The organism is Vibrio rubrogenes, assembly GCF_059641415.1.
Window position 1 is genome coordinate 1 of the sequence record NZ_JCARSY010000027.1, and the last position, 51,056, is coordinate 51,056.

General features: G+C 45.4%; 43 protein-coding genes. 20 read left to right on the forward strand and 23 right to left on the reverse strand.

What is annotated here, in order from left to right; genetic code table 11:
• On the reverse strand, positions 1-906 hold a 906-nt coding region (locus tag AC55NX_RS15845; protein WP_496996605.1), incomplete at its 3' end, for an aldo/keto reductase.
• Between the two features lie 100 nt (positions 907-1,006).
• On the opposite strand from AC55NX_RS15845, the gene AC55NX_RS15850 reads away from it, so the two are divergent.
• Positions 1,007-1,912, forward strand: a complete 906-nt coding sequence (locus AC55NX_RS15850) for a LysR substrate-binding domain-containing protein (protein WP_496996606.1) — start codon at positions 1,007-1,009, stop codon at positions 1,910-1,912.
• Positions 1,913-2,239: 327 nt separating this feature from the next.
• On the opposite strand, the gene AC55NX_RS15855 is transcribed toward AC55NX_RS15850, so the two are convergent.
• Positions 2,240-4,837 carry an ExeM/NucH family extracellular endonuclease gene (locus AC55NX_RS15855; RefSeq protein ID WP_496996607.1) on the reverse strand — a complete coding sequence of 866 codons (2,598 nt, stop codon included), beginning with the start codon at positions 4,835-4,837 and terminating at the stop codon, positions 2,240-2,242.
• Between the two features lie 316 nt (positions 4,838-5,153).
• A complete protein-coding gene (locus AC55NX_RS15860; RefSeq protein WP_496996608.1) occupies positions 5,154-6,605 on the reverse strand; it encodes a RimK family ATP-grasp domain-containing protein in 1,452 nt (483 codons plus the stop codon).
• Positions 6,606-6,718: 113 nt separating this feature from the next.
• On the opposite strand from AC55NX_RS15860, the gene rimI reads away from it, so the two are divergent.
• Positions 6,719-7,831, forward strand: coding sequence for a ribosomal protein S18-alanine N-acetyltransferase (gene rimI, locus AC55NX_RS15865; protein WP_496996609.1), 1,113 nt, complete (start codon positions 6,719-6,721; stop codon positions 7,829-7,831).
• A 103-nt stretch (positions 7,832-7,934) separates the two neighbouring features.
• On the opposite strand, the gene AC55NX_RS15870 is transcribed toward rimI, so the two are convergent.
• From AC55NX_RS15870 to AC55NX_RS15890, 5 genes are all read right to left on the reverse strand, one after another.
• Positions 7,935-8,102, reverse strand: coding sequence for a hypothetical protein (locus AC55NX_RS15870; RefSeq protein ID WP_157371937.1), 168 nt, complete (start codon positions 8,100-8,102; stop codon positions 7,935-7,937).
• Between the two features lie 142 nt (positions 8,103-8,244).
• Positions 8,245-9,693: a decarboxylating NADP(+)-dependent phosphogluconate dehydrogenase gene (gene gnd / locus AC55NX_RS15875; protein WP_496996610.1), complete on the reverse strand. Its 1,449-nt coding sequence runs from the start codon at positions 9,691-9,693 to the stop codon at positions 8,245-8,247.
• 13 nt (positions 9,694-9,706) lie between these two features.
• On the reverse strand, positions 9,707-10,423 hold the full coding sequence (gene pgl, locus AC55NX_RS15880; RefSeq protein ID WP_496996611.1) for a 6-phosphogluconolactonase: 717 nt from the start codon (positions 10,421-10,423) through the stop codon (positions 9,707-9,709).
• Positions 10,420-11,922 (reverse strand): glucose-6-phosphate dehydrogenase, encoded by a 1,503-nt coding sequence (gene zwf / locus AC55NX_RS15885; RefSeq protein WP_496996645.1) that lies wholly within the window; start codon positions 11,920-11,922, stop codon positions 10,420-10,422. The genes pgl and zwf overlap by 4 nt, the downstream gene beginning before the upstream one ends.
• Before the next feature lie 245 nt (positions 11,923-12,167).
• Complete coding sequence (locus AC55NX_RS15890; protein WP_496996612.1) at positions 12,168-15,071, reverse strand: HD domain-containing phosphohydrolase; 2,904 nt, start codon at positions 15,069-15,071, stop codon at positions 12,168-12,170.
• A 139-nt stretch (positions 15,072-15,210) separates the two neighbouring features.
• Between AC55NX_RS15890 and AC55NX_RS15895 the strand changes: the two genes are divergently transcribed.
• Together AC55NX_RS15895 and AC55NX_RS15900 are read left to right on the forward strand one after the other, a co-directional pair.
• Positions 15,211-15,957, forward strand: coding sequence for a phosphatase (locus tag AC55NX_RS15895; protein ID WP_496996613.1), 747 nt, complete (start codon positions 15,211-15,213; stop codon positions 15,955-15,957).
• A gap of 203 nt (positions 15,958-16,160) precedes the next feature.
• Complete coding sequence (locus AC55NX_RS15900) at positions 16,161-16,523, forward strand: cytochrome b562 (protein WP_496996614.1); 363 nt, start codon at positions 16,161-16,163, stop codon at positions 16,521-16,523.
• A gap of 148 nt (positions 16,524-16,671) precedes the next feature.
• Here AC55NX_RS15900 and nqrM read toward each other — a convergent pair whose 3' ends face one another.
• Positions 16,672-16,875 carry a (Na+)-NQR maturation NqrM gene (nqrM, locus tag AC55NX_RS15905; protein ID WP_496996615.1) on the reverse strand — a complete coding sequence of 68 codons (204 nt, stop codon included), beginning with the start codon at positions 16,873-16,875 and terminating at the stop codon, positions 16,672-16,674.
• A gap of 28 nt (positions 16,876-16,903) precedes the next feature.
• Between nqrM and AC55NX_RS15910 the strand changes: the two genes are divergently transcribed.
• Positions 16,904-17,059, forward strand: coding sequence for a hypothetical protein (locus tag AC55NX_RS15910; RefSeq protein ID WP_496996616.1), 156 nt, complete (start codon positions 16,904-16,906; stop codon positions 17,057-17,059).
• Between the two features lie 43 nt (positions 17,060-17,102).
• On the opposite strand, the gene AC55NX_RS15915 is transcribed toward AC55NX_RS15910, so the two are convergent.
• Both AC55NX_RS15915 and AC55NX_RS15920 read right to left on the reverse strand, forming a co-directional pair.
• Positions 17,103-18,146, reverse strand: a complete 1,044-nt coding sequence (locus tag AC55NX_RS15915; RefSeq protein ID WP_496996617.1) for an oxidoreductase — start codon at positions 18,144-18,146, stop codon at positions 17,103-17,105.
• An 88-nt stretch (positions 18,147-18,234) separates the two neighbouring features.
• On the reverse strand, positions 18,235-18,921 hold the full coding sequence (locus AC55NX_RS15920; RefSeq protein ID WP_496996618.1) for a helix-turn-helix domain-containing protein: 687 nt from the start codon (positions 18,919-18,921) through the stop codon (positions 18,235-18,237).
• Positions 18,922-19,691: 770 nt separating this feature from the next.
• Here AC55NX_RS15920 and AC55NX_RS15925 point away from each other — a divergent pair.
• Positions 19,692-20,744: an NAD(P)-dependent alcohol dehydrogenase gene (locus AC55NX_RS15925; protein WP_496996619.1), complete on the forward strand. Its 1,053-nt coding sequence runs from the start codon at positions 19,692-19,694 to the stop codon at positions 20,742-20,744.
• Between the two features lie 116 nt (positions 20,745-20,860).
• Here the strand turns inward: AC55NX_RS15925 and AC55NX_RS15930 are convergent, their stop codons facing one another.
• Positions 20,861-21,562: an expansin EXLX1 family cellulose-binding protein gene (locus AC55NX_RS15930; protein ID WP_496996620.1), complete on the reverse strand. Its 702-nt coding sequence runs from the start codon at positions 21,560-21,562 to the stop codon at positions 20,861-20,863.
• 266 nt (positions 21,563-21,828) lie between these two features.
• Between AC55NX_RS15930 and AC55NX_RS15935 the strand changes: the two genes are divergently transcribed.
• The 5 genes from AC55NX_RS15935 to astE all read left to right on the forward strand — a co-directional run bounded on the left by AC55NX_RS15935 (position 21,829) and on the right by astE (position 27,885).
• Positions 21,829-22,872, forward strand: a complete 1,044-nt coding sequence (locus tag AC55NX_RS15935; protein WP_496996621.1) for an arginine N-succinyltransferase — start codon at positions 21,829-21,831, stop codon at positions 22,870-22,872.
• A gap of 74 nt (positions 22,873-22,946) precedes the next feature.
• Complete coding sequence (gene astA / locus AC55NX_RS15940; protein ID WP_496996622.1) at positions 22,947-23,981, forward strand: arginine N-succinyltransferase; 1,035 nt, start codon at positions 22,947-22,949, stop codon at positions 23,979-23,981.
• On the forward strand, positions 23,978-25,471 hold the full coding sequence (gene astD, locus AC55NX_RS15945; protein ID WP_496996623.1) for a succinylglutamate-semialdehyde dehydrogenase: 1,494 nt from the start codon (positions 23,978-23,980) through the stop codon (positions 25,469-25,471). The genes astA and astD overlap by 4 nt, the downstream gene beginning before the upstream one ends.
• 47 nt (positions 25,472-25,518) lie before the next feature.
• A complete protein-coding gene (gene astB / locus AC55NX_RS15950; RefSeq protein ID WP_496996646.1) occupies positions 25,519-26,859 on the forward strand; it encodes an N-succinylarginine dihydrolase in 1,341 nt (446 codons plus the stop codon).
• A gap of 21 nt (positions 26,860-26,880) precedes the next feature.
• A complete protein-coding gene (gene astE, locus AC55NX_RS15955) occupies positions 26,881-27,885 on the forward strand; it encodes a succinylglutamate desuccinylase (protein WP_496996624.1) in 1,005 nt (334 codons plus the stop codon).
• Between the two features lie 11 nt (positions 27,886-27,896).
• Here the strand turns inward: astE and AC55NX_RS15960 are convergent, their stop codons facing one another.
• From AC55NX_RS15960 to nosP, 3 genes are all read right to left on the reverse strand, one after another.
• Positions 27,897-29,618, reverse strand: coding sequence for a sensor domain-containing diguanylate cyclase (locus AC55NX_RS15960; RefSeq protein WP_496996625.1), 1,722 nt, complete (start codon positions 29,616-29,618; stop codon positions 27,897-27,899).
• A gap of 294 nt (positions 29,619-29,912) precedes the next feature.
• Entirely contained in the window at positions 29,913-30,974 is a 1,062-nt protein-coding gene (locus tag AC55NX_RS15965) for an ATP-binding protein (RefSeq protein ID WP_496996626.1), read from the reverse strand.
• Complete coding sequence (gene nosP, locus AC55NX_RS15970) at positions 30,967-32,139, reverse strand: nitric oxide-sensing protein NosP (protein ID WP_496996627.1); 1,173 nt, start codon at positions 32,137-32,139, stop codon at positions 30,967-30,969. Before nosP ends, AC55NX_RS15965 begins: the two co-directional genes overlap by 8 nt.
• 444 nt (positions 32,140-32,583) lie before the next feature.
• Here nosP and AC55NX_RS15975 point away from each other — a divergent pair, with 444 nt between their 5' ends.
• Both AC55NX_RS15975 and AC55NX_RS15980 read left to right on the forward strand, forming a co-directional pair.
• Positions 32,584-33,531 carry an SPFH domain-containing protein gene (locus tag AC55NX_RS15975; protein ID WP_496996628.1) on the forward strand — a complete coding sequence of 316 codons (948 nt, stop codon included), beginning with the start codon at positions 32,584-32,586 and terminating at the stop codon, positions 33,529-33,531.
• A complete protein-coding gene (locus tag AC55NX_RS15980; protein ID WP_496996629.1) occupies positions 33,531-33,986 on the forward strand; it encodes an NfeD family protein in 456 nt (151 codons plus the stop codon). Before AC55NX_RS15975 ends, AC55NX_RS15980 begins: the two co-directional genes overlap by 1 nt.
• A 13-nt stretch (positions 33,987-33,999) precedes the next feature.
• On the opposite strand, the gene AC55NX_RS15985 is transcribed toward AC55NX_RS15980, so the two are convergent.
• Together AC55NX_RS15985 and AC55NX_RS15990 are read right to left on the reverse strand one after the other, a co-directional pair.
• Entirely contained in the window at positions 34,000-34,722 is a 723-nt protein-coding gene (locus tag AC55NX_RS15985) for an exonuclease domain-containing protein (protein WP_496996630.1), read from the reverse strand.
• Between the two features lie 22 nt (positions 34,723-34,744).
• Positions 34,745-36,628 carry a DUF294 nucleotidyltransferase-like domain-containing protein gene (locus tag AC55NX_RS15990; protein WP_496996631.1) on the reverse strand — a complete coding sequence of 628 codons (1,884 nt, stop codon included), beginning with the start codon at positions 36,626-36,628 and terminating at the stop codon, positions 34,745-34,747.
• Between the two features lie 182 nt (positions 36,629-36,810).
• Between AC55NX_RS15990 and AC55NX_RS15995 the strand changes: the two genes are divergently transcribed.
• The 4 genes from AC55NX_RS15995 (at position 36,811) to cqsA (ending at position 43,354) form a co-directional block, all read left to right on the forward strand.
• A complete protein-coding gene (locus AC55NX_RS15995) occupies positions 36,811-37,341 on the forward strand; it encodes a YgjV family protein (protein ID WP_496996632.1) in 531 nt (176 codons plus the stop codon).
• 189 nt (positions 37,342-37,530) lie between these two features.
• The gene (locus AC55NX_RS16000; RefSeq protein ID WP_496996633.1) at positions 37,531-38,664 is read left to right on the forward strand and encodes an efflux RND transporter periplasmic adaptor subunit; all 1,134 of its coding nucleotides are present in this window, start codon (positions 37,531-37,533) and stop codon (positions 38,662-38,664) included.
• Between the two features lie 2 nt (positions 38,665-38,666).
• Positions 38,667-41,741, forward strand: coding sequence for an efflux RND transporter permease subunit (locus tag AC55NX_RS16005; protein ID WP_496996634.1), 3,075 nt, complete (start codon positions 38,667-38,669; stop codon positions 41,739-41,741).
• Between the two features lie 440 nt (positions 41,742-42,181).
• Positions 42,182-43,354 carry an alpha-hydroxyketone-type quorum-sensing autoinducer synthase gene (gene cqsA, locus AC55NX_RS16010; RefSeq protein ID WP_496996635.1) on the forward strand — a complete coding sequence of 391 codons (1,173 nt, stop codon included), beginning with the start codon at positions 42,182-42,184 and terminating at the stop codon, positions 43,352-43,354.
• Positions 43,355-43,413: 59 nt separating this feature from the next.
• On the opposite strand, the gene AC55NX_RS16015 is transcribed toward cqsA, so the two are convergent.
• Positions 43,414-45,471: a hybrid sensor histidine kinase/response regulator gene (locus tag AC55NX_RS16015; protein WP_496996636.1), complete on the reverse strand. Its 2,058-nt coding sequence runs from the start codon at positions 45,469-45,471 to the stop codon at positions 43,414-43,416.
• 321 nt (positions 45,472-45,792) lie between these two features.
• On the opposite strand from AC55NX_RS16015, the gene AC55NX_RS16020 reads away from it, so the two are divergent.
• A complete protein-coding gene (locus AC55NX_RS16020) occupies positions 45,793-46,026 on the forward strand; it encodes a hypothetical protein (RefSeq protein ID WP_496996637.1) in 234 nt (77 codons plus the stop codon).
• A gap of 94 nt (positions 46,027-46,120) precedes the next feature.
• On the opposite strand, the gene AC55NX_RS16025 is transcribed toward AC55NX_RS16020, so the two are convergent.
• The 5 genes from AC55NX_RS16025 to AC55NX_RS16045 all read right to left on the reverse strand — a co-directional run bounded on the left by AC55NX_RS16025 (position 46,121) and on the right by AC55NX_RS16045 (position 49,999).
• On the reverse strand, positions 46,121-46,861 hold the full coding sequence (locus tag AC55NX_RS16025; RefSeq protein WP_496996638.1) for a sulfite exporter TauE/SafE family protein: 741 nt from the start codon (positions 46,859-46,861) through the stop codon (positions 46,121-46,123).
• A gap of 33 nt (positions 46,862-46,894) precedes the next feature.
• Complete coding sequence (locus AC55NX_RS16030) at positions 46,895-47,365, reverse strand: GNAT family N-acetyltransferase (RefSeq protein WP_496996639.1); 471 nt, start codon at positions 47,363-47,365, stop codon at positions 46,895-46,897.
• A 196-nt stretch (positions 47,366-47,561) separates the two neighbouring features.
• Entirely contained in the window at positions 47,562-47,990 is a 429-nt protein-coding gene (locus AC55NX_RS16035) for a GNAT family N-acetyltransferase (RefSeq protein ID WP_496996640.1), read from the reverse strand.
• 417 nt (positions 47,991-48,407) lie between these two features.
• On the reverse strand, positions 48,408-49,352 hold the full coding sequence (locus AC55NX_RS16040; RefSeq protein WP_496996641.1) for a D-2-hydroxyacid dehydrogenase family protein: 945 nt from the start codon (positions 49,350-49,352) through the stop codon (positions 48,408-48,410).
• A gap of 326 nt (positions 49,353-49,678) precedes the next feature.
• Positions 49,679-49,999, reverse strand: coding sequence for a DUF6694 family lipoprotein (locus tag AC55NX_RS16045; protein ID WP_496996642.1), 321 nt, complete (start codon positions 49,997-49,999; stop codon positions 49,679-49,681).
• 376 nt (positions 50,000-50,375) lie between these two features.
• Between AC55NX_RS16045 and AC55NX_RS16050 the strand changes: the two genes are divergently transcribed.
• Complete coding sequence (locus tag AC55NX_RS16050; RefSeq protein WP_496996643.1) at positions 50,376-50,618, forward strand: hypothetical protein; 243 nt, start codon at positions 50,376-50,378, stop codon at positions 50,616-50,618.
• Positions 50,608-51,027, forward strand: coding sequence for a hypothetical protein (locus AC55NX_RS16055; RefSeq protein ID WP_496996644.1), 420 nt, complete (start codon positions 50,608-50,610; stop codon positions 51,025-51,027). The genes AC55NX_RS16050 and AC55NX_RS16055 overlap by 11 nt, the downstream gene beginning before the upstream one ends.
• Positions 51,028-51,056: the final 29 nt, after the last annotated feature.

The window sequence follows — 51,056 nt, forward strand, 5'->3', positions numbered from 1 at the left end:
GTCGGAAATGTTTAATGCTACAGCACCAGCATTATCCATTAAATGTTCTATTTTCCTCGCGCCAGGAATAGGTACAATATTATTTCCTTTACTTAATACCCAACCAAGTGCTAGTTGAGCGAGTGTACAACTATATTTGGATGCAATATCTTGCAATTGTTCGAGTAGTTTCTGGTTTTTTAACATTGCTTCTTTTTGGAAACGAGGAAGATTTCGACGAAAATCATCATCCGCAAAACCGGATTGATCGGTGATCTTTCCTGTCAAAAATCCACGTCCTAAAGGGCTATATGGAACAAATCCCACTCCTAGTTCACGACAAGCTTTGAGAATTCCTTCTTCCGGTTCACGCGTCCACAGTGAATATTCTGTCTGAACAGCAGTGATAGAATGAACCTTGGATGCTCTACGTAAAGTGTCACCGGATACTTCTGACAAACCAATATGGCGAACTTTTCCTTCCTTGATAAGATCAGCCATCGTACCGACTACATCTTCAATAGGAACATTAGGATCGACGCGATGTTGATAGAGAATATCAATCGTATCGATGTTCAGCCTTTTGAGTGAGCCCTCAACAGCTTCGCGAATGTGTTGTGGCCGGCTATCAACCCCTGCCATTCGTTCGAGCCCCTGACCTGTAGGAAGGATTCGAAAGCCAAATTTAGTTGCAATCTGAACTTTATCTCGAATACCTTTTATGGCTTTTCCAACTAATTCTTCATTCTCAAAAGGGCCGTAAACTTCAGCCGTATCAATAAAGGTAACTCCCATATCAACAGCGGTATGAATTGTATTAATAGCTTGAGATTCTTCTGCACCTCCGTACGCAAAACTCATTCCCATACAACCAAGTCCCAGTGCTGAAACTTCGAATTTTTCTTTTCCGAGAAAACGTGTCTTCACTTATTTATCCTCACCTTCTTAATGTTTTTATAGATATACTTTTATTTTAAACTCAAAACAATTAATATATAGCTAATACACTGTTAGAAAATTATTAATAATGAAAAACATTCCAGATTTACAGCATATAGAAATATTTATTCTTATCGTTAGACACGGAAGTTTTCGTAAGGCCGCAAAAGAGTTGAATCTTTCTCCTCCGTCATTAACTAGCGCCATAAATAATCTTGAAGATAAGTTAGGTGTCAGGCTTTTGAATCGATCAACTAGAAGTCTTTCTCTAACCGAGGTTGGTGAAGAATTTCTAAATAATGTCATACCTATTTTAAATGATTATAGACGTATTATTGATAACCTGAATCATCATAAAAAGAAACCTGAAGGTATTGTAAGAATTAATTTACCAAGAATAGTTCTGGACCTTTTCTTTCAAGAATATTTTTTAAAGTTCAAACATGAGTTTCCCGATATTGTCTTAGAACTGTTTACAACTGACAGAATGATAAATATAATCGACTCTGGATTTGATGCGGGAATACGCTATAGATCAGATGTTCCTAAAGATATGATTGCAATTCCAATAGGCGAAAAACCGGCTTTAATACCTGTAGCAAGTCCGGCGTTTATTGATGAGTTTGGCGTTCCTTCATCACCAATGGATCTGGTTAATTTTAGATGTATTAATCGTTGTTTTCCTAGTGGACAAATATATCGGTGGGAGTTTATTGATTTGCATGGAAAACTAGTTGAAGTATCCGTTGATGGGGATCTGGTACTTGACTCGGATACATCAATGATCCAGGCGGCTGAATCGAGCTTAGGGATTGCTTTTGTTTACGAAAATTTAGTGTTGAATAATATTTCAGAAGGTAGTTTAATCAGATTATTACCTAATTATAAATATCCTGTCGACAATTTTTGTATTTATTATCCGAGCAGAAAATATATTCCTGTACCTTTAAGAACGTTAATTACATGGATCTCCTCTCAAAATAACGTTTCATGATGATATTTAGTGATGATTATTTATGTATACGTTAAATTAGATTTTATTACGCTAAATATAAATATTTAATATACAAATCTATATAATGGCTATGAGTATTAGTGTGGCTAAAAATCATAAATCATCGAAGGAAATAGATAAAATAACGGTATAGATGTTTCAGTATGCCGTTAACCGAACATAAATAGTGTTTTGATGTCGTAATAGAAACGAGATTCAAAGTAAGGGATATTAAACCGAATGATTGTTTGGATCATCATCTCAAGCGAATGCCAGCTTAACTGCAATGACAGGGGACGAGTGTCCCCTGATTGAAGAAGGAGTTGATTAGACGTAACGTCGGATTGCCAGCACCCCGAATAAGGACACCAAAAGTACGCCGCTGACTGAACCGCCCATTTTCAGCTCCAGAATCGCAGGATCATGGTCTGATGCGCGGTATTGGTCGCGGTATTTAGGCAGATCACCCTTATATTTGTTACTGTAGTCAAACAGAGAAGACTCCGCCGCATTGATATGCCAGTCGGTTGCGTCAATGACATGCATTTTCAGACTCGGGCTAATCAGAATATGGTCTAAAGAACCCACTTCATCATTGTATGAGTAACTCCAGTTGTCAGGATGAATCATACTGACCGCACTGATGTAACCATAACCCTGCGTGATGTCAGCACCTTGATCGCCAAACTGCGGTTTGCCGTTGATGAAGGTATTTCTGGCGGCATGAATGGTTTTGCCGTATTTCGCCGGGGTGTAATCGGTCAAAACCAGTAATGGATCTTCCTTACCGTACGCGTTGAGGTCTCCGAGAATGACTTGATGACCGCCAATTTGTTTCAGTGCTTCTCCGAGCGCAACGGCAGCCGCCACGCGGAAGTTCTCACATGAGCCTTGGAAATCCGGGTCTTGCTGGTCTTGTCCGCCATTCTCAACCGCTGCGGCATCTTCCCAACAGGTTGAGCCTTTAGATTTAAAGTGGTTGACGGCAACGGTGAGTTCTTGTGCGACACCTTTGCTACTCTGGATTTTAAACGTCGGGGCGAGAGAATCACGCTGATAGTTCTTACCATCTTCGATCAGATTGCCGTCTTTATCATACACAGCCGGTGCTTGTTGCGAAGGCATGTGGATAATCCGTGGTGTGGTCAGCGAGACACGCTGGTTACGATAGATGAGCCCGGTGGTAATCGCATCGGTACCGATGGAATCCCGTGAATCGATGGTGCCGTCCTGATTGGTATCGATGGCCACATACTGATAGCGGTTTTCCGGTTTGCTGATCTGTTGATTGAGCTGCTCGACTAACTGATGAATCGCGCCACCGTCGCCGAAACCGTTATTTTCAATTTCCATCAGACCGACAATATCCGCATCGAGTTGCAAGATAGCGCGGACGATTTTCTGTTGCTGAATTTCAAATTCCGTGGCAGTTTCTGCCCCACGGTTACTGCCATAAGGGTTGGCATCACCGCCAAAAGGAGAATTGAAGTAATTGAGTACATTGAACGTAGCAATACGCAGATCACCGCCGTCTTTGAGTTGTGGAGAAGAGCCGCGCGGAGAATTGTGAACGAAGTTATCCTGAGTCAGGGTATTGGTCATGATCAGGCGATATTCATCATAACTGTAAGTGATCACACCTTGAGCACCGCTGAGGGTGTCATTGACGCGGATATAGTCTTCGGTAGAGCCGTCTTGATCGATGTCGCTGCGGCCAAACTGAGGGTAGTAAGGAATTTGACCATCATCGGCAACCTGATCTGATTCAACAAACAGACGATGCTGTGCATTCTCTTTGCTTTGCTGTTTGGCTTGCTCGGAACCGGCCGCAAAATTTTGGTTGGGTTGGACATTCAAACGTCCCTGGGCAAGCACCATATTGTTGCGTCTGGCATCATAGTCGTAACTGAATGTGCGGGTAACACGCATGTCGAGTTTGGCTGGGAGATTGACTAACATGCCTTCATAGCGTTCCAGCGTTTGGGCAAAATTGTCATCGCCCTCGGTCAGGACAATATCCGTGGCCTGTGGCGGTTGTTGCTCTCCCTGTTTGACCCATTGATGGTTGTCCGCTGAGAGTTCAGTCAGATCATAATACTCTTTGACTTTCCCTTTGGCGCAGACTACATCGCCGGGTTTGAGATCGGCAGCAGACTGGCCGGTGTAAATAAACAGCCCTTCAGAGGTATTGCTATTGTAGTCATCTTGCAGTGCCTGCAGATAGAACCCTTTGGTGAGCCCAGTGGTCACGGCACTGACGACGCCTTTCACAGTATATTCCTGATCGGTGGTGTTATCTGAGCTACTGAGCAGCGGCGAGCGGCTACCTTCTCCCTGAATCTCTTGAATTGAGATAAAGGATTCCCCCTCACAGGTAAAGGTTGAGCCTGAGCTACCGATGTCGATGGTGCCGAGTCCGTCGATATTGTCGTTTGCGGCAGAAGTCCATTGCGATTCAACATAGGTTGGTGAAGGGGTTAACGCATTGGATTGACGCATCAATGTGACGTCTTTGGCAAAATAGCTGCCACCCATCGTGCCGATCACATCGTGCACTGAACCGTTGCGGAGTAGGGCAATCGGATCATTGCCGTTAAAATTCAGGACCGTTGTATTGGTCTCTTGACTGACCGCCAGAATATCACTGTTGGCCTGACTATTGGCAATGACGAGTACGCCATGGGCTGGAATACTCCGCCCGTCGAGCGGGAGTTTATTGCCCCATTCGCCATTACCGTTGATTGACTTCGCCAACGTATAACCGTCCAGAGAGCTGGATTGATCGCTGGTATTGGCAATTTCGATGGCTTTATTGAATCCCGAGCCTTCCACATATTGTGACAGCAAAATATCGGCATGTGCCGATAACGAGAGGATGCTTCCGATGGCAATCGAAAGACATGATAACGAGCTTTTGACTTTCATTTCTGACCCACTTGACGTTGTTTTTCCATGATTATATGAGATTTAGTTCGTGAATAATCAACTCATCAAAATTGATAACTCACTACTAAAATTACTAACTATTTCACGGTTTAGTTTTACTTTTTAATATGAAACTAAAAATACATTTCAATGAACTTGAGATATGAGTCGCATAAATAGCATCAATAAATCGAGATGAATCACATTTTTATATGCAACAAAGCTTGTGCCATCGGATGGGATCAGCCACCGCAGAGCGCGGTGGCAATTGGTGATGTCAGGCGTGCTAAAAACAACGACATGGAAATAGGGAAGGTCAGAATCCTCGCATCTGAATGCGGCGTAGAAACTCGGTCATAATCCGGTCGTAGAGTAGATCCCCTAAGAATGCATCTTCCACATGATGATCGATACTTGGATTATCGTTGACTTCAATCACATAAACCTGCCCATTGATCTCTTTTAAATCAACGCCGTATAAGCCATTACCAATTAAATTGGCGGCTTTCAGTGCCGTGTCGATAACATTTTTAGGCACTTGCTTGAGATCCAGTGTTTCAAAACTGCCGGAGGTGGTTCTGCCATTGTTATGGTGATGGTAAATCTGCCAGTGACCACGGCTCATCATGTATTTACACGAGAAGATTGCCTGTCGGTTGAGAATGCCGATCCGCCAGTCAAAGTCTGTCGGCATAAATGCCTGAGCCAGAATCAGTGCACTTTTCTCGAATAGCAAAGCTGCTTCTTGATTGAGTGAGTCAATATCAGTCACTTTAATCACCCCGCGTGAGAAGGCACCGTCAGGAATTTTGAGCACCATCGGAAATGACAGCTCAGAGAGCAGCTTTTCTTGCCAGTCCGGGTCAAAACTTTGCACAATCACACTTTTGGGGGCGGGAATGTGATTGCGTTTCAGTAACTCGGTCAGAAAGACTTTATTGGTACATTTCATAATGGATTCAGAATCATCCATTACCACCAGCCCCATTTTCTCGGCCGTTTTCGCAAAACGGTAGGTCTCGTTACTGATATTGGTGGTGGCACGGATAAAGAGTCCGTCAAACTCACCCAAACGAGACAGATGCTCCGCGGTAATCGTTTCGAGATTCATGCCTAAGCGTTGCGCTGCTTTCTGAAAACGTTTCAGAGCTGCTTTATCTGACGGGGGCATTTTTTCATCCGGATCGACCAACATCGCAAGATCATAGCGGGACGCTTTATTCTGCTTCGGATTTTTCCAGACTTTCTGGGAAAACTTTTCCAGCGATTCAATAAAGAAGTCCTGCTCCGGGTCAGTCAGATCCTGAAACGGGAATGGCTGAATCGATTTGATATGCCACTGTTGGTTATGTCTTGACAGTTCAAGATGAATCACCGGAATCATGAATTGTTCGAACAAATGACGTGCCAGCTTTTCCAGCCCTTTTTGCGGGGTGCGGCCAAAGTAAATTTTGCACGCTAGTTCATGCTCTGACGGATAGAGCTTGTTCAGCTTGAGCAGGTTTGAAGAGTGCAGAAACGGCTGATGGATATCATTGATCGCCATGACCCGGGGAATCACCCGGTGTCCTCTTGCTTCTGCCATCAGTGAGCAGTAATAACCACTACTCATATAGTCGTAACTACGGCATAAATTGACGACTTGAATTGATTTATGCGTCGGTTTCCAGTTGGTATTCAGGTAACTTTGAACGCTGATGACCTGATCGGAAGGGAAATATTGGTGCCAGTCATCGGTATGATCGGTCACAATGAAAAGATTTGCCATGTCTTATAATTCCGGTTGCATGATACACAGTCTTTGTGGAGATAAGTCTCTTGTGGAGATTGACGTATCGACATAATATTGCATCGCAATCTTCTAACCTTTTGAGGCATCGTATGGACATTCGTCATGCGAACCACACTGATCTTTCTGCGCTAAATGCACTAGAGCAACAGCTTTTCACCGGAGACAAAATTTCACCACGTCAAATGCGGCGGTTTCTGAAATCGGCGCATGCGGCCATGTTTGTGGCCGAATCCGACACACAATTGGCTGGCTATGCTTTACTTCTGTTTCACCAAGGTACACAGCTATCAAGGTTGTATTCGATTGCCGTAAACCCTGACTTCAGAGGACGAGGCATTGCCCAACAACTGATGGAGCAATGTGAGCGTGCCGCTCTTGATCAAGGTGCTTGTACATTACGGCTAGAAGTCCGGGATGACAATAGGGCAGCGTTAAAATTATATGAAAAATTAGGCTATAAACGGCTTAAAATATTGATGCACTATTACGATGACCAGTGTGACGGGATTCGGATGCAAAAACGGCTTGATCCGCATGAGCCTCGTTTGGAAGTGCCCGTGCCACTTTATGTCCAGACCACTCCATTTACCTGTGGTGCAGCTTGCCTGTTGATGAGTTTTGTACGCTTTGAACCGCAAACAGAGCTGACCCGTACCCATGAGCTGCAACTATGGCGGGAAGCAACCACGATCTACATGACATCCGGACATGGCGGCTGTAGCGGACACGGTCTGGCGCTGGCCGCGGCCCGGCGCGGATTTGATGTTGAGTTGTGGAGCCGTTCTTCAACGGTACCATTTATTGATGGGGTGCGGGATCCGAATAAAAAGTCAGTGATTGAATTAGTCCATCAGGATTTTTGTCAGCAGCTGGCAACGTATGAGAATGTCACGGTGACGGATATGCCGCCCACACAGGCTCAGTTTGAGCACTGGCTGGAACAGGGTGCGAGTGTGTTATTGCTGATCAGCACTTATCGATTTACGGGTAACAAAGAACCGCACTGGATTTTACTCAGTGGCATGAGCGAACACTTCTTCTTTATTCATGACCCACATGTTGACGATCAGTCTGATGTGGTTGCGGCTGCTTATATTCCGGTCGGAAAAGCGGTTCTCACGCAAATCATTGGCTATGGCAAACAGAAGCAGACATCTTGTGTGGTGATACGCAAGGGAAAATCGCTCGAACTCTCGAACTAATTCATTGAATGGATAAACTGAATTGAATAACGCCTAACACGAGCATCCGTAACGTGTTAGGTCAGTGAAAATGTGTCTGATACATATGTGGAAGAATATGTACTCAGGCGCATTTTTTATAGTCAGTCATGGCGGATTCTTGCATACCAAGTTCCTGAGCCTGACGCACCAGTTCTTCTCTCTCTGTTGCTGTGGTTTCTGCTTTTTCTGGTGAGCGAAACGTTTCGATTTCGAGTTCCGCAGGTACAAAGACATAATGTTTGCTAAACATTTTTCCACTCTCTATGGTTATGATCTATGGTTACGATGGGTAAAAAAGATGCTGCTTAATATTAAGCAGCATCGAAAGAAAGGTCAAATTATAATCACAAATCTATTAATAATCGAACGATTTGTTTGTTAATTTGTGAGCCTCAGACATCGTAGGTGGTTGAAGCTGTATCACCGCCTGTACCTGTCCAGTTGGTGTGGAAGAACTCACCACGCGGACGGTCAACCCGCTCATAGGTATGCGCACCAAAGTAGTCGCGCTGAGCCTGAAGCAGGTTTGCAGGGAGACGTGCTGTGGTATAGCCGTCAAGGAATGTCAGAGCCGATGTGGTACAAGGCATTGGGATACCGGCTTCCAGAGATTTGGCAGCAACCTTACGCCATGCCGCAAGACAGTTATCCAGAATGCCTTTAAAGTAAGGGTCTGACCCTAAGAATGCAAGCTCAGGGTTGGCATCATACGCATCGCGGATATTGCCGAGGAAGGCTGAACGAATGATACAGCCACCACGCCACATCAGTGCTACGTTACCGTAGTTCAGTTCCCAGCCATTCTCATCGGATGCTTCACGCATCAGCATAAAGCCTTGTGCGTAAGAGATGATTTTTGAAGCCAGCAGTGCCTGACGCAGCGCATCCAGCCATTCTTGCTTATCACCGCTCACTTTCTCGATAGCCTTGCCAAATTGTGCTTCAGCCGCAACGCGTTGCTCTTTGAGTGCTGACAGGCAACGTGCAAATACAGATTCACTGATCAAAGTCAGTGGGATGCCAAGATCCAAGGCATTGATACCAGTCCATTTACCGGTGCCTTTCTGGCCTGCCGTATCAAGAATCTTCTCAACCAGCGGGCTGCCGTCTTCATCTTTATAACCAAGAATATCAGCGGTGATTTCGATGAGGTAACTGTTCAGCTCGGTTTTATTCCAGTCGCTGAAGGTTTGTTGCATCTCTTCATGGCTCAGGCCAAGGCCATCTTTCATGAATTGATACGCTTCAGTAATCAGCTGCATGTCACCATATTCGATACCGTTGTGTACCATTTTGACGAAATGGCCGGCACCGTCGTTACCGACCCAGTCACAGCAAGGCTCACCGGCATCGGTTTTGGCTGAAATCGCCTGAAAGATGGGTTTGACCGCCGGCCATGCTTGTGGCGAACCACCCGGCATAATCGATGGCCCGAAGCGCGCACCTTCTTCACCACCGGATACTCCGGTACCGATGAAGTGAATGCCTTTTTCTTTCAGAGCAGCAACGCGACGGTTGGTATCCGGATAGTTGGTATTCCCACCATCGATAATAATATCACCCTCGTCGAGTAGCGGAGCCAACTGATCGATAAACGCATCAACGACTGAACCGGCGCGAACCATCAGCATGACTTTGCGTGGTTTCTCTAATTTTTCAACCAATTCTTCCAAAGAATAAGCCCCGATAATATTGGTGTCTTTGGCGGGGCCGGCTAAGAATTCATCAACTTTGGATGTGGTGCGGTTGTGTGCAACGACTGTAAAACCATGGTCGTTCATGTTAAGAATCAGGTTTTGTCCCATCACCGCAAGACCAATAACACCTATATCGCCTTTCATTGAATTTATCTCCTCACGCAATCTTTGCTGCTGCATCTTTATCTAAATACCACTCAGTCTCTCCCTGAGACGACTGAACTTTAGCCGCAGGATAAGGTAATGCATCTGCAGCAGTGGTGTGAATTTCATGGACAATGTCTGCTTTCCCTGCGCCCAGAACCAAGTAACTGATTCGCTTGGCAGCCTGAAGAACTCTGGCACTTTTGGAAACACGTAATTGGCCTGATTCAGGGTGAGACGCAACAATAGCTAATGCCGGTTCTTGATAATTGGTTGCGCCTGGGAACAGTGACGCTGTATGACCGTCGCCACCGACGCCTAACAGAATCCAGTCAAAGACAGGGATGCCGTTTTGAGCCGGGACTTGGTCCAGCATTTCTTGGGCGAAGCGTTCAACTTCTGCTGCCGGGTCTTTCTCGCCTAAAATCCGGTGGATATTCTCTGCCGGGATTTGAATCTGACTAAATAACAGTGCGTTTGCTTCACCGTAGTTGCTTTCTGCATCATCCGGCGCAACACAGCGCTCATCACCCCACCAAAAATGGAGGTTATGCCACTGGATTGATGTCGCATAGGGGGCAGAAGCCAGCAGCTTGAACAACATTTTGGGCGTGCTACCACCGGACAGAGAGATATGAACAGGGCGTCCCTGTTCACTATAAGTTTTTAAGTCGTCGGCAAGTGAATGCACGACATCATTGGCAGTTTGAAAAATTTTATGGTTAATCATAATTCGCAATAATCCGTATTGGTTAAATTTTTACAGGGGAATCGCCACTCTCTGCCATCTCTTTGCAGCAGTTCGTCCGATTCTTTAGGGCCCCATGTCCCACAGGCGTATCCATATAAAGAGGTCGGGTCTTGTTTGTAGTCCAGAATAGGCTGAACAAATTTCCAACAAGCCTCAACCGCATCTGTGCGGGCAAATAGTGTAGCGTCGCCATTTAAGGCATCGAGCAATAACCGCTCGTAGGCCGTGAGCATTTTAGTTTCTTCCAGAGAGGTATAGTGGAAGTCCATCGATGCTTCTTTGGCGCGGAAACCGGCGCCCGGCTCTTTCAGACCGAAGCACATCAAAATACCTTCGTCGGGCTGAATTCTAATCACGAGTTTATTTTCAGGTGCGTTCTGAGCAAATACCGGGTGCGGGGTACGTTTAAAGTGAATCACAACTTCGGTCACGCGGGTCGGTAGTCTTTTACCACTACGGACATAAAAGGGCACGCCATTCCAACGCCAGTTGTTGATAAACATTTTTAGCGCGACATAGGTTTCGGTGCGAGAGTCTTCAGCGACCCCATGCTCATCCCGATAGCCCGGCAAGAATTTACCCCGGACTTCAGACTCTGTGTATTGTCCGAGGACTAAGTTTTGCTGGAGATCTTTATCGCTGAGCGGTTGTAGGCTTTGCAGGGCTTTGTTGACTTCATTGCGGATTGAGTCGGCATTAATCGCGGCCGGTGGCTCCATGGTGACCATTGCCAGCACTTGCAGCAAATGGTTCTGGAACATATCTCGCACTGCTCCGGAGTTGTCGTAGTAGCCACCACGCTCTTCTACACCCAGAAACTCAGCACCGGTGATTTCGACATAGTCGATGAAGTTGCGATTCCAGAGTGGCTCAAACATACCGTTTGCAAAGCGGAAAACCAGTAGGTTTTGCACAGTTTCTTTACCCAAATAATGGTCGATACGGTAAATTTGATGCTCTTTGAAATGGCGGTGGATTTCGATATCCAGTTCTTGTGCTGACTTGAGGTCATAACCAAATGGTTTCTCAATAATCAGACGTTTCCAGCCTTGGTTCTCATCGTTTAACCCATGCGCGGCCAGACAGCCGGGGATCACGCCATACAGGCTAGGTGGTGTCGCCAGATAGAATAAAGTGTTGCGTTGTTCAAAATGATATTGTTCAGCCAACATGTCCAGCCGTTCAGACAACTTCTTGTAGTCTTCGACGTTGGCAGTATCAATCGCTTGGTAGTGAAGGTGCTGAGAAAAATCTTCGAGCGTTTCAGGTTCTGTCTTTTCCAACTCTTGCAGGGTTGTCTTCAATCTTTCCCGGTAGGAATCATCACTATATTCCGTCCGACTTACACCTAAAATTGCAAATGATTTGGGCAGTTGATTGTTTGCATATAGATGATACAAGGCAGGAATAAGTTTGCGGTAAGTGAGATCGCCGGAAGCACCAAAAATCACGATGCTGCTGTTTTCAGGTATTACCATCATCTTTCCCTTAAAAACGAGGTATTTAGCGTGTGCCAACGGTAACAGCACAATACCAAAATAGAAAATTGGCTCTTTCTATAGCTATAATAGGTGTTATCAATATCCATGACACCCATCATAAAAGAGCAAAAAACCGGCCTCTATTCTCTCTGACAATTTGATTTACATCAACTAAAAGTGTCGATTTGATCAACTTATTTGATGTAAGAGTGTCCGGCTGATTTCGCTTTCTGATTTGGTGATCATATCTGATGGGTCATTGTCTTGAGATATTGTTTGACGCGTTTGATGTGGGTAGCCGGGTCAACCTGCGTTATCGGTTTTTCTTCCATAAATGTATCGGCATAACGCTGATACAGTTTATTTTCCAGAAATAGTAAATAGAGACGGGGATCCAGGTGGCCGTTGACGGCCATATCAGTCATCCGTTCAATGACTTCTGGCAGCATATTTACTTTTTGATCCGGTCGCTCCCGGAACGTGAGTGATTCAAAGACGTCAGCCACCGCGATCATTCTGGCTTGAAGCGAGAATTCTTCGCCTTTTAATCCTCTGGGGAATCCATGACCGTCTATACGTTCATGGTGACATGCTGCGATTTTCGGAATATTTTTCAGATGTTCCGGATAGGGCAATCGTTCCAGTAGCATTAAAGTCTGTACGGTGTGTGAATTGAGGATAAATTGTTCTTCTTCAGTTAACGTGCCATGGCGAACGGATAAATTATGGAGTTCTCCCCGATTGTATAGCAGTTCTCCCGGTTTGAGTGAGAAGCGATCCAGCCATGTTTCTTGCGGCGTCTCTTGCGGATAGTTATAGTTGCCGGACTCCCATGTCACATAGTGGCTTGGCTTATCATCGAGTAATTTTTCCATGACCGGCAGAGACCTCGGTTTGCCGGTGCGTTGTTGCTCAATCGAGGAGACGCCTAACTGATCATCCAATGTACGCTTCCAGTTGCGTTGGGCAATTCGATGTAACTTCTCGATTTTTTCATTGGTCATCGGTTCATCGCTGACATTACATTGGGCAACGAAGACAAACTCTTCATCCAGGGTCTGGTGGATCGCTTCAAGCTCGGCCAGCAGGGTTGTCTGATCTTTCCCTTCCGCCAGCCCCTTCCAGTAATCCGCTTCAGCCTGAAGTTTGAGCAGTTCAAAACGCATCCGGACTTCATGAATCCGGTTATAAATAGTTTCCAGCTTGGTGGCTTTATTGAAGATATATTCCGGTGTGGTGATTTTTCCGCAGTCATGCAGCCAAGAGGCAACATTTAACTCTTCCCATTGCGAAGAATCCATTTTGAAATAAGGATAATAATGTGTATCGGTGACGGTTGCTTCCGCCAGCCACTGCACCAATGCCGGAACGCGTTGGGAATGTCCGCGAGTCTGGGGCGACTTGGTATCCACTGCCGAAGCGATAAGCTCGATAAATGCGTAAAATACCTCTTTCTGTTGTTGTAGTGTGTCGATATTATCTTTGGCGATTTGAGCAAAACTCATCAGCTCACGCAGGAAGGCGTGTTTGTCTGATTGTTCCTGAGTCAGCGGGCGTTCATAGCCGAGATTGAGAATACCGATCAACTGCTGACGGCGATTCAAAAGGGGGAACAGATAAATATCAGTATTAAATAGCTGATCGCGGTATTTTTTGATGACGTTATCTTGTTTACTGAAGTGAACCACTTCGCCTTTTTGTAGTTGTGATTTGAGCCAAGGTGTTTCATTCAGTAAATCATTGATGTCTATTCTGAATGGAATGATGGCATGATTCGTCAGTGTCGTGAATGACTCTGTTTCATTGGAGAATATGTACAGAATAATCGTTTCTGCCCGGGTGATTTGATAGCTTTGTTGGGTCAGTGTCTTTGCCAGCGTATTGAAATCATGATTACTGGCCGTATTGCGGAGTAACTTGAGTAAATCATGCAGGGTGTGTTCCATTAGCTGCAACGACTGGGATAAGTTAGCGACTTCTTTAATGATCGATTTGGGATAACGAGTTTTCTTAAATTCAAATCGGATAATGTTGTCGGAAAGCTGAACGAGATTTTTTAACGGTCTTGCCAGTCTTGATGCAATGATCGCAACGGTCAAAAAACAGATGATAAGTAGAATAATGACCACCTTGAGCTGCTGATCCCGCATCGATAATAAGTTGGACAATAAGGCATCGTGGGGGGTTGCTTCTGCTAACATTAAAGTGACGTAAGGATTTAATGTCACGGGGGTTAACGTTAAAGACCAATCTTTGTCGCCATCATTGGCAGTCTCATAAATGACCTGACTACTGATCCGATGGAGAATCGGCGTAAATAATGACTTTTCCAGCTTGTTACGATTTTCTGCCGAGGTATTGGTCACCGACACTCCGGCATCATGTTGGGCTAAGACATTATATTTTTGATCAAACAGAATGAGCTTTGTATTTTCAGTGAAGCCGATGGCGTCGATTTGTTTGGACAAAGAATCCAGTGTGAAATCGGCACCGACAACTTTGTGGCCGTCGGGTGATCTTCGTGATAGCGTTACTCCGTGGGTTTTCAGAAAATAGAAGAAATAGGGCTCCGTCAGTCGAATTTTTCCGTCGCGCTGAGCGGACAGAAACCAAGGACGTTCACGGGGGTCAAACTGGTTATCAAAGGTCTGGCGATGACTAATCTGCTGGAATTGTTCATCAAGAAAGAAGATATCATTCTGCCCATCGGCTTGTGTTTGTTGTGCATACAATGCAGCATTTTTAGGGGCATCGAAACGTCTTATATCCTGTTCATTCAAGAGTGGTCGCATGATGGTGAAATCACCATTGTCGTCGGCAAAGTAGATAGCAACCAAATTGGGATTTTTTTGAAACACCAGTGCCATCGATGCCAGCCAGCGCTTATCGTCAATGGGTGAGTGCTCCTTTTCGACAAACGTGCTGAATGCAAGGAAATCCAGTGTGGTGAGGATCGGGCCAATACTCTGTTTATATTCGGTTTCGATTTTACGGCTGTTTTCATAGCTGAGCTGTTTTGCTGTTTCGCTGAGTAATGCTTGGGCATGGTTGTAACTGATCAGGATTAAAACGCCACCAACGATTGAAGTTAAAATCAGGAATAAACTGCCAATATGAAGACTAAGAGAATAGCGACGTAATTTCATAAATTTGTCCGTAAATCGAGCCCCTAGGGTATAAGTATTGTCGAATGTGGTCAGGTTGCAAAAAAACCGTTGAAATTGGTGATAGCCAGTCACAAAGTGCATTGTTATAGTTTTGTGTGGGAGAGAAATGGGAGGCTTTATGGATATTGTTGTTGATACACATACGCATACTTATGCAAGTGGTCATGCTTATAGTACATTGCTTGAAAATGTCAGTGTTGCGAAAGCGAATGGATTAAAAATTTTATGCACGACCGATCATGCTGAACGGATGCCGGGAGCTCCTCATCCTTGGTTTTTTGCCAATCAGAGAGTGATTCCAAGGTTTTTAAATGAAATCGCAATTATGCGCGGTGTGGAAGCCAATATTTTAAATACTCAAGGCGAAATCGATCTACAGCCGCATGTGCTGGCACAGCTTGACTGGGTGATCGGCAGTTTTCATGAGCCGGTGTTTGCGCCTGCTGACAAAAAAACACATACCCAAGCGTTGCTGAGTGTGATCGAACGTGGCGAAGTGGACGCTTTGGGGCATTTGGGCAACCCCAGATATGATTTTGACTTTGATGCCGTGATTCAGTGTGCAGCAGAGCACCATGTTGCGATTGAGATTAATAACAGTACCTTGCTGGGTCATAGCCGCGTCGGTAGCGTTGAACGATGTTACGAGATAGGGCGTCTTGCTAAGTTGTACGGCGCACCGATTACCACCGGAAGTGATGCTCATTTTTGTCACGCGGTCGGTGAGTTGAGCCTCGCCCGGGAACTGATTGCAAAACTTGAGATCCCCACAGAGCAGGTCATTACACACAGTGTCCGCCAGTTTTTGCAGTTTCTGGCATTGCGCGGGCGTGAGGCGATTGCTGAGTTTAACAGGATGGAATAAACATCCGATGTAAGACAGTGAGAGGTCAGGCAGTCAGGGATAAGACATCAGACATTGTGGCATGACAACGGCTTTCGGGGCTTTGTTATCGGCCACTCATATTCTTTGCCAAAATAAGCGTTTATCTTAAGATAATGATGCGACACCCATCTGTCAGAAGTAAGATTTAGTCAAAAAATGAATATATGTAAGGAAGCAATGTTATGTTAAAAAAGATAACCGTATTACTACTAGTGATGTGTTTTTCTCCTGTTTGGGCGGCGAGTAACGCTGACGTTCATTCATCAATGCGCCAGATTAAAAAAGCCTTTGTAGATGCAGCTCAGTCCTCAAGTGTTGAAGAGATGAAAGGTGCAATGGGGCGACTTGATGAAATAGTGGCTCAACTCCAACAAGGGGAATATCAAGGCGACAGAGGCAAAATAATGCAGCAAGGTTTTCAAAAACTCTCGATTGCCGTTAAGCAGGTGGAATCTGAACTTGATCAAGGCAACTTACAAGGTGCGAAAGATAAGTTAAGAACCATTGATTCACTGCGGTCAGAATATCACAGTAAAGTGAGATAATATTTTCAGGTCATATATGAGTTTCGTTGCGAAAGACGACGCTGCCCTTGGCTACGAAACTTATACCCCACAAAGGGATCTACCCACCATCCATCTATCAATTTTCCGATAATTCCCCACACATGGTCAGTCCGAACAGGGTAAAGGATTAACGTTTATCATCTGGTTCCTGGATTTGATAAAGTGTCTTTTCCTGATTTTCACAAACGTCCTTACAGTTACAGGCACGCTCCACCCCAATAGAAGACAAACCGCCACAACTCCCTTGAATCGAGCGACGATGAAATAGTACACCGATCGCCATACCGAGTATTAAGATCATAAATACAACAAATGTCAGTAGGTAAGTCACGGTTGCCTCCTTTGGCGTTTGTTCAGAAATGAGTTTGGTACGAACAACGCTTCTTGATAAAAGTGTAGTTGATAAAAAGGTGCCGAAGCAACAACCGGACCCGATGAGAGACTCACGCCTGTATTATCGGGTGGTTGCAGATCATATCTATGGTTCGCCAAGTATGATGGTTCGCCAAGCATAAACTTTATTTTTGGCTTATGCTACAAATAAATGCGTTGCCGCACCTACCAATTTACCTCAATGGTTTGCCCGATTTCGCTGCTCTTGATCGCGAGCTCTATCAGACGAATCGTATTTAAGGCCTGTTTCGCTGTGACCGGAGGAGGTGTTCCCTGACGAATCGAGTCGGCTAACTGTATAAAGTAATGTTCATAGCCACCTTGTTCGTTCTGAATCAATTCAACATGCTCTTCTGTAGAGAGTTGCCCTCGGTTTCCCTCAAATTCCTGAATCTGCTGCTGCTTCTCAATAAGACCGCTCGTTTTGAGCAATGATTCTTGCGGATCAAGCCCCATCTTGATGTATTTTGCTTGGGTTCCCAGAATCTTATAGCGCAGATTGTCACCGGGGCTATATGGGTTGGCATGGAGTTGCACCAGAAAAGTTGGATAGTGCAGTAACAGGTTGAAGAAGTCCGTTGCACCACCGGCCTGACGCATTGAACGGCATTGCGCGGTAATCGCGTCCGGCTTCCCGAACAGTTCGAGAACCTGATCAATGAGATGAGGGGCGAGATCATAGAGAATACCGGAGCCCTCAACGTCTGCTGATTCACGCCAGCGGGCTCTGACCTCAGGACGATAACGATCAAAATGGGATTCAAACCATTTGATGTCGCCCAGTTTGCCGTCCGCGAGTAGTTTTTTCACGGTGAGAAAATCGTTATCCCAGCGGCGATTGTGATAAACACTTAGCGTGAGTTGCTTTTCTTGAGCGATGCGGATCAAGGTTTCTCCGTCAGGAACTTGAGTGACGAATGGTTTTTCGACGACTACATGTTTACCGTGTTCCAGCGCCATTTTTGCCAAAGAGAAGTGAACATCATTGGGAGCGGTAATGATCACCAGTTCGGCATCTGACCGCTCAATCAAACGGTCAGCACTTTCATAGCAGGTGACGGTCGGATATTGCGCTGTAATTACATCTTGCTGACGACTGCTAATGGCGCAAAACCGATACTGGGGTAAAGATTCAAGAAACGGGATATGAAACGTTTTGGCTGAATAACCGTAGCCTATCACGGCCGTTTTAATGGGTTGGGACATCATCTTCACCTATATATTATCGTTAGAGTTTAATACCTGCGGCAGTTCAATATCATGACGGAGTCAGTCATCTTGATCAATTAATGTCTGTTCAAGATCGTTGTATCGTGAGGACGGCCCGCCCGAGAATACGGACTTTATTGGTATCGATGATCACAGCTCCGTCCGGAAACACAATGCGTATCTGCTGTTCCGGTAATCGTTGCACGGTATGAAGCACTATTCTGCCGTCGATATCCATCAGATAACGGCCGGAAACAATATCCTGAATCTTTTGATCAATCAGATAGATAGTATCGGTGGTCTCGACCTCGATCGTTGAGGCGGCTTTCAATTGAAGTTCATGCATTCTTTGTGCGGCATAGGGTGATTCTCCGGTACCGACTAACGCCCCATGTTTGAGACTGAATCGCTGCAGAATAACGGTGGCGTGCTGATAAATCTGGCGAGTTTCTGACTGAGATTGGTAAAACTTAGCCTGATCCTGTATTTGCGGCATGAATTCATGACTTTCCCACAGCGAAGGATGTAAATCTTTGAGTGGATAATCTCTCGGTAAAGCGAGCTGTTTGACGGGAATCCCTAAGGCGAGATGTAGCCGGACAATCAGTTCATGAGATGTTCGATTATGCGCATTCCAAGTACTAAAAGTTGATTTTGGAATATTCAGTAAATTGGATAATTCTATATAATCTTTGCTCTGAGTCTGGTGTTTTAAATTGTTAGTAAATGCCGTTCCTTTAAGGTAAGAAAACGTCTTAATATTGTCATTTGACATCCTGAAGCCCTATTTTAGTATGGTTTTAGTATGAGATTGCCCGTGTAAGCTTTATCTGTTTTAAGGAGAGATTTAAGATTCTGACATCAGATTCAAACCGGTTATATCTCCCCTCCGGACAAGTGGAAAAATAATATCACTACCTGTACGAGAGAACAGCCAAATGGTCGTGTAGTCCGTCGCAAAAGACGTGATTGATTGGATGTTGGTGACCCGTTTGCTTCTGTAGTGCTTATTTTTGTCAGATCCGCTTGTCACGAAGGCGGTATAACTTATGGAGTAAATGAAGCATATGCTATTAGAAGATCAGGATTTTTTTGTTGAATCAGTTGAGTTTGTCCTTGATGCAGTTGCGCAAGATCAAGTCGGGAATAGTCGAGCTGATATCGGTATTTATTTGATTAGCCTATTAATCGCTGATCAGAAACTCAGGTCGGGAATCTGTGTAGAGTAGTGACTGGATGATATATATATCAATATAATATGTAAAAAAAGGGAGGGACATATAATATATTCAAGATAATAATATATCTTGTTTGCAGATGAATATATTCTATTGCATATGTTGTGTTAATGAATATATAAGATGACATGAGGTAATCCATATTTACTGATTACCTCATTTTAATAGGGGTAATATATGTTATGATTGAAATTCAATGGTAATGTATTATGCTTTTACGTCCTTATAAATTATATTTTTATTGCGCTGATCGACCTTTATCAGTATGTGTCATTAGCAAGTATTCATCACGAAACGGGAGATGAACATGAAAACAGTTGGCTACGCAGCATACAATCAGGGTGCAGCTTTGGAACCGTATGCATTTGAACGCCGGGAGCTGAGAGAGAATGACGTTGCAATCGAGATTCTCTACTGCGGTGTTTGCCATTCGGATCTGCATTCGGTTCGTAATGATTGGGGCGGCTCAACTTACCCACTTGTCCCGGGACACGAAATCATCGGACGAGTGACTGCCGTCGGGTCGGATGTATCGCGTTATAAGGTTGGCGACACTGTCGGTGTCGGCTGTATGGTCGATTCCTGTCAGCACTGTGATCAGTGTGAAGCCGGAGAAGAGCAGTTCTGCCGTGAAGGGATAACCGCAACCTATTGTGGCCAGGACCGTCACACGCACGAACCGACACAAGGCGGTTATTCACGTCACGTTGTCGTCCGTGAAGAATTCGTATTATCCATTCCGCAATCGTTGGATCTTTCCCGTGTGGCGCCACTGTTGTGTGCCGGTATCACCACTTACTCGCCACTCAAAGCCTGGGATGTAAAACCCGGAACCAGGGTTGCTGTGCTGGGGCTGGGTGGTCTTGGTCATATGGCCGTGAAACTTGCAATCGCAATGGGTGCTGTAGTGACAGTTGTCGGCCGTACCGATGCGAAGATTGAAGATGCGAAAGCATTAGGTGCGCAGCATTATTTAATTTCTTCAGATGAAGCGGCCATGGCGCAGGCGCAGTCTAGCTTTGATCTGATCATCGATACAATTCCGGTCAAGCATGATGTTACCGGCTATATCCCGTTGATGGATGTCAATGGCACGCTGGTGATCGTCGGTCAGGTCGGTCTGTTGGAAGAACTATCAACCGTTCCGATGATTTTCGGTCGTCGTCGAATTGCAGGTTCTCTGATCGGGGGAATCCCGGAAACACAAGAAATGCTCGATTTCTGTGGTGAACATAATATTTTGCCTGAGTGTGAAATGATTCGCATGGATGAAATCAATGAAGCGTACGAGCGGATGGAGCGTTCCGACGTCCGTTATCGTTTTGTGATTGATATGGCAACCATGCCTGAGAGCGCATAACCCGGTATGATTTGTCGTCATTCATCTCTGCATGGGTGATGATGAAAAAATGCACCTTCGGGTGCATTTTTTTGTGTTCATGATGCTGTGATGTCACTGATCGTGATGGAACTGAATCAGTGGGCCGATGAGCTGTGAACACTTGTATATGTGGGTAATTGCATCGCTGTATCTATCTCAGTATTCAGAATGAGCGAAACCGATTTTACTTCGATGGTTTGTCCCCAAAAGTCAGTGATCAGGAAGTCATAAGGGCCAACACCAAATCCATCATTTTTGACGAAGTAATTGTAGGGTTGACGCTCAAGCTGGGTGTAGTCATTGCCTGAACCGGAGACCCGGTATGACATAGCGGCAATCGGATACTTATGATCGCGAACCTGAATGGCTGTCCACCACTGACTGGAACCTTCCTTAAAATACAGTTTCATATTGCCGGCTTGTTCGTTTGCAATGTAATGCCAGACAATCGGAATGCGACCTGCCTCAAGCGGTGAAATTTCAGCAAAAGCATCTTGGTCCAGATCGACATCTCCCTTTTTACACTCAGGACATTGGTCGTCAATGCGTACCGTCACGGTCTGGTTGGTATTCATATTGGTCACTTCAATGACGGCACCACAGGCAGCAGAACCGTTATAGTCAACGGCATTCATTGCCGCGGTATAGATGCTGTCATCTGGTTTCGGGAAGCTACAATTACCGCCACCGCCGTAGCCATAGAAGGTGCCTTCACCCGTATGGGTAGAAGTATCTGCAAAACTGGATCCACAGAATAAAATACCCATTATAAACAATATATTAGACGTTTTTTTCATAAAAGCCTCGCTGTACGTTGAATAAACACAAGTGAACCTTTGTTACCAAGGATCAATTAGGCAGTTTAATGCATATTGAGATCATGAATGTGTCGTTGCGGTCAATTATTGTGAAAAAGGATGACGGTGACAGGCGCATCCACCATTATGGTATAAAACTGTAAAATCAGGTCAGATTTTCATAATCTTTTTCCTGTCAGGTCTCGTAATCTAAGAGCCTCAGACAAGTCTGTACTGAAATAATGTTGCACAAGGATTCCGTGTTGATGATTATTTTCCGTCCCGCTCAATTGAGTGATATTCAACAAATCGAACGTCTGGCCCATGAAAGCGGGCCGATGGTTTATACCTTACCTGCACAGCGTTCTCACCTGATCAAGAAAGTGGAACGATCGATGGATTCGTTTCGGCAAGCGGTATTGTCTCCGGGGGAAGAGAGTTATTTCTTCGTGCTGGAAGAAACCCTGACCGGACAAATTCTCGGCACCGGTGCGATCAACGCACTGGCCGGATATCAGGAGCCCTTCTATGCGCTGCGTAATGATATCTTGATTCATTCTTCCCGGGAGCTGAAGGTCCATAGCCGTATTCATGCGCTGACCATGACCCATGATCTGAGTGATCACTCTCAGCTTTGTTCTTTTTATGTGATTCCGGCGCTGAAAAATAGCCTCTATCCTGCTTTGATTACCTTAGGTCGGTTGCTGTTTATGTCGATCCATCCGGAACGTTTTACCACCGACTGGCTGGCAGTGATCCCGGGGGTGGCCGATAAAAATGGCCGCGCTCCGTTTTGGGAACATGTCGGCAGAAAGTTTTTCCGGATTGATTACAACCAAGTGGAATATTACAACGGCACCCGGGATAAAACCTTTATTGCCGAACTAATGCCGCATCATCCGCTGTATGTACCGTTGATTCATGAAGAGGCACAAGCGGTGATGGGGCAGGTTCATCCGGATGCCGAATTACAGTGTGGGTTATTGAGTGATCAGGGTTTTGAGCCGGATAAATACGTTGAAATTTTTGATGCAGGTCCGATTCTGACCGCAAACCGTAATACGCTCGATATCTGGCAACATCACAAATTGTGCCGCGTGAAAGTTGTCGAGAATCTTCCCCGGCATCAGAAATATTTGATTGGCGTCAGCCATGAGACGGACTTCCGTGCGGTGATGGGAGAAGGATGGCTGGAAGGTTCGACACTGCTGCTGATGCCTGAAACGTTACAGGTGTTGGCAATTAATCCTCACGATAAGATTGAGACCGGAAGACAGATCTGGTGTTTTCCTGTCAGTGACAAAACTTAAACTTGTCTATAGTGAACTAATCTATCTGTGGTTCTGAACGATTAGTGAACCTAAACCATTCAGGGATAATGAAAATGATGGTGATCCGTCCGGTTGCAAGGAGCGACCGCAAGGCAATAACAGAACTGGCGACGCAAACTGGCGTCGGTTTTACCTCGTTGCAAAACGACGAGAGTCAGTTAAATGATCGGATTGAACGGATGCGACGGACTTGGGAGCAACAAGCCCCGCTTTCGGAGCAAGGGTATCTGTTCGTGCTTGAAGACAGCGACAGCGGTAAAGTGGTGGGCATCAGCGGTATCGAAGCTGCTATCGGGCTCAATGAGCCTTGGTATAACTATCGGGTCGGTACATTGGTGCATGCGTCTAAAGCTCTGGATGTTTACACTCAGATGCCGACCCTGTTTCTCAGCAATGACCATACCGGTTATAGCGAGCTATGTACTTTATTTCTCGACCCAGAATACCGCCACGGTAAAAACGGTCATCTGTTGTCGAAAAGTCGGCTGTTGTTTATTGCGACATTTCAGAACCGTTTTGCTACGAAATTAATTGCCGAAATGCGCGGTGTTTCCGATCAACACGGGCACTCCCCGTTCTGGGAAAGCCTCGGTCGTCATTTCTTTGCAATTGATTTTGCTCATGCCGATTATCTTACCGGGGTCGGACAAAAATCATTCATTGCCGAACTGATGCCCAAACATCCGCTGTATGTGGATTTTCTCAGTGATGAAGCCAGAGCGGTGATTGCGCAAGTTCACCCCAGTACCATTCCGGCACGGAAAATTCTGGAAAGTGAAGGGATGCGCTACGAAGGATATGTCGATATTTTCGACGCCGGCCCGACACTGGAAGCCTACATTGATGATTTACGTGTGGTGCGTAAATCTCAAACTCGGGTGGTTCAGGTCTCAGAGACGGAGGATACAGGCCCGATTCACTGTTTGATTGGCAATGAAAGCTTCGCCGAATATCGCGCCATTATCGGCACACCAGAGATCACCGAATCTCACGTTTTACTGACCAGTACGCAAGCACAAGCGCTGCACGTTACCGAGGGTGACACGGTGCGTCTGGCCCCACTTTTTGCACAGGAGAATTTCTCATGAGTCAGCCAAGTCTTTATATCAATGGTGTCTGGACCGTCGGACACGGTGATGGGTTTGAAAAATGTAATCCGGCCACGAATGAGGTGATCTGGTCAGCCAATGCGGCGGCACCGGACGATGTTGAGCAGGCCGTTGCGGCCGCTCGTCAGGCATTTCCTGTCTGGTCTCAGACACCGTTGGCAGAGCGTCTCGCATTACTGGAACAGTTCGTCCAGCGATTAAGTGCGCGCAAAGAGGAACTGGCCGAGGTGATTGCCCAAGAAACGGGAAAAGTACGTTGGGAAGCGCTGACCGAAGTGCAGGGGATGATGAACAAAATTCAGGTGTCGATACAAGCTTACCAAGAGCGAACCGGGGAAAAAGTCACCGAGATTGCCGGCGGAAAGGCTGTGCTGCGCCACCGTCCGCATGGTGTTCTGGCCGTGTTCGGGCCCTATAACTTCCCCGGTCATTTACCGAACGGGCATATTGTCCCTGCACTGATTGCCGGCAACTGTGTGGTGTTTAAACCAAGTGAACTGACCCCATGGACTGCGCAACTGACACTGGAGATCTGGCACAGTGCCGGTTTACCCGCAGGGGTGATTAACCTCGTCCAAGGAGGTAAAGAAACGGGGATTACACTCTCTTCACATCCGCAAATCGATGGGCTGCTGTTCACCGGCAGCGCCAATACCGGTTATCATCTGCATCGTCAGATGGGCGGTCAGCCGGAGAAAATTCTGGCCCTTGAAATGGGGGGCAACAATCCGATGGTGATCGAGTCTTACGATCATATGGATGCTGCGATTAATTTGGTGATTCAGTCTGCGTTTATCTCTTCGGGGCAGCGTTGCACTTGTGCTCGACGGCTGTTAGTCAAACAGGGCACCGATGGCGATCGTCTGATTGAGCGGCTGGTGGCGGTTACGCGCCAGATTCGCGTTGATCGCTGGGATGCCGAGCCGGAACCGTTCATGGGGGCGGTGGTGTCGAACCAAGCCGCGGATGCCTTGCTGGAGACGCAACAGTATCTGTGTGATTTGGGGGCGAAACCGTTACTTGCCATGACCCGGCCCGACCCGAATACCGCGTTGGTCACGCCCGGGATACTCGATGTGTCAGAAGTTCGCGAATTGCCGGATGAAGAATATTTCGGGCCACTGCTCAGTGTGAGGCGTTATCAGACACTCGCAGAGGCCATCGATATCGCCAATCAGACCCGTTTTGGGTTATCTGCCGGAATTATTTCGGCCCAGCGCGCCGATTATGAGCAATTTGCCGCGACCATTCGCGCCGGTATTGTCAACTGGAATCGCCCGTTGACAGGGGCTGCGCCAACTGCACCGTTCGGTGGCATCGGTGCCTCGGGTAACCATCGTCCGAGTGCATTTTACAGTGCCGATTTCTGTGCATGGCCGATGGCTTCGGTCGAAGCCGAACAGCTCACCATGCCGGAATCGGTTTCTCCGGGGCTGGATTTTTCCGCCCCGGCGGATACGTCAGCGTAATCCGTTGTTGAAGGAGGATGAAAATGACGCAAGACAAGCAATCACCCATGTCTGCCGCTGAAGTCAATTTTGACGGTTTAGTCGGGTTGACGCACAACTATGCCGGACTGTCATTCGGGAATGTCGCTTCGACCAGCAACAAAAGTCAGGCTGCCAATCCGAAGCTGGCAGCACTGCAAGGGTTGCAGAAGATGAAAGCATTAACGGATATCGGATTCAAGCAGGGGATACTGCCCCCACAGGAACGCCCCTGTATTCGGACGTTACGTCGGTTGGGATTTTCCGGAACCGATGCTCAGGTGCTGACTCAAGCCGCGCAGCAAGCCCCGGAGATTCTGACCGCTGTAAGCTCCGCTTCTTCGATGTGGGTTGCCAATGCGGCTACGGTTTCTCCGTCGGCAGATACACAAGACCGACGGGTACATTTCACGGTAGCAAATTTGAATAATAAATTTCACCGGGCCATTGAAGAAGAGACCACCGGCAATGCGCTGCGCAGTATCTTTTCCGACCCCGATCATTTTGTCCATCATGCGGCACTGCCACAGCAAGCCGTGATGGGAGACGAAGGGGCGGCCAACCATAATCGTTTATGTCGGCATTATGGGGCTGCGGGTGTGGAAGTCTTCGTCTATGGTCGTCAAGTTTATGGCGGGCGAGTCGAACCGAAGCGCTATCCCGCACGTCAGACCCGCGAGGCCAGTCAAGCCATTGCCCGTCTCCATCAGTTGGATCCGGGCAAGACGGTTTTTGTCCAGCAGAATCCCGAAGTGATTGACCAAGGGGTATTCCATAACGATGTGATTGCCGTCAGTAACGGTCCGGTACTGTTTCATCATCAGGAGGCATTTCTCAATACCTCGGCTGCATTTGCGGAGATCCGCGATAAGCTCGCTGTGGTCGGGGGAGAATTTACCCCGATTGAAGTCCCGAGCGCACAGGTATCAGTTGCTGACGCAGTTAACACTTATCTATTTAATAGCCAGCTTTTAACCAAACCCGATGGTAAAATGCTGATTGTCGTCCCGCAGGAAGCCCGGGAACATGAAAGGGTGTGGCGCTATCTTTCCGAACTGATACAACGTGGCGGTCCGATTGATGAAGTGCAGATCTTCAATTTACGGGAAAGTATGCGTAATGGCGGCGGTCCGGCTTGTTTGCGTTTACGTGTTGTGTTGAATGACGCTGAAATTCAGGCTACCAATCCGCATGTTCTCATGAATGATGACGTTTACCGGACGCTTACGAACTGGGTCGAGACACATTATCGCGATCGCCTGTCGGAACATGATCTGGCTGATCCTCAGTTGTTGCTCGAAAACCAGACCGCGCTGGATGAGTTGACCCGGATTCTGCATTTAGGATCCATCTATCCGTTCCAGCGTTAATCGGTAGGAAAGGAGAAAAAGATGAAGGATTTTCTTCATACGATGTTACAAGGACCAATGTTACAGGGAGAACCACCGGCAGTGACATCCGGTGAGAATGATCATTTAACGTGGCAATGGTTGGCGGATGGTGTGTTGCTGCTGGAACCGAAAGTTGCAGCAACTGAAGTCAAACATGTCTTGATGTCGGCTGGTGTGCATGGCAATGAAACCGCACCGATTGAGATTTTGTCACGCCACGTCAACCGCTTGTTAAACGGGGAAATGCCCTTAGCGGTTCGCTTATTGGTGGTGCTCGGCAATCCCGATGCGATTCGGGCCGGAGTGCGTTATCAAACGGTGGATTTGAACCGATTATTTCACGGTTATCATCGAGATTACCCAGTGTGCTCGGAGACTCAGCGCGCGATTGAGCTGGAAAACATCGTCGAAACGTTTTTTGCCGATACCGGTACAGAACGATTTCATTTTGATCTGCACACGGCAATTCGCGAATCATTTCATCTCCGTTTCGGCGTATTACCGCAAAAGACACTGGCTTCTGATGATTTTCTTCATGGGTTGATCGGCATGGGGCTGGAAGCGTTGGTAATTAATCCGATCCCCGGTGGTACGTTCAGTTATTACACTCATGCCGCGTTGCAAGTGCAGAGTTGTACGCTTGAGTTAGGCAAGGCCCGCCCCTTCGGTGAAAATGATCTGAGCCAGTTTGCCGCAGCTGATAAGGCATTGGCATGTTTTATCTGTGGTGAAGCATTTTCTGCCGATATGTTGGCACCGATTAAGGTGTATCAGGTTGCGCGCGAACTGAAAAAACTATCGGATGATTTTCATTTTATTGATGTGAGTGATGATGCCAAAAACTTTACCAGTTTTGCACAGGGAACGTTGATTGCACAAGACGGGGACGTGATGTACCGGGTCGAGCGCGCCAACGAATGGCTGATTTTCCCCAATGCCGGGGTGAAGACCGGTCTGCGTGCCGGTTTGATGCTGGCAGAAGCCGATCTCGATGCGTTAATGTAAGCCGGGAGCGGCTATCGCCAATACAGATCCTGCGTGGTTATGGGGAGATTCTCATCTTGAGGTTCGACGCGGTTTCTTCCCTGCTGTTTGGCCTGGTACAGTCGTTTATCCGCGAGTCGGTAAAGTGTTTCTAGTGCTTCAGCATTCATCCGGGTCGCAATGCCAAAACTGGCCGTAATATGAATGTCTTGCTCCTCGTGACGGAATGGCGTTTCTGCAATCGTGGCCCGTAAATTTTCGGTATAGGCGAGCGCCTGTTCCGGATTGGTATCGGGGAGCAATATCACCATTTCCTCACCCCCCCAGCGCGCAACAATATCGTGCTCTCGCGTATGGCGTTTGAGCAGTCCGGCAATGTGTATCAGGGCGAGATCACCGATGTGATGTCCGTATGTATCATTAATTTGCTTAAAGTGATCGATATCCATCATGACGAAACTGAGTGGTTTTCTTGCACGGCTCGACTGCTGAATACACTGGTGGCCTGCCGCCATGAATGAGCGTCTGTTGAACAAGTCCGTTAGTGGATCATATGACGATAGGTATTCTGCTGTAATTCTTTGTTGTTCAAAATCTTTCAGGCGATAAGCCACGATAACGGCCAGAATGATGGCCTCAAAAACCACACCGAATACCGCTCCGTTGTAACTGTAATAGTTATAAGGAATGACCCCCCATACTGAAAGTGTGGTAATGAGCAGCCCTAACATACTGCATACGACTGCAATCAGAAAGTACCGTGTGTCTTTGGTTCTGTTCAGGTTTAAAGCACCCAGTAAGATCATAATCATGGTGGTCAGCGAGAGAAATTTAAACGCAAATTTGGTTGCCCAAAGATGCATGTTAAAGCTGCTCAGTAATACTATCGCCAAGATACCCAAGCCACTATAGATCAGTAGGGTCAGATTTAATTTGGGGGTGTGTTGATGGATACGCAGAAAGTTAGATACAAAGACTAATCCTGAGACGCCATGAAAAATCATCATGATCAGGGTGAGATTGTTTTCAATCAGCAGTGAATTGGGATACAACCAAGCGAAGCCATAACCATTGTAAGAAATATTAACGATGATAAAACAGCTGATATAGAGCGAGTAGAACAGTGCATCCAACTGTTTTATGGAAAAGTATAAAACGAGGTTCATCCCGACCAGAGCTAACAATACGCCATACAAGATACCGGACGTGAAATGGATTTGTGCATCGAGAGATCTGGATTGATAGGCATCGAGTAAAGCAATAGGGAGTGTCAATGGGTCGAGCGACTGACCACGGATGAAAATCTGGCTTTTTCCGGGTGGGAGTGCCATATCAAACACAAACCCAACACCGGGTAACAGATGTGAATCGGCAACCTGATAATCACCGGAATGCCATGCTTGAATTAACCCCCGGTCATTGACTAAATAAATTGCCAGATAATCGACCCATGCCTGCGCTGCATTGAGACGCTGATATTGTTCAACCTGCGTGTTATTTTGCACATCTAATTTAATCCACGTGGCACGTTCGTGGATGCCGAACGACATAAAGTCCTGAGGCGGGTGTTGTATGTCTCCGGTTTGAAAGCGTTGCTCGGCCTGCGCAAGTGATAAGGGGGTTGTGGTATCCTCATGAAAATACGCTACATCTGTCAGTAATGTCGGAATGCTATTGTGGTGAGCTGTTGCTGCCAAAGTGTTTTGACAATCAACAGCCAGCAAAAAAATAATCAATACAAAACGCATCATCATATGTGCTTATTCTATTTTATCTTTTGGACGAGAATTGAGGTGGCAACTTCACATCATCTGGAATAATTTTAATGGGATGACATGTCATACTAGCATTTTTAGATATGATGCCATGGTTTAAAACGGCATTCGCTTGATATGGGGAACGTTATTTTTAATTATCTCAATAGCGATACAATTTACATGATTTATCTTGCATGAGAGCATAACGATACGGTTTCAATAAGCCCTGCCTGCACATAATCGAGTCAGCCGCAGTTGATATCCGGTCGCTGTGAGAACATTACTGTCAACTCAGGCCCGTTTGATTGGCAGATGGATAGTAAATGTGCTGCCTTTTCCCGGTGTCGAATCGACCTCAATACGTCCTCCGTGTTTTTCGATAATGCCATAAGTGACTGAAAGCCCCAGCCCTGTGCCTTTACCGATTGGTTTGGTGGTGAAAAATGGGTCAAAAATATGGGAAATAGTTTTCTCATCGATGCCAATACCGTTGTCACAAATCGAGATGACAGCCTGATCCTGATCCACGGTTGTTTGGATGATAATGGTGCCCCATTCAGGAATGGCCTGAACTGCATTCACCAGCAGATTGAGGAACACCTGATTGAGCTGAGAGGGCAGACATTCAATCGGAGGCAGTGTGCCGTATTTGCGGATCACCTCTGCTTTGAATTTGATTTCATTCCAGACCACATTGAGCGTACTGTCAATGCAGCTATGAATATCGGTGGTTTGCCATTCACAATTGCCGGGACGTGAAAAATCACGCAAGTCCTGCACAATTCTCCGGACGCGTGCCACGCCATCGATGGACTCGTTCACCAATGTGACAATATCCGTACGCAGATAATCGATATCAATGTTGCGTTTGTAGGCATCGAGCCGGGCGATTGACTCAGGCGATAACTCTGCTTCGTACTGAGTATATTGATCATGCAGCGCCAATAATTGTTCGACATAGCTTTTGAGCATATCAAGGTTGGAATTGACAAAACCGATCGGATTATTCACTTCATGGGCAACGCCTGCGGCCAATTGACCAATCGACGCCAGCTTCTCTGATTGCAACAGTTGATTGTGGGCATCTTCCAGCTTTTTGATCAATTTACGCTGTCCTTCGCGTTCCTGAGTCAAGTCACGGTTGATACGCTCATTTTCACGCAATGCTGATTCGAGTTCAGCCGTGCGACGGCGGACTTGATTTTCCAGCATCACCGCATCCTGAAATAGACCGTAGTTGCCGGATAGTTTGTTTGCCTCACGCTCTGCCCGGTCCATCAGTGAGGTAATGACTTTATTGAGGCGGCGAATCTCCTGACGCAGAGATGCTTCATCTTTTGCTGGTTCAGTCATTGGCGTCTTCCTGGTTATCAGACGTCATCTCGTTACCGAACGCAATCCCTGTCAATGTTTGATTGATATGGACACCACCAAATTGTTCGCCATAGGTACTGAATCCCACCGCATTGTATTGGCGGAGCAATTCACTGACGGTGGCTTTGCTTCCGTCCCGGGTTGCTTCCAGATTACGTAATATACAATCACACACTAACATGCCCTGAATATGCTCCAAGTGTTCCTCTAGCTCTTTCAACGTGACGGTTAACTTATCGAGCATGTTTTCACCGTGAGCCACTCTTAGCACGACACCTTCATCGATTGCACAATAGAAGGTCAGGCTACCATCCGGGTTCGCATGTTGGATCGAGCGAACAAAATCGGTTCCATCAATCATCACCACGACCGGCCAAGCGGCAAAATGGGTAGAGGTCAGTTGTTCCGGGTCAACATTGACGAGACGGGCATATTCTTCAGCTGCCGGCAGTCCATTGATTTCTTTAACGATTCGATTCTTGGCGTCGACTTCGGTGACGACCATCCGCTCATGACCGGAGACGAAGTGCTGTGTCTTAAACAGGTGGAAGGTCAGGGAGGTATTGATCAGGACCAGAGCTGCACTATCGGTATGGAATTGCCCGTCGGCAAAGATCCAAGTTTGTTCAAATTTCAATTCGTCACCGGCAGAGCCGCCAAACATCCGGATACTACCGAGGCCGTCTTGTAAAGCATGGGTAACCGGCTCTTCTCGCACCGAGAGCCCATCGATCAGTAAGAAGCCAAAGTTTTGGTTTGTCTCGACATAAGAGGCGGAACTTTCCAACTGACGCAGGAGATCTTGTGCAAATGAGCGGCCATAAGAGATATCAAAAGATTGGAGTTGATCGAGATGGCCAACGACAGCAGTACAGCATGTCGTAGAAAAACTGATCCCCGTAAGACTGTGGTTCAGATAACCCGCAGGACCGATTTCACCGGCAGTGGTACACCCCACAACCAACACATCAGGGAAGTGCTGATTCATTGCCGTCGTCAGTTGCGGTAAATCATAGTTGCTGGAACAGAAGAAAATGACCAATGCCATCTGTGGCTGACAAATTTGTGTCCGAAGTTCTGAAACAGCGGTTGCTGCATCCGGCGCACAAGAATGACCTGTCAGGATCGGATTCGGTTTACCCATAATTGCCTCCGGAGATGACCGTTGTGTGCCTTACCAGCCGATGGGAGCGCAATGTTTCTGCCAACGTATCATTCAACTTGCGTCGCCCACCTCTGGTAGCACTGACTCTCATCCATATCAAAGAAGTCAGTCTAAGTATGGATGTCCTTTCATGTAAGCCATTGTTATAAGAATTGTCATTTGCATACCACGACAAGAGGAGGCAAGCGTGATATGTATGATGGTTTCGCTATAGGTATAGTTGGTCGTCAACAGAAAGATCAAAAGTGCCCTGTTGTATTTGTGATCATCATCTTTGCTTTGCGCAGCAAATCACGGTTTTTCCCTGTATGTTTACGTGAAATTGATATGAGCAATATGAATGTGAGGAAATGCTTTCTTTGGTGATGAGAGGGCAGTACACTTTGATTTGCTTATATGCTTACTGAGGAACAAAGTTTGCCCATGGATATCGTGAATCTGCTGTTTGATAATGTATTTACAGTGCCTGTAGCACTGCTTCTTTTTGTATTCTTTTTACTCAAGTCCTCTATTATTTTTGTACCTCAGAATCAGGCTTATCTGATCGAACGGTTTGGCAAATACCTGTCAACCAAAGAAGCCGGATTACATTTTCTGGTGCCTTTTATTGATCGAATTGCTGCTGACCGCTCATTAAAAGAGCAAGCTGTGGATGTCCCCCAACAAAGTGCGATTACCAAAGATAATATTTCCCTGCATGTGGATGGTGTGCTGTATTTTCGGGTGCTTGATCCATATAAAGCCACCTATGGTGTCGATGACTATATTTTTGCGGTGACTCAGCTATCCCAGACAACAATGCGTTCTGAGCTGGGTAAAATGGAGTTGGATAAAACTTTTGAAGAGCGTGATGCGCTGAACACCAATATTGTCTCTGCCATCAATGAAGCGGCCGGCCCTTGGGGAATTCAGGTGCTGCGTTATGAAATCAAAGATATTATTCCGCCTCAGTCTGTGATGGAAGCGATGGAAGCACAAATGAAAGCTGAGCGGGTCAAGCGAGCTCAGATTTTGGAATCAGAAGGGGATCGTCAGGCCGCGATTAACCGTGCTGAAGGTGAAAAACAGTCGATTGTTTTGTCAGCGGAAGCCGATAAAGCAGAGCAAATACTCCGCGCAGAAGGGGAAGCCAAAGCCATTATTGCGGTGGCAAATGCACAGGCAGAAGCCTTGCAAACTATCGGTGAATCGGCCAATACCGAAAGTGGTCAGAAAGCGATTCAGCTTGAACTTGCGACCAAAGCGATTGCTGCGAAGCAGGCCATTGCCAAAGAATCGTCCATGGTGATTCTGCCAGACAATGCGACAGACACCAGTTCTATCGTGGCACAGGCGACCTCGATTATCAGTCAGTTGAATAAGAGCCGATAATGGACTTTATCATAGCGCATTTGGTGCAGGTACTGGCGGTACTTGGATTGATCTTGTTGGCGGTTGAAGTGTTAGTGCTGGGCGCGAGTACGTTTGTGTTGTTATTGATGGGAATGGGATTATTACTGGCTTCACTGTCCATGTATCTCGAATGGATTCCTACCACATGGCAATGGGCACTAGTGGCGACGACCATCTATACACTGCTCTCGGGTGGAGTTTTGTGGCCGATTTTTAAACGAGCCCAGAAAAAGCCTGAACATACGAGCGTACACAGCGATCTGATTGGTCACAGTTTTGTGCTGCCGCAAGATACCACACCGGAAAATCCGACATCGTATCGTTTTTCTGGCATTGCGTGGCGTCTGATCACCCAAGAGCCATTAACCAAAGGCACTTTAGTGGAAGTGGTCCATTTGCAGGTCGGTGAATTATTCATCCGGGCAAAACAGTAACCAAAGACTCTTCTCATGAAAGCCCCTGTCCGGTCAGCAACTGCCGGATAGGGGCTTGTTGTAAGCCGAGCTTTTTGGCTTGAACCAGAAACAGTTCACCACAGGCGAGTGCGTCACTGGCTGCCGAATGAGCACAGTAATCGGGCAGGTGGTAGTAACGCCGTAAATCATTCAACTGGTAACTGCCGTGTTGTTTGCTTCTCCCCGCGTAACTGAAACGTTTTTCAATCTTGAGGGTATCGACAAAATAAGCGGGAAACGATTGAAGCTGGTAATGATGTCGGAGAAAGGTTGCAATAAAACTCTTTTCTATCTGACAATGATGTGCCAGTAATATTTTCCCCTGTGCCCGCTCCAGCAGCCGGTTCATCCCATCGACCAGAGAGATGCCTTGCGCCAAAGCGTGCGGTGTCAGTTCGTTGATTTGCGCCGTCTCCGGTTTAATGAACTTGCCATGATTGATCAATAGCTCTTCATGGCTGGCAATATCAATAGCTTCTAAGGTTAAATCCATCATTCCAATCGAGAGCACTTGATCATGTGCTGGCGTCAGGCCTGTTGTTTCGAAATCAAGCGCGAGAAATTGCAAAGCGCTGAGCGGTGTATCCGGGTGGGGAAAGGGGTGTGACAGATATGCCCGCAACGCAGCCGACCAGTATGGTTTGATTTGAATCCGTTGCCGCATCGTTTCCGCGTCGGATGGATGTATCCAGTGTTGCAGCCAGTCAGTCAGCATTATTGGTCTTCCTTTGTAATGTCTACCTTCCTTTGACGAATTTCAGCTTGGCGACATCCTGTAATTCGCTGATGATCTTAAACGCATCTTTCAAATGTTTGCGTTCAAAGCTGCTGAAATGATCAGGAATAATATGATTATTGGGTGTGTCTCCGGCCAGAATCGCATTCAGTTGATGGCGAAAGCGAACCTGAGTGATAAAACGGTAGGCACCAATAATGTTTTCACAACTGTCCTGAGACAGCACCCCGTGTTTTGCAGCGTAGCGGAAGCGCTCTTCCGTACCGGTCAGAGAGCCTCCGGCTGCAAGACTAAAAATTCGTGCCAGATCAATAATCAGATTCAACGCATACTTTTTAATATTCAGGGTATGGCTGTTTTGACCGCTCTTTTCGAGGACCAGATGATTGAAAATCCCGAGAGGGGGTTGCGTTTCAACGGCATCACGTACCAGTGCCGGGATAAATCCGGAACTTTGTTGAATACAATCATGCAAATGGTGCTGAATCTGATCGACCAGCTCTCGTTTGCCATAAATGGCGCGGACTTCAAGAAATACACTGATGCTCAGCAGCCGGTTATATTCCGGGCTGGATACCCATTTTTGGTAGTATTCTTTCCAACGGGAAACCGGTTGACACCATTTCGGGGATGCGGCCATGTAACGACCATCACATACTGGATAGCCACAGGCTGCCAGTGCATTGCAGACTCGCATCGCCAGATGGGTAAAATAGAGTTTATGTTCATCACTGGCGTGATCCGAGAGCACTAACGCACTATCTTGGTCGGAGAGCATATGGACTTCATTTCGGGCATGAGAGCCGGCCACTACCCATGCATATTCACAGGGTGGCGGCCCTATGACTTCTTCGCTGAGTTGAATAATGCGGCGCGTGAAAGCATCCATCATCATCGACATGATCTGCCCTTGAATTTCAGCACTGACCCCACCTTCGACCAGCGCCTGAAATATGGTTTCCCGCTCGCCTTTTAGGTTAGCCAATGCATTGACCGAACTTGCGTATTTGATTTTTTCGAGCAGAAACAGTGATTGCGTACGATGATTGTGAACCAGATGAGTGGTGGTGAGCAGTCCGGTGACTCGCTTCCCTGTCAAGACGGGTAAACAGCGGATGTTATATTGCATCATTAATGAGATAGCTTGGATCACTTTGGCGTCATGTTCGATCAAATGCGGATGTCGAGTCATGACCGTTGCAATCGGCTCATTAATATCACGTCCGGTCGCAACCACCGATTGTGTCATATCCCGATCTGTCACCAGACCGACAATTTCCTGATCCTGCATGATGACTGCACAAGAGCTGCGTTGCTTGTCATGTGCGATGTTGCCACACATCATGCGTGCAACATCGCGGATACTATCGTGATCGTTGACGATCGTAATATTCTCACTGGCGATTTCTCCGACAGTGCGAAAGAAAAGTCCGTTGGCTTCTTTTTTACACACGTCATTCACTGCTGAGGTGAGTCGGATGTTGGCCTGTGCGGCAAAATAGTCAGCGAAATCCGGGTAGGTTTCACAGACCAGCGTCAACTCCTGATGAGGGATCAGATACAGGAGCGAATCATCAATGGCTTGAGCCTGATAGCCATCTTCTGCATTGACCAGTGGTTTGAGAAAAGTAAAGCCAAATTGATCATCCTGACCGAGTCTGGCGCGCAGCTCACCGGTTTGGGTGCGTTGTTCAATGGCACCGGTTCTGATGATATAGAGATAGCGTTGTTCACACAGTGCACTAAAATCAATCGTTTCCCCTTTCACTAAGTATTTGACTTTGACGGTATTCGCAATGGAAGCAACCAAGTCTGGCGGCAACTTATCGAACGGGTCGATTCTGACCAGAAAATCATGGATGTTAGGCGTGATCGACGTACTCATAGATTCATTCTACTTTGATGCTGTTCGCGCTATTATAGCGTTGCATGGCAAGATGAATAGTATTTTTAAAATGGCTTTTCAAAAATTTGAATTTGTGCAACTATAGCGCTATTTACTGACAAGATTTTTATTTTTATCTATTTTATTCAAGATATTATTTTTATTGATTGGTCAATTATTAGATGAGTGTGGCTGTGAATGATACGTTCGCACAAGCGTTAGGCTTGGTTAGTTTTGTTTTAGGACTTTCGACGTTTTATCAGAAGAATGATCGGCGTTTGAAAGTGTTGATGCTGATTTTCAATCTAAATCACTGTATTCATTATCTGTTATTAGGGTCAACGGTTTCGGCACTCAGTATGATGTTGTCTGCCGCCCGGACAACGACCGCTATTTTTGTCTCTTCGGCCCGTGTCGCGGCGGTATTCATTGTCATCAGTCTCATCAGCGGTTTATGGATGGCAAATCATTGGTGGGATCTTTGGTCTGTCGTGGGCACGGTGATCGGAACTTATTCGGTGTTTTGTCTTTCTGGCATCAAAATGCGTATCGGTTTTCTGTTGGGCGGCATATGCTGGCTCACAAACAATATTATTGTGGGGTCGATTGGCGGCATGATGCTGGAAACCTCGCTATTAAGTATGAACTTGTTAACGATGTATCGCATCCACCGACAATCGGTCAATCTGTTGATGAAAACACCTGAATGTTAAGTATATGATGCGACTGACGGACGACTCCGACTCACTTTGAGACCCCCCTTCCAAATATTTTTCGTCATTTGAATGCCCGGACTACTTGTCCGGTCTGACCACCATTATATCTATGAAATTTCCATTCATTCTGGATCATAAATCGGTAATATCGATTGAATTCAAAATAAAAAGTAGGGGAATATCCTCATGATATTACGCATCTGTCAGAAAAAAACGACATCAGTTGTGAGTCGGTATCGCGTTTGGCGACAGTCGCTTGGGCTATGGATTTTAATCAGCGGATTAACCGCTTGTTATGATGATGCCGGTCCGGTGAAAGTTGAGTCGAAACCGCTTCGTCCGGTTAAAACCATGGTGGTCTCATCGGTAAAAACAACACCGATTGTGACACAAGTAGGGGATATTGAAGCCTATCAGCAAACGGTACTTGGATTTCGTATTGCCGGACGAATTTTGGATCGTCGGTATGATGTCGGCGACCCTGTGCAACAGGGGGAGGTTTTAGCAACTTTGGATCCCAGTAATGCCAACAATGCGCTCAAGCAAGCCAAAGCTGAACTGGATAATGCGAAATCTGCCGCAACACTTGCTCAGCGAACACTGGCCCGGATGAAAAAACTATTACCCAATGGGGCGATCTCGCATTCTCGTTATGATGAAGCGAAATCCGACTGGCAAGCAGCGGCCTCCCAGCTTGACCGTGCTCAGGCAGCCGTCAAAGATGCGCAAGATAATTTACAGTTTACCCACCTGATTGCGCCACAAGATGGGGTTATCAGTGAGACCAGTGCCAACCCCGGACAAGTTGTCAGTGCGGGGCAGCAAGTCTTCAAACTGGCATACAATGGTCAGTTGGACGCTGTGTTTGAAGTACCGGAGCAGGTATTACAGACTCGGATTGAAGATCCGCAAATCATGGTTTCTCTTTTATCCAATCCTGAGATTAAAGTGCGTGCTAAATTACGTGATGTAACACCACAGGCTGATCCGTATACCCGGACATACCGTGTTCGGGTCACACTGATTGATCCGCCAGATTTGATGGGACTGGGTGCCATTGTCAAAGGACAGTTACAACTACCAACCATTGATCAGGTTATCGTGCCGAAAGCAGCGTTGACGCGCCAAGGAGAGCAGCCGGCAGTTTATGTGGTGGATCAGCAGACCCGCGAGCTGCGATTGAAGTTGATTAAGGTAACTCGCTACAGCGATGATGCACTTTATGTGTCCTCTGGGCTTGATGAAGGTGATCGGGTTGTCATTGCCGGTGTCAATCAATTGCGCCCCGGGTTGAAAGTTCGTCTGATACAGGGAGAGTAATCATGGCATCCCATTCATCTGCAAAACGCTTTAATCTCTCTGCTTGGGCACTGGAAAACCAACAAATGGTTTCGTTTTTGATGTTAATGATCGTCGTGATGGGGATCATCAGTTTTCAAAACTTACCGCGTAATGAAGACCCGGAGTTTACGGTTAAAATTGCGGTGGTCTCTGCGTATTGGCCGGGAGCGACAATCGAAGAAACCACGCAATTTCTAACCGATAAGTTAGAAAAGAAGTTGCAAGAGATCCCTTATCTTGATCATTTGAGAAGTTATACCCGAGCCGGGGAAACGGTTATTTTTGTCAACTTACGCGACAGCACGCCACCAGATAAAGTAGAGGACATCTGGTATCAGACTCGCAAGAAAATGTTGGATCTGTCACCTGAACTGCCTAGTGGCGTTAGCGGCCCGGCGGTCAATGATGAATTTGCCGATACCTACGGGACGATTTTCGCATTCACGGCAGATGGATTCAGTATGAAAGAGCTGCGTCAGAAGGTGGATGAGGTTCGTTCAACCCTGATGCGAGTGCCCTATGTAAGTAAGATTGAAGTGATGGGCGCTCAGGAGCAACAGGTTGTGCTGGCCATCTCATCTAAGCGGCTGGCAGGACTCGGACTGAATCTTAAAGAGGTGATTGACAGTCTACAGGCCCAAAATGCCGTGACGCCTGCGGGAGTGATCCGGACCGGTGATGAACGGATATCCGTGCAAGTTAGTGGCGCGTTCAGCTCGGCTGAAAGCCTGAAAGAGATTGTTCTGCGTATCCATGATCGTTTTATTCCCCTGCGTGACATCGCAGAGATTTATACGCAAGCCGAACAGCCGCCGAAATCACAGTTTCGGGTCAATGGCAAGGCTGCCATCGGGCTGGCGATTTCGATGTCTCCTGATGGCAATATGTTAAAGTTCGGACAGGATCTACGAGATGCAATGTCTCAAATTCAGCATCAATTGCCATATGGGATTGACGTCACCAAAGTGGCCGACCAATCCGCGGTAGTTAAAGATGCGGTCGGTGGTTTCGTCAAGGTTCTGATCGAGGCGGTCGTGATCGTACTCGCAGTGTCATTTGTGTCTTTGGGAACAAGAGCAGGTTTGGTTGTCGCCGTGTCGATTCCGATTGTGCTCGCGATGACTTTTTCCGGGATGGAGATTGCCGGTATCGGTTTTCAGCGCATCTCTCTCGGGGCGTTGATCATCTCGCTCGGCCTGCTGGTCGATGATGCAATGATCACCATTGAAGCGATGGTTTCCAAGTTGGAAGACGGCTGGCCGCGTAAAAAAGCGGCTGCGTGGGCTTATCAGAATACCGCATTTCCGATGTTAACGGGAACTCTGGTGACCATCGCCGGTTTTATTCCGGTCGGATTCGCTGCCTCAGGAGCCGGGGAGTATTGCTATTCGCTGTTTGTCGTGGTGATGGTATCACTTGCCAGTTCATGGATTGTTGCCATTCTTTTCTCACCATTATTAGGGGTATGGTTGTTACCTGACAACCTGAAAGCCCATCAAGCCAAACAAGGACGACTTTCTATCGGGTATCAACGTTTGATTCATGGTGTTCTTCATCATCGATGGAAAACCATTGTTTTGGCAGTATCTTTGTTGGTTGCCGCCGGTGTGTTATCTGAACGGCTCCATTCCGAATTCTTCCCGGCGTCAGACCGTCCTGAACTGCTCGTGAGTTTACGTTTGCCTGCCAATGCTGCTCAGGCAGACACATTGGCTGAGGTGAAAAAACTGGAAGCTCAGCTCACCAATAACCCTAAGGTGGCTCTGTTTTCGAGTTACGTCGGTTCCGGAGCGGTTCGGTTCTATCTACCAATGGATATTTTGCTCAATCAGGAGAACATTGCTCAAGTGGTGGTGGTTGCAAAAGACATTGAGCAACGCAAAGCGCTACGCAAAGAGCTACAAACTATCATGCGGCGTGATTTCGGAGAATGGATTACGCGTGTTTCGCCATTAGAACTCGGGCCTCCGGTCGGCTGGCCGTTACGTTATCGGGTTAGTGGACCGAATCTGAATAAAGTTCGGGCATATGCTCAGTCACTGGCGAATGTGGTTGCTGATCACGAGGATACCCGGGATATCAACCTGACATCCGGAGAACCACAGCGCTTACTACGTGTCGATGTTGATCAAACTGCCGCCCGGGCTGTCGGGCTGAGCCGCCAACAAATCGCTGAACAACTGGCGACGATTTTCTCTGGTCAGACAATCACGTCACTGCGGGAAGGGATTCATCCGGTCAGTATTGTTGTGAAAGGCGGTGTGAATGAGCAGCAGGATATTGAAACGATAGAGAACCTGCAAATATCGCTCGGTCAGGATCAAGTCATCCCACTGCGGCAAGTTGCGAAAGTCGAATATACCATCACGGATCCGATTATCTGGCGACGTCAGTTGGAACCCTTTATTACGGTTCAGACAGACATTGCGCCCGGAGTTATGGCGGAGAAAGTCTCTTCCGAATTGGCGCCTCAGATTGAAGCCTTCAGGCAACAGTTACCTGTCGGTTATGAAGTAACAGAAGAAGGCACAGTCAGCGAGTCGGAGAAAGGGAATGAGTCAATTTATGCTGTCTTACCGGTAACTTTGATCGTGATGCTGACGTTGCTGATGATTCAACTGCGACGTTTCTCCAGTATGATGCTGGCATTGTGTACCGCACCATTCGGTTTGATCGGGATTGTCGCAGCGATGTTACCCACCGGCACCCCTGTCGGTTTTGTCGCGTTGCTTGGTGTGATTGCGTTGGTCGGGATGATTATTCGTAATGCGGTGATTCTGATCTCTGAAGTGGATGACAATCTGACGCGGGGCAATGGGGCACATCAGTCGATTGTGATGGCCGCAACACACCGGGCCAGACCCATTCTGTTGACTGCTTTTGCTGCAATTCTTGGCATGATTCCAATTGCCAGACAGGTTTTCTGGGGACCAATGGCCTATGCCATTATCGGTGGATTAATGGCGGCAACCGTGATTACGTTAACGGTACTACCGGCTGCGATTAGTCTGGTCCTACAGTGGGAAAAACGCGCTGCACCAAACAAAGTAGCGTAGTTTCCCCAGTTTCGTTATTCAGCGCTGCCAATGAATGGCAGCGCTCCTTTTAGCGCTGTATTTAATAGTATTTTATGCAATGGGTTGTTTATTTTGTTCAGTGTCTGATATTTGACTCTCTTGTTTTAATTATCGACTCAATGTCTTGAGATATATCATATTTTTTAGGTTATATTACTTTTTAGTAAGAATAATGACGTAATTCGATAGGCTTATTTTATATCTAATAATTAACTGTTTTAAATTTGAACATATTTTTTATTGGAGTAAGTGTTTTAAAATAATTAAACCTCCAAATGGTAATGATGTTTAAATAATAATGAATTTAATATAATTGAATCTGTAATGATAAGCAAAATAATTTATTTATCATGATGACAATTGCTTCTTTGTTGAGAAAATAGCTTTCCTAATTATTATATTTTGGAAGGTTGTTTATTATGTTTAGCTATCCTAAGTCTTTACCTGAGTTTATTAAGCCAAGAATGGATTTTTTAATGAAAGATCTTATCGATACTGATTATGGGAAAAACTTAGTTGTTGGGATAACACCAAACCCCAAAGATATTGTGATGCAGAGTAATGATTATTTAAATATATCTGAACATATAGATATACGAGAGCAATTAATCAAGTCGCTCCAGCAGAAGAAAAATGATATGTTTATGTCATCAATATTTCTACATGATGACAATCATAAACAAATATTAGAAGCTGAGATATCAAAATACACCGGTTTTAGTAACTCTTTTCTCTCTCAGTCTGGATGGAGTGCAAATGTCTCTTTATTACAAGCACTTTGTGTACCGGAGACAAATGTATATATTGATTTTTTTGCTCATATGTCGATGTGGGAGGGGGCTCGCTATAGTTATGCGAATATTCGTCCATTTATGCATAACAATTGCAACCATTTGAAAAAATTAATCCAACGTCATGGCCCTGGTATTATCGTAGTAGACTCTGTTTATAGTACCATTGGAACAGTGGCTCCTTTAGAAGATATTGTCGCAATCGCTCATGAGTATAATTGTGTTACTGTTGTTGATGAATCTCATTCTTTGGGAGTTTATGGGCAAAATGGGGCGGGCATATTAAATGAGCTGGGCTTATCGGAAAAAGTTGATTTCATGACTGCCAGCTTAGCAAAAGCATTTGCCTATCGTGCTGGAGTGATCTGTACAAATAGTGATTTTGGCCTGTGTATCCCGTATGCAGCATTTTCAAATATTTTTAGTTCAACGATGATGAGTCACGAAATCCCAGCGTTAAAAGCGACATTGGATGTAATAAGAAGTGCTGATGATAGAAGAGAAAAGTTGTTTGATTTATCTAGAAATTTACGACTTGGGTTAAAGGAGATCGGTCTTGATATAAGAAGCCAGTCGCATATTATTTCATTAGAAACTGGTGACGAGTCGAATACTAAGAAAATTAGAGTTATTCTTGAGGAACAAGGTATATTTGGCTCTGTTTTCTGTCGTCCAGCAACACCTAAAAATAGAAATATTATTCGTTTTTCAATCAATAGTGCGTTAAGTTTTGATAATATAAATAAAATAATAAATGTTTGTGGTGAGTTGCTAGAAAATAGTTCTGTATACTTTAAGTAACATATGAACTGTATACTCTGTAATATCGATATTATTTCATATGGAATCAATGAGGGTGCTTATATCCAGTTTGCTAGTTTATCCAGTAAGTTATTCGTATCTGCTGGCTTAATAATATAATCATTCATACCTGAATTCCGAATTCGCTTAAGCGTTGGTGTATTTGTATCACCGGTGTGACCAAGAATTGGAATATGTCGATAAGGTTTCTGGGAACTGCGAATCGTACTGGTTGTTTCAATGCCATCAAGGACTGGCATCTCAATATCCATCAGAATCAGATCAACTGCATGCGCTTCCATCGTTCCTAGAGCCTCTTGACCATTCGATGCCTGCAAAACATGATAGCCCTGTTTCTCTAAAAGGATTGCCGTCAAATTGCGAACGGAGTGATTATCATCCACGATAAGAATACATTTCTCCGTACGTTCCTGCTTGAAAGGAATTACGTTTCTATCGGCTTCAATTTTCTCTGCCAGTTCAAAAAACAATTGATATAAAATCGAGGCGCTTTGATCAAACAGATCGTTTTTTTCCAGCGGATAGACAGAAAGGTGACGTTCAATATGAATCGGATACTGGCTGTTGGCATCATAAATATAATGAATTTGTGCCTCAGAGAAGTGAAGCTGAGATTCCAAAACGGTAAGCAGATCCCATTGCCGGTCAACTTGGTTGAGATCAACCATAATCACATCAAACTCGAATTCATATTCCTTGCGTTTGACCGCTTCTGTCAATGTGGCGGTTTCGATGTGGAATCCCATCTGCTGTGCTTGTTTTTTCAGTTGTAGACAAACATCACTCATATTACCAATGTAAAGTAGTGTTTTTTCAATCACCAGCTCTTCTTTAAGTTTTCTCATTCCCGAAGAAGATTCAGTCGGAAATGAGAGTGTAAACTCCGTCCACTGACCTAACACGGAAGCACATTCAATTTTCCCGCCGAAAGCTTCCATAATACGTCGACAGAATGGTAATCCCAAGCCGTATCCACCATGTTTACCATGCGTATAAAAGTCCTTAAAAATATCCTGAAGGTGTTCCTTCGCTATCCCAGCCCCATTATCTTTAACTGTAATTTGATTCCAATTGTTATGTGATGTAATAGAAATATTAATGTAAAAGTTTTCGTTATTTTGGTAATAAAATGCATTTTTGAATAAATTATAAAAGGCATATTTTAGTAAAATATCACTACCCAAGAATCTGAAATCATTTTCAATTGTAATATTGATAGCCAGCCGATCCAGTGGGTTTTTGTAGCTGAATGATTGGATGGCATGTTGCGCAATATCACTGACAGAATATATTTTGAAAGTTGATGTCGGAATCCGATTTTGATCTATCGAGGTGAGCAGTAGATTGATCGTCTCATTGGCAGAATCCACAGTGCTATGCATATCGTTAAGTAGCTCATTGACCATCTGATAATCATGCTGTTCGACGGTGTAATGAGGTACTGAGTCGGTTGGGTGCTTGGTGTGAAGCAGTGATTGAATGAGCTCTATAGATGACTTGATTGCACTGAGAGGATTACGCATTTCATGCGCAATTCCAGCACCGAAGGATTTTGCGATTGATACCTTTATTTCATGAGATATCTGATTTCTAAAATAAAATACATTACCGAAGATATAAACGAAAAGAAATATTGGTATGTATGTCCAATCAGTGAAGTAACTTAGTTCATTTCCTTTGATATAAATAGCGATAATATATGCTGTAAATATTGAAATGACCGTTTGAATAATCAGCGATTTCGTTTCATGAATCAGTAATATATGCAGGCATATAGAGGCCGTGAAAGACATAACCCATACATTATTATAACCATTCATGATCATCATATAGCCAAAGAAAAATGGTAGGCAAAACCCCATCGTAAAGTAGTAGTAATAAGGAAGGTATTTTTTAAATTTTACTGGTACAAAAGAACGCAGTGCGAGACCAAGACAGAGTAGTGAGCCAAGAGCTCTCAACCAAAGAGATTCATATGGCTGAGGGAAAAGATAACTCCAGACGTAATAATATACGGGAAAGCCGAAAAACCCCATCCATCCCACGGAGGATAAATTAGGTTCCGCATATTGGTATATTTTCTTGATAACATTCATTGATTTTCTAGCCTAAACCGAACAAATTGTTTGCTTATTGTCTGTTAGATTACGGTCACGATATCAGCAATGTGATGGTCTAACTTTGATGTTGTGTAACGTTAAGACTACCTGATTATACCCCGAAGAGAAATGCCCTTTTGTATTAAGCATGTGTTTTATATGGTTGTTGTGGAATATGGCCGTAGTAACCGTGAATCGCAGAGTGCGATGACTTGGCTTTTATTTTCTTTTTTGTAAATAAAAGATATTGAATATAATAGATATAATTGAATTTTTTGTATTAGGTTGATGTTCTGTTCCAGACTGGCCGGATACTTCATGAAACGACATTTTTGCCGTTCAACGTCAATGGACTTAGATACCCGAGTACTTTTTTGTGCAATCAGTGGTATCAGTGGTATCAGTGGTATCAGTGGTATCAGTGGTATCAGTGGTATCAGTGGTATCAGTTGTGGCGGTGTGGTGAACGTTGGAGAGTGTACAGTTAATATCGGTGATGGGCCGGGCGGAACAGCGACAAGTTCTAACATGGTGAGCTTTTTATCTCTGTAGTACTTTCTGTTTAGATCGCGACCCAAACCAACCACTCTACCGGTTGCAGCATGTACTATCCATTAACCTGCGCTGACTGAAAACTAACACCAAACTATATCACCACACTCCCAATCATTTTGATGGCAAACAAGGTCAGTAACACTTTGATGATTTTAATCATCTTGTCATTATTGGTTCTCAAACGAAGTTTTGTGCCTAAAAATGAACCTAGTATTGCGCCGATAACCATGTAAATAATCAGGTTTAAATCAGCGAATAAGCCCGCGGTGATCGATAAATAGACAGGAATTTTTGCCAGATGACTGATCGTCATAAACAAGGCGCTCGTTGCAATGATTTCATCTTTAGACTTCAGCTGTTTGGTTAATACATTTAAAGCCAAAGGACCTGTTGCACCAACGACCAGCCCTAAACCCGTTTGTAAGAATCCAATCAAATAATAGCTTTCGTATCGACCGACCACCGCCGAAAACTTAGTGCTCCACAGGTTGAGTAGAATGTATAAACCAATTGCAGCGGGGACATACTCCATTGAAACATGAGAGAGACCATAGCCAATTACCAGCGCCCCAATGATTGAGCCGATCAAAAATTTAGGCAGCAGTTTCCACTTGACATATTTTAATGAAAAAAGCATTCGCGAAACGTTACTCGCGAGTTGAACCACACCATAAGCCGGTATGATTAATCCAGGACTGAGAAAGGATGGAAAGACCACGATTAAGAGCATACCGCCACCAAATCCAATTGTGGCTGCAACCATGGATGTCAATAATGCGAATAAGCCTAGTAAATATTCTATGGTTCGTTTCTCCTTACTATGTGTATACAACGGTAAAAATGAGGCTTAAGCGGTTGTTCTTTGCTATTCGAATTTTTCCACCAGCGCTCGGGTCATAAAACGACTATGCGGATCTTCTTGATAATGAGCAAACGGACCGCAATAACGGAAACCAAATTTTTCGTATAACTTTCTGGCCGGGCTAAAGAAGTCGTGAGATCCCGTTTCAAGACTGACTTTCTGATATCCTCTGTCAATTGCGATATTGAGTGCATGAATGAGAAGTTTTGTGGCTACACCGGATTGGCGGGCAGACTTCGAGGTTCTCATTGATTTCAACTCAATATGCTCAGGGGTCAGTTGTTTGAAGGCTAGACAACCTTGCAGTTCATCACCGATCCAACCGCTAAAGAAGGTAATTTCCGGAGATTTTAGCGCATTCATATCTAAGGCATGAACACTTTCCGGGGGAGAATTGCTGTACATATCTGCCAGATGTTCTTCGAGTAACCTAATCACTTCTCCGCCGGATAAATCATCGATTTTGATTTCCATATGCTGAATTTTTCCTTATTTGTATGAGGTTAAATAAGGTGAAAGCTTGCCTGAATGCCGTGCTAAAATTTCTCGTTCACCACAAAAATCGTTATATATCAAAATGTCACACAGAACAAATCTCTTATGTGCTGTTATGTATATTTGATATAAAAATCTGGGTCAGATTCCATCGCAGCTTACGTTTTGTTGCGGTTTAATCGATTGATTTAAATAAATATTTTGGCGATTCTACATACCCTTGTTGATAGTAAAAGCGGTGTGCATCCACTCGTCTGGAATGGCAATGGACTTCAATGCGATCACAGCCGCGCGCTTTCGCAATATCAACAGCATGAGACTCAAGCATGGTACCTACGCCCTCTCCTCGGGATGCCTCAGAAATACAAAAATAACTGATGCGGCACAAATCTCTGGGCAAAGCGAGCTGTGGAATAAAGTGCAGAGAAATAACACCAATCACCACATTCTCTTTAACAGCGATCAGGAGAACATCGTTGTCATGGGAGATAAGTTGAGTGATCCGGCTTTCAATAAATGGTTCAGTGCCGGGGTAACCGAGTGACTCGAGTAGTGCTGCGATGGCTGCCGCGTCAGATACTGTTGGCTCTTGAATATCGATCATGAATTGCATCCTTTCTTTAACTATAAGACCTTTCCAGTGATGGGGGAGCATCAACACAACTAGGTGATGGAATATATTATGATTTAAATTGTTCTGTGATCAATGAACCGACACAATTCGTCCCAATTTTGAACAATGAAAGTTAAATTTGGTCGTGACACTCATTTATGTCTTCACCCATTCAGAACGGAATTAAAAAATGAAAACTAGTCCAATCAAAAGGTGATCGATGCGCTGGATATGATAGCCGAAGAAGGGCAACCCGATTTACAAAATGTGTGTCGGTTGGATCTCTATCTTGATGACCATGCAAAACTGCTTCGTTATGAAGAAACCGACTTTCAATTTTTGAATTTCTGCTGGTGAATAAGACTGACCATCGGAAAAGCCGCTGACCCATTTCCTTTGTGTTGAGATTTATCCAATATCTTTTGCCGACGCCAAAATATTCTCGAAAGCGATTGTGAAATACAGCTCATAACTATTTTTCTCAACATAGCCAATATGAGGGGTTGCGATGACGTTTGGCAGTGAGAGCAACGGTTCGTGATGAATTGACGCAGGTTCAGAATCAAACACATCAATCGCAGCTTGTTTAGTCGGAACCGCACGGAGCTCGTTGTATAGCGCTGATTGTTCAACCAGCTCCGAACGACTGATGTTCAGAAAGAGAGAATCCGGTTTCATTTGCTTTAAGTCGTCAGCGGTCACACACCCTCGGGTGGCATCATTGAGACGTAAATGGAGTGAAACAATATCCGCAGTGGAGAAGAACACTTGTTTTGATTCGGCAGCTTCAAAGCCATGCGCTTGAGCAAGCGTCCGGGACTGCTCACTGCCCCAGACGACAACGGACATTTCAAATACTTTCGCATATTGAGCGATTTTCTGTCCGATATTCCCGTAGCCCCAAATCCCGAGTTTGAGTCCCTTTAACGTGCGTCCTAAACCAAGTTCACCAGCGTTTTGCCATTGATTGTTTCTGAGGTTTGCAGCATAGGCCGGGATATGGCGACTGGCAGCCATCAGCAAGGCCCAGCACAATTCAGAGGGTGCCACCGGTGAGCCTCGTCCTTCTAACACGGTAATCCCGTATTTCTCGCACAATTGAACATCAATATGCTGGCTCACTTTGCCAGTCTGGCTAATCACTTTGAGACGGGGTAACTGAGCAAGCAGCGATTCAGTGATGGTGGTACGCTCTCGAATCAAAACAAGTGCTTCGGTATCTTTGAGTCTGGTAATCAACTCTGGCTCAGCATAGGTTTCGGTTAAAACGGTTACGTCATGCGCTGACAATAATTTGAAACAATCCAAGGTTTTGACCACATCCTGATAGTCATCCAACACAGCTATTTTCACTGAACTCTCCTTGTTATATGCGTATCAGCGGATATTGTCCGACCGCATTATCAATTCTAAAGTCACTCTCATTGATCATGATTAAAATTATCCAGCTGATCAGAATCATAATAAAAACATCCCCCGCAAGAAATGAAAAAGAGGATACTTAATTTAAACAGAAGCGTTACTCAAAAGTTGCATCGTAAGATGACACAACTTTTGGGGAGGGATGATGAAGAAATTGAGCAGTACCATTGCTGTTCCATTCTCCAGTGCACTACTCACAGAGACATCTGACAAAGCTACAACGAAAGCGCCAATACGCTTTAATGTTCGAACGTTCCTTATCTATTGTTCATCTGCTGTTTTAATTCATCCGCTAATTGGAAAATATCTTCCGCTGTTTTTCCATTCAATTTCTCATCAATTTTTGCTCTCGCCTGTTCTGGATTATCACTACCCATTGAGGCTAATGCACCAAACATATAAACACCTGTCAGTGCTTTTTTGAATCGCTCTTGATCGTCTTGTGAGAGATCGGCCATAATTTTACTTACCGATTCTTTCAGGGCTGCGTCAGATGAGGTATCAAGAGTGGGGTCTCCGCATCCTGAAAGCAGGAAAATAGTTGTAATAGTAACCACAAGCTTAAGTAGATTTTTCATTTAATTTTCTCCGTTGACCCTGATGAGTAAAGTTAAACGTCGGGCCTATACATTTAACCGTCTTTTCAAGAGACCATATCCGCATATGACACCTGTGACAAAGACCATAGATGTACATGATATCAATAATATATTGATTTTTTGAATGCTTTTACCAATAAATCGCTAAATATATAGAATCTGAGTTTCAGCAACTGGACATGCAGCAGATAGAAAAATTATCGGCGCCCCCCGTTTAATGCGCCATTTAATCCGCTGCAACTGATGAGCGTGTATCAGTGAGTCGTGGCACTTAACTACGAATTTTAACCGTCGATCCGGTCAGTGAGGGCACGACATCAATCCGCAATGCCATTTGCTCTTTCAGATCCGCGATGTGGGACGAGGTGCAGGCGGAGCACAGTTTCTCGATAATATGACCACCTCGGGCGATGCCCCGGATGATGTGATTGCTGTGAAGGTTGGCTTCAAACTATATCAGGATTACGGCGATTCGTTAGCAACATTGACCTCATCGGAGTTAATGAAACGGTTGGAGCAAGCGAGTTTTTCTGACGCAGCTCGTGACATTCATTTATGTTTTCACCCCCACAGAAAAGAATTAGAAAATGAAAGCTAGTCCAGTCAAAATAATTCGAATGATTCTTTTATTGATATGTATCGGTTTTATCGTTGCTTTTTTCTTTCCGAAACGGATGTACATTCATTACAACAACCCAGACAAGCCGATACAGGTTTGGCTATATCAGTATGACGATACATCAGAAATCAAAGATGTTTCACAAGGGCCAGTGATGTTTGTCATTAAACGGCCATGGCTAGCGACTTTTTTCTCACCGGATATTTTGGCCTCAGTCAGTTGGTCTTACAAAAATCAGCGTTCAGTGATTGATGCGCTGGATATGATCGCCGAAGAAGGGCAACCTGATTTACACAATGTGTGTCGATTGGATCTCTATCTTGACGACCATGCAAAACTGCTTCGTTATAAAGAAACCGACTTTCTGTTTTTGAATTTCTGTTGGTGAGTTTTTGGCGGTAAAACGGGAAGTATTGC

Coding starts and splice junctions, on each gene's coding strand:
- AC55NX_RS15850 (WP_496996606.1), top strand. CDS start 1,007: ATGAAAAACATTCCAGATTTACAGCATATAGAAATATTTATTCTTATC.
- AC55NX_RS15855 (WP_496996607.1), bottom strand. CDS start 4,837: ATGAAAGTCAAAAGCTCGTTATCATGTCTTTCGATTGCCATCGGAAGC.
- AC55NX_RS15860 (WP_496996608.1), bottom strand. CDS start 6,605: ATGGCAAATCTTTTCATTGTGACCGATCATACCGATGACTGGCACCAA.
- rimI (WP_496996609.1), top strand. CDS start 6,719: ATGGACATTCGTCATGCGAACCACACTGATCTTTCTGCGCTAAATGCA.
- AC55NX_RS15870 (WP_157371937.1), bottom strand. CDS start 8,102: ATGTTTAGCAAACATTATGTCTTTGTACCTGCGGAACTCGAAATCGAA.
- gnd (WP_496996610.1), bottom strand. CDS start 9,693: ATGAAAGGCGATATAGGTGTTATTGGTCTTGCGGTGATGGGACAAAAC.
- pgl (WP_496996611.1), bottom strand. CDS start 10,423: ATGATTAACCATAAAATTTTTCAAACTGCCAATGATGTCGTGCATTCA.
- zwf (WP_496996645.1), bottom strand. CDS start 11,922: ATGGTAATACCTGAAAACAGCAGCATCGTGATTTTTGGTGCTTCCGGC.
- AC55NX_RS15890 (WP_496996612.1), bottom strand. CDS start 15,071: ATGAAATTACGTCGCTATTCTCTTAGTCTTCATATTGGCAGTTTATTC.
- AC55NX_RS15895 (WP_496996613.1), top strand. CDS start 15,211: ATGGATATTGTTGTTGATACACATACGCATACTTATGCAAGTGGTCAT.
- AC55NX_RS15900 (WP_496996614.1), top strand. CDS start 16,161: ATGTTAAAAAAGATAACCGTATTACTACTAGTGATGTGTTTTTCTCCT.
- AC55NX_RS15910 (WP_496996616.1), top strand. CDS start 16,904: ATGAGTTTGGTACGAACAACGCTTCTTGATAAAAGTGTAGTTGATAAA.
- AC55NX_RS15915 (WP_496996617.1), bottom strand. CDS start 18,146: ATGATGTCCCAACCCATTAAAACGGCCGTGATAGGCTACGGTTATTCA.
- AC55NX_RS15920 (WP_496996618.1), bottom strand. CDS start 18,921: ATGTCAAATGACAATATTAAGACGTTTTCTTACCTTAAAGGAACGGCA.
- AC55NX_RS15925 (WP_496996619.1), top strand. CDS start 19,692: ATGAAAACAGTTGGCTACGCAGCATACAATCAGGGTGCAGCTTTGGAA.
- AC55NX_RS15930 (WP_496996620.1), bottom strand. CDS start 21,562: ATGAAAAAAACGTCTAATATATTGTTTATAATGGGTATTTTATTCTGT.
- AC55NX_RS15935 (WP_496996621.1), top strand. CDS start 21,829: ATGATTATTTTCCGTCCCGCTCAATTGAGTGATATTCAACAAATCGAA.
- astA (WP_496996622.1), top strand. CDS start 22,947: ATGATGGTGATCCGTCCGGTTGCAAGGAGCGACCGCAAGGCAATAACA.
- astD (WP_496996623.1), top strand. CDS start 23,978: ATGAGTCAGCCAAGTCTTTATATCAATGGTGTCTGGACCGTCGGACAC.
- astB (WP_496996646.1), top strand. CDS start 25,519: ATGTCTGCCGCTGAAGTCAATTTTGACGGTTTAGTCGGGTTGACGCAC.
- astE (WP_496996624.1), top strand. CDS start 26,881: ATGAAGGATTTTCTTCATACGATGTTACAAGGACCAATGTTACAGGGA.
- AC55NX_RS15960 (WP_496996625.1), bottom strand. CDS start 29,618: ATGATGATGCGTTTTGTATTGATTATTTTTTTGCTGGCTGTTGATTGT.
- AC55NX_RS15965 (WP_496996626.1), bottom strand. CDS start 30,974: ATGACTGAACCAGCAAAAGATGAAGCATCTCTGCGTCAGGAGATTCGC.
- nosP (WP_496996627.1), bottom strand. CDS start 32,139: ATGGGTAAACCGAATCCGATCCTGACAGGTCATTCTTGTGCGCCGGAT.
- AC55NX_RS15975 (WP_496996628.1), top strand. CDS start 32,584: ATGGATATCGTGAATCTGCTGTTTGATAATGTATTTACAGTGCCTGTA.
- AC55NX_RS15980 (WP_496996629.1), top strand. CDS start 33,531: ATGGACTTTATCATAGCGCATTTGGTGCAGGTACTGGCGGTACTTGGA.
- AC55NX_RS15985 (WP_496996630.1), bottom strand. CDS start 34,722: ATGCTGACTGACTGGCTGCAACACTGGATACATCCATCCGACGCGGAA.
- AC55NX_RS15990 (WP_496996631.1), bottom strand. CDS start 36,628: ATGAGTACGTCGATCACGCCTAACATCCATGATTTTCTGGTCAGAATC.
- AC55NX_RS15995 (WP_496996632.1), top strand. CDS start 36,811: ATGAGTGTGGCTGTGAATGATACGTTCGCACAAGCGTTAGGCTTGGTT.
- AC55NX_RS16000 (WP_496996633.1), top strand. CDS start 37,531: ATGATATTACGCATCTGTCAGAAAAAAACGACATCAGTTGTGAGTCGG.
- AC55NX_RS16005 (WP_496996634.1), top strand. CDS start 38,667: ATGGCATCCCATTCATCTGCAAAACGCTTTAATCTCTCTGCTTGGGCA.
- cqsA (WP_496996635.1), top strand. CDS start 42,182: ATGTTTAGCTATCCTAAGTCTTTACCTGAGTTTATTAAGCCAAGAATG.
- AC55NX_RS16015 (WP_496996636.1), bottom strand. CDS start 45,471: ATGAATGTTATCAAGAAAATATACCAATATGCGGAACCTAATTTATCC.
- AC55NX_RS16020 (WP_496996637.1), top strand. CDS start 45,793: ATGAAACGACATTTTTGCCGTTCAACGTCAATGGACTTAGATACCCGA.
- AC55NX_RS16030 (WP_496996639.1), bottom strand. CDS start 47,365: ATGGAAATCAAAATCGATGATTTATCCGGCGGAGAAGTGATTAGGTTA.
- AC55NX_RS16035 (WP_496996640.1), bottom strand. CDS start 47,990: ATGATCGATATTCAAGAGCCAACAGTATCTGACGCGGCAGCCATCGCA.
- AC55NX_RS16045 (WP_496996642.1), bottom strand. CDS start 49,999: ATGAAAAATCTACTTAAGCTTGTGGTTACTATTACAACTATTTTCCTG.
- AC55NX_RS16055 (WP_496996644.1), top strand. CDS start 50,608: ATGAAAGCTAGTCCAGTCAAAATAATTCGAATGATTCTTTTATTGATA.